We start from the raw sequence: 57,671 nt of genomic DNA, 5'->3' as shown, positions 1-57,671 counted from the left end.
ATCAAATAACATCTCAATATTTGTTTGTTCATCCTCCTTTGTAACCATTTTTGCATTTGGATAGAGTTGCTGGAGTTGTGTAATCACGTTCATCAGCTCATTTTGGTTTGAGAGATAAACAGCTATATCGGTAAACTCGTTTGCTTTATATCCAAAGATCTCTTTTGCATCCTCTTTACTCATTACGGCCAGATATTTTTTATCTATAGCGTCACTCTTAAAGCTTTGAGCGATACCCATCTTTTTCACTTTTAAAGAGGGTTGTAAAAAATTAAACTCATCTCTATAATAGTTCTTTGCAAAAAGCTCAGCTAACTCTTTTGAGAGGAACATCTCCCCTCCTCTTAGTTCAGACGATTTAAGTACACTCTCAAGGTAAGGTTCTTTTTGTGTTTCAAATATATCTACCCCTACAATCTTAAAACTGAGATCTGCTTGTTTGTATTCATACTCCCCGTACACACGAGCTACAACATCATTCACACCATAAATCTCATATATCTTGTTGAGATTTGTATCATCTATCGTTGTATATCTTTGCGCTTTTTGGTTTTGCACTACGATATCGGGATATTGAGCTGCTATTTTGTCAACCTGGTACTTAACACTTGTTTGTATAAAGAACAACGAAGAGAGCAGTCCTACAAGAAGTGTATATACGATCACAACAAAAAGATTTTTAGTAAAAAAACGAAAGAGCGTATGAAGTGCATACACAAAAAGTTGAGAGTTAAAACTAATCATCTAAACCGTACACCGTATCTTCACTAATTTCATCAAATCTGAGGAGCTTTTTCCCTTTATGATCAACCATAAACTTCTTTGCCGACTTGAGTGTTTCAAAAGCGATAAACTCGTTCCCCATAGGTCCATACACGTCACTGCCTATAACAAAAAAAGATTCTTTTGCATCTAAAGCTTTTTGCGTGTAATAATCTTGTACCAGTATCTCTTGTATATTTTTTTGATGTTCAAAGTAGTACTTGAAAAGATCTTTAATCCCGTCAAAGAAGTACGCTTTATTCTCATACTGAATCTTTGCTATCCAAGTGGGATATTTATACAGAAACATTCCACACACCGGACACTTATCCTGATGAGATACAATTAACTTGCCGTAATGTTTCTCTTTGGTATCTCTGCGTTGCAGGTCCCAGAGGTATAAAGAGAGTGCTTCAAGATGTTTAGGGTTTAGTTTTTTGCATAAAGATTTTTCATCTATAGCTTTGAGTAAAGATTCGTAAGAGGCGTAACTGTTTACATCTATCTGCTGACATCTTGAGGCATAGATCTTTTTCCCCATAGGGTAGATCTTTTTCTCTTTGATCGCAGTTGAATAGTTTGGAGCTGCATAAAGTGTAGTTGAGAGTAAAAATAGGATAAAAATTTTGAGAGATTGCATCTTTTTAGCCTCTGTATTTAAGGTAAAAAGATTCTATCGAAAAAGTGTTAAAAAACTGTTAAGAGATACGTAGCAACATCAAGCGACGAATAAATAATACCAGTAGTGAAACTGCTAAAATCTTAAAATCTATCTCACTTGCTATATGGATGTTTTGAAATGTATCGCTTTGCGTCGCTTCAGTACCTAGTGCCTGCATAGCTAAAATTTTCGGTGAATATACTGCCGAGAACATTAAAGATGTTGCAATAGTTAAAAAGCTACTAATGAGTGCAATATTATCACGTTGCCCCTGTTTATACATAAGTGCTTCATAGATAAATACGTATGCAGCTAAAAAGTAGATCCAGTACGAGAATCTACGAAAAATCTCACCCATAATTATTCCGGCATTGTAATTATCTAAAAGTGCTCCAACCAGCATTGTATCTGTATGAAAAACAACCGGTGCCACTAATGCACCTAAGGCTAAAACGCCACCGAGACTTGCAGCTATTACTAGTAAATAACTAAAGTCTAAAAATATATTTCTTTTTATCATTGTGTTGCCTTTAAGGTAAAACCCCGATCAAAATCACTGAGGTCTTTATAAAAATCTAAACTTGTGTAATATTTGTTTTTCAAATAATTCTGTATTTTATCTTTTTGATCATAACCCATCTCACAACTAAAAAACTTAATTTTTCGTTTTAAGACTTCATCAAGAAGTTCCTGAATGATCTCATCTCCGATCTCACCGCCAAAAAGTGCATTTTGCGGTTCATATGAGAGGTTTGATTCCAGTGCTGCATCATTCGCGATATATGGTGGATTTGAAACCAGATAATCGATCTCTTCCTCCACTTCATCAAGAAGCGAGCCAAGACGTAACTCAACCCTGTCTTGCAGATCAAATTTTGCAAGATTTTTCTTTGTTACCTCTAAAGCTTTAGGAGAGATATCAACCGCTATAAACTTTGCATTTTTAAAATGTAGAGCAAGCATAATAGAGATGATCCCGCTCCCTACTCCAACTTCAACAAAAGTCAGTTCAGAATCAGCCGGGACACGTTTTATCACCTCATCTATAAGAAGTTCCGTCTCAGGTCTTGGGATCAAAGCACCTTCGTCTATATAAAACTCCTCAGAGTAAAAACTGACTCTGTTTGTAATATATTCAAAAGGTTCATTTTTCGCTCTTCGTTCAACTAAAGCAAAAAAATCCTCACCAACTTCAACTTCAGAGTTTTGATTGGTGATAAGCCAAAGTTCATCTTTATCAAGATAAAACATTAAAAGCAGTTGTGCTTCTCTTTGTGAGCGTTCGATATGTGCTAATTTTGCACTGACATCTTTTAGAAGTTCTTTGACTATATATTTGCTTCGCATTTGCCCTCTAATGAACTTTTATCAACACCTTTTATATCCATTCCAAGCACTTTTAGTCTCTCAATCACCGGTGGGTGTGTATAGTGAAAAAAGATATAGATCGGATGAGACAACGGAAAACTCTTATTTTCTGCAACAAGTTTAACTAGGGCATTTGCAAGTTCTATCTCGCCGCCGTTGCCTCCAAGCTTACTTCCCATCTCATCAGCTGCATATTCATACTTGCGGCTTACAAATCCCATAATAGGCATCATTATAAATCCAAGTACAGGCATCACCAACATAAAAAGTATCATAACCACATACGGCTGCGGTGAAAGACCAAGCTCTAAATATAAATGTTCAGGGAGATTTCCAAAAAGAGCGAACATCGCAAAAAGAATTGCTCCCATCATTGCGATATTTTTATATACGTCACCGTGCGCAAAATGGCCAAGTTCATGCCCGAGTACCGCTAAGAGCTCTCTTGTTGAAAGCTTTTCTAAAAGAGTATCAAAAAGCACTACCCTTTTTGCTTTTCCAAATCCGCCGAAATAGGCATTAAGTCTTGCATCACGTTTTGAAGCATCACTTACAAAAACACCCGAGCTTACAAATCCTGTTTCATCCATCAATCTTTTGATCTCAGCATCTAAGTTCTCATCCTGTAAAGGTGTCAACTTATCAAAGAACATTGCACGGAATGTCGGATAGAGCATATTTACTAAAATAATAATAGAAAATATAAATACAAAACTCCATAACCACCAAAGCTCAAAACTGCTGAGAATAAAATATACACCCCATACAACTAAAGAGCCTAAAAGAAGCGTCATTACAAATGAGATTGCAGTATCTTTCAGCCATTGTGCTTTTGTAGATTTATTGAAACCAAACTCCTGATCGAGTACAAATTTTTCATAATATGTAAAAGGGAGAGCAACGAAAAAGTTAATAAGAATAAATCCCATGACAATAGCAATATTTTTCATTGCCTCATCTTGCAGGAAATAAAACTCACCCTCTAAAAATTGAATACCAAAAGCGATCCAACCTAAGAATAGAAGAAAGTCGGTAAATGTATTTAAAATAGCAAGCTTCTCTTTTCTCACAGAGTAATTACCCGCTTTTAAAAATTCACTAGGAGATAGAAGTACAGCCTCTTTTCGTTTTGCCAGGTTTACATAACCTATCTGCATTATACTTGTATATATTGAAATGAGGACATACAGACTATATACCCCAATGATAATTGTTAACATTAATTTACCTTTTATTTAACCGGTATTGATTTGATTGTTTGCTCAACTTGAATATTGTCTTCAGCATTTGTAAATATTTTTGAAGCGATAACATACGCTGAGCCGATGATTAGACCGGCAATAACTACCGCCCATACAATTTTTTTCTTTTCACCCTTAAGAGTGTCATAATCACTAATACTTTCTAGTGTCGGTTCATTTGATGGGTTGTTCATAATAGTTCCTTTTTGTAAGTCTTACGGTATAGTAACACACTAACTTAAAAAAAGGCTAAACAGTTTCAAATTAACATGACGTCTTAAGTCTTTTTTTTATTTTATTTTTACGTCAGAACTATTCTAGAACGTAATCAACAACTTTAGACTCTAAAGTTACCTCTTTTATGAACTCCACAACTTTAAGGTGTTCGGGGTGAACTGCATATGTTTGTAGATCTTCTACACTCTCAAAAGTTGAGTACAGAGAAAGATCCATTGCACGATCAGCTTCGGTAAAATTGATCCCAACTTCCATACTTTTTAACTCATCTATTAAAACTTCTAAATTTTCTAACTTCTTTTGTACTTTTGCAAGATTTAATGCTTTATTTTCCTCTTTAAATTTAAACATTACTATATGAACGATCATCTTTTTTCCTTCTAATTTTTTTTGGATTCTATCACGTTTTTAATTAAAAAAAACACCCTTCCAAAAATACTCGGCAATCATAACAATAAAAAAGATACCAAGCAGATTCAGTATTATTCCGTAACGGATCATATCTTTTACCCGAACAGCTCCACTACTCATGGCTATCGCATTTGGAGGGGTAGCAATAGGGAGCATAAATGCATACGATGCACATAAGGTTGCAACCATCATAAAGAGTACCGTGTTGATACCGGCTTGTTCCGAGACCGAATATATTACCGGCAGCATAATGGAGATCAGTGCAGTATTTGATGTAATCTCTGTAGAAAAGGTGATTATAAAAGCGATACTAAAGAGTAAAATAAGCGGCGGCAACATTGTCATATCTAAAAGATACGTAGCTATTTCATCTGCCAGACCGGTTTCTACAAACGCTTTTGCAATTGAAAATCCTGCACCAAACAACATAATAATCGCATAAGGGATTTTATTATGGTCCTCAAGCCACTCTAAGATATTAAACGGAGGAAGAAACATCAAAAGCCCAAAACCGAGTAAGATACCGCTTTCACTCAGTCCTAAACCATCCCAGTACGGCTTTATTGGTGCATTGAAAATAAGTAAAGTGATTAAAGCGAGTAAAACATATGTCACTTTTTTCTGATCAGCCGTTAATTTATCAACAACCGCCTCTCTGGAGATCTCTACACCCTTTACCCCAATACCGAGCAACCAGCTCATAGCCACTATCATAATTAGGCATAACGGAGCTACCATAACCATCCACTGAAAAAATGGAATCGCTTCCATATTGTGACTTTCCATAATTCCAAGCAGTATTAAGTTTGGAGGTGTGCCGATAGGTGTTAAAATTCCCCCTATGTTTGCCCCATATGCAATAGCAAGTGCAAAACGTAGTTTTAGTTGTGTATTGTCAGTAATAAACAATGCTATAGTTATCAGTAATAAAGTAGTAGTTGTATTGGAAAGGATCGAGCTAAGCAGTCCAGAAGTGATAGCGAGTGAGAGTATCATAGCACGCGGAGTTGATGGAAAAATATTTAAAATTTTGTCTGTAATACGAATATGCAACTTCGTTTTCTCAACAGCAATTGCAAGTAAAAATCCACCTAAAAAAAGATAAATGATCGGATGTGCATAGTTGACAGTAGTCTCTTTTGTTGAGATGATTCCAAGTGCAGGAAACAGTATGATAGGCATCAGAGAAACTACACCAAGAGGAAGCGCTTCATTTGTCCAAAGTGCCACTAAAAAAGCTACGCTTCCGATCAAAGAACTTTGTGTTAAAGTAAAAAATTGTGTACCGATAAAAAAAACAATACCGCCGATTAAAATTGCAATTAAAACATTTTTAAATACTTTCTTTCCTTCATCCAAATGCCATTCCTCTTCTTTTTTAAACTTTTATCTCAAATTTTTAACTTACAATTGTATACAAAACTTCTAAAATTCACATCTTCTTTTAGGCTTACAAAGAGATTCATCTATAGATGATTCAATTTGTATCGTTGCGTGTTCAATTTTAAAACGATCATGTAATTGTTGATGCAGTTGCTCTAAAAAACTGTTGTCTAAACGTTCATCATTGACAACAAGATGAACAGTTAATGCTGTCTCAGTTGTACTCAAAGCCCAAATATGCAGATCATGTATAGACTCTACTCTTTCATTTTCTAAAAAAAACTGCTCAATCCCGTGAGTATCAATATTTTTTGGAACAAAATCTAAAGCGTAAGCGACTGAATCCCGCAGCAGACCCCATGTTCCAATTAAAATCACGCCGACAATAAGTAAACTTACAAGCGGATCCAACCAGTTCCAATTTGTAAACATAAGTACTATACCGACAAAAACTACACCAAGAGAGACAGCCGCATCAGCCGTCATATGTAAAAATGCACCCCGAATATTAAGATCATCTTCCTGCCCTTTTAAAAATAAAAGTGCCGTAATTGCATTGATTACAAATCCGATCAATGCAACAACAATAACAGTTAAACTCTCTACAGATGCCGGTTCTTGAAACCTTTGCAAAGCTTCTATTGCGATAGAACCCAACGCAAAAAGGAGTAATACTGCACTGATCAGTGATGCAAAGATTGTGACTTTTCTAAATCCGTACGTTCTCTTAAACGTTGCAGATTTACTTGCTAATACACTCGCACCCCAAGCAAGCAGTAAACTAAGTACGTCACTAAAGTTATGTCCGGCATCTGAAATTAAAGCGAGAGAGTCTGCTGCTACACCATATACTATCTCTATAACGACAAAAACTATATTTAGAGATACACCTATCCCAAAAGCAAGATTATAGTTTTTAACTTCGTGATGGTGTTCATGACTCATAGTATCATAACCTTTTATTTAGAGAGTAGATCTTTTAACGATTCCTGAGGACTTTTCCCCTCTAACATCTCATATACCTCTTTGGCAATAGGGAGATATAAATCACTTTTTACAGCGATATCATGAAGTGCATAAGCAGTCCCTATCCCCTCTGCTACTTCACCTAATTCTCTAAGAATCTCCTCTTGAGATTTTCCAGCGGCAATGCCCAGACCTACGCGAAAGTTTCTACTCATAGTTGAAGATGCCGTTAAGAACAGGTCCCCTGCTCCGCTTAGTCCTACAAACGTCTCCTCTTTTGCACCAAAACTTTTTCCAAAACGCTCCATCTCTACAAGTCCGCGAGAGATGAGTGCCGCAGCTGCATTTTTACCGAGTGCCAACCCTTCACAAATACCTGCTGCAATTGCAATAACATTTTTATATGCACCGGCAACTTCAGCTCCAACAACGTCTGTTGAAGTGTAGGTTTTTATAAAATCAGGGAACATTGAAGCAAACTTTTCTGCTACTTCTGGGTTCGTAGAGTTTACAACTAAAGCTGTCGGTAAAGACTGAATCACTTCGGCTGCAAATGAGGGACCTGTTAAAAATGACATATTCTCCTCAGGAACATACACGCTGTAGATCTCGTTTAAAAACTTTCCTGTTTTTGCTTCGATTCCCTTTGCGGCTACCAGTATTTTTTGTCCGTTAAATTTAAAATTTTCTTTTAACCAAGATGATATCTGTTGAGCGGGTATAGCTATAACAAGATATTCACAAGCCAGTGCTTCATCTAGCGAGACAAAATTATCAAGCTCCCTTGGAGTTCTTGAAGTGATTACAACCTCATTTTTTTGTGAAAGTGCAAATGCTAATGCACTCCCCCATTTTCCAGCTCCTATAACTGCTATCTTTTGCATTTTTCTTCACCTATAAATTTTTTAAATTCTTGAATATCATGTTCATAACCGACAACGACAAAAATATCGCCGTTTGTGATCTCGTTATGTTTTGCTTTTGAAGAGTATATAAACTCATGTGTTCCATCTTGATGGATGATCGAAAGCACTAACACACCATGATCACGACTCCAATTGATATCGGCCGGATACTCTCCGCCAAAACACTCGGCATTATGTACCTCTACCTGAATAATACGCAAATCACTATCTTCGTAAAGTATCCCGTGCAACACCTGTGTTACGATCGGTTTTTTCAGCATATCTGTAATAATATTTGCCGTTGTTTCAACGATTGGTATAACTTTTGTAGCCCCTGCCATATGGAGTTTATTTGAATCTTCATCATTTTTTGCCAATGCAATTATTGTAGTGTCGGCAAACGCAGAGCGTAGAGATATGGTTAAAAATATATTTTGGGCTTCATCTTTTAGAGCACAAAATATTATAGAGTTTTCCATATCGTACTTTTGGTTCAACTCATCCCAATGATCACTTAGATCAAACTTTGCAAATTGGTAATCTTTCTCTTCACCATCATTGTCATCAAGACCAAAAACTGTAATGTTTGAATGCTTATGTTTGACATTTTTAGCGATCTCTATCCCGTATTCATTATTTCCAAAGACTAATACACTGCTATTTTCCATCAAATACCCTTTTTGATGATTTTGCCATGAGGTGTTTTGTAAACTCTCGTATAAATATATAATTTCCGATCACAAACAGTACATCCCCCACCTCTAATAATGTCTCATCTATAGGGTTGAAATAGAATCGTTTCGTATCTTTTTTGTGAATCCCGAGAAGTACTACCCTAAAATCTACATTTTCAAGTTCACTTACCTTTGATATGTTCTCAACTATCCTTTGGGTAATTGTTATCTCTTCGATTTTAATACTGGAATCTTCTGCACGAATCGCATGGATAACTTCAAAAGCAACAGGCTGTCCAACGTACTCCCTTGCAACAAGTCCGACAAGCTCTTTATCATCCAGGATCTCGTCTACTCCGGAAAAGACCAGCTTACTTCTGTTTGCACTATTCATTAAAAGAGACATGATTTTTACGTTTTTATCAATCGAGCGAACTGTTAAAGCTGTATAAACATTTTCAACATCATCCTCTTTTAAACACAAAATCGCTTTTACCTGAGTTGAAAGATTGATATTGAGTTTTTTGTAACTCTCTACTTGTCCCGGATCGTAGTTAAGTGCCTGGAGTCCATCCCTTTTTGCATCTTCAACTCTTTCAATCACCTCATCTAAAACCAATACATTAAATTTCGACTTTATCAGCTTCTTTGCAACCTCTTTGGCAATACTTTCATAACCGCATATGATGTATGTGTCTGTCTCTTTAGAGACATCTTGAATCACTTTTGCTTCTTTAATATCTTCAAGTTTTTCTGTAAATGCAGAAACAAAAAGGGATGTTGTAAATGCTAAAACAGAGATCCCTGAGAGGATAACTATAATTGCGACAAACTGTCCTTCAGGAGAGACTGCAACCACATCTCCGTAACCAACTGTAGATATAGTAACAATCGACCAGTAAAATGCTTCATAAAGTGTATCTATCGGTGAAGAAGGATTATTTGCTTCCATGACGTAGATAAGTACCGATGAGACAAATATAACGATAGCCGCAAACATTGCCAAAGTAAAAAATTCAAAACGTTTCGTTGCTAAAACTGATGCAAATGTACTAAAACTTTTTGCATATCTAAAGAGTTTGAACACTCTAAATAAGATAAAAATACGAAGAAGTCTAAGTTCATGGAAAAATGGGATTATCGCCAAAAGGTCAATAATAGCTTTTAAAGACAATACATATTCCATCTTATCTTTAAAAACTTTATTAAGAACATACAATAAACTAAAATTCCGCCCAAGCAGATCGCTGTATTCATCTTGATTAATAATAACTTTGGAGATACTGCTATGGATCCAGAGTCTTAATATATACTCTACAAAAAATATGAATGAAATTACATAAGCGTTAAAAATATTCAGATATTCGGGGATATCTCTTTTTACTTCATAAATGAGGATAGATACACTTGAAAAGATGAGTATCATCATAAAAAGATCAAAGTACTTTTTATATTTGTAATCATCATTTTCAAGCAGATTATAGAAAAATCGTCTCTTTCTCTGATAATTGTCAGAGGAGTTTAAAAAATATGCAAAATTTACTAAAAGACGATTCAAGTATTGCATTAGCTTAGCTTTTGTTTTAAGATCTCATTTACTGCTTGAGGATTTGCACTCCCTTTACTTGCTTTCATAACCTGACCTACAAAGAAACCAAACAGTTTATCTTTCCCTGATCTGTATTCTTCAGCCTTATCTTGATTAGCATTAATAATCTCATCACATATAGCTTCAATAGCTCCAGTATCTGTTACTTGTTTAAGTCCAAGCTTCTCAATCGCAGCATCAACATCTTCATCATTTTCCATAAGATAATCAAGTACCTCTTTTGCAGCTTTACCTGAAATAGTCTGATCGTCAATTCTTTTTGCAATCATCCCCAGCTTATTTGCATCAACAGGAGAGTTTGTAATGTTTAGTTCACCTTTGAGGCGAGCTAGTAATTCAACTGTTAAAAGTGAAGTCGCAGTTTTTCCGCTCACTCCATCAATTGCCATCATAGTTTCAAAGAAGTTAGCCATCTCAACCGCAGATGTAATTACAGAGGCATTGTAGTCACTCATTTTGTATTCATTTACAAAACGCTCTTTCTTCGCATCTGGTAGTTCAGGAATTATCGTAAACTCTTCCATCATTGCATCAGTTACTTCACACTTAAGAAGATCCGGCTCAGGGAAGTATCTATAATCAGCTGCTTCCTCTTTCCCACGCATAGAACGAGTTTCTGATTTTACTTGATCAAATAAACGAGTTTCTTGAACGATCTCATCTTCGTAAACACCATCTTCCCAAGCTTCGATCTGACGCACAACTTCAACTTCAATAGCTTTTTGGATAAACTTAAATGAGTTGATGTTTTTGATCTCTACACGAGTATAAAGCTTCTCATCCCCTTTTGGACGGATAGAAACGTTTACGTCACATCTAAAAGAACCCTCTTGCATATTTGCATCTGAAATATCTATATATCTTAAGATTGAATGTAGTTTTTTCAAGTAAAGTACAGCTTCTTCGGCACTTCTCATATCTGGTTCACTTACGATCTCTAAAAGAGGTGTCCCTGCACGGTTTAAGTCAACCTTAGAGATATCACCGTCATGGATATTTTTTCCTGCATCAGCTTCGATATGAGCACGGTTAATTCTTATTGTCTTTGTCTTACCATCTTCAAAGTCTATAACTAATTTACCGTTTTCAACAATTGGAGTATATAGTTGAGTAATTTGGTAAGCTGAAGGTGAATCAGGATAAAAGTATGATTTTCTATCAAAATATGAAGTTTTGTTGATCGTTGCATCGATCGCAGTCCCTAACATGATAGACTTATGTAAGACCTCTTTATTTAGTACCGGTAAAGCACCCGGAAGAGCTAAACATGTTGGACAAGTATTTGTGTTTTGTTTATGGTTAAAACTCGTAGGACATGAGCAAAAAAGTTTTGTTTTTGTGTTTAACTGTACATGGACTTCAAGTCCGATAACTACTTCAAACATAATGTTCCTTAGATCGTAAAAATTATAAGTTTTTTATAATACCTAAATTATCTTTTAAATCTGCTAAAAGAGCTTGTTTATTCCTTTTGCAGAGTGGTTTACCCTAGGTGTCAGCACGCTCTTATATGCACTCATATATAAAAAACTCTCCTTTTAAAAATTTTAATTGAGTATAATAATAATTATGGATTCGCAAAAAGATTTAGTAAATCATCTGATCAATACAAATGTCTTACATTCGCCTGAGGTCATAAGGGCATTTTTAGATATAGACAGGTGTGATTTTGTAAGAAATTACAACTCATATGCAACTTATGAAGACTTTCCTCTCTCTATAGGCAACTCCCAAACCATCTCTCAGCCAACAACCGTTGCCATGATGCTTGAGATGTTATCTCCAAAACAAGGTAATTCAATTTTAGATATAGGAAGCGGTTCAGGCTGGACGACTGCAATGCTTGCATACATAGCAGGTCAAGAGGGTTTTGTAATAGGGCTTGAGAGAGTTGATGAGCTTGTAGAGTTTGGCTCAAATAATCTGGATAAATACCATTTTAATAATGCAAAAATTTTAAAAGCAACAGATAAACTTGGAATCGAGGGTAAGAAGTTTGACAGGATCTTGGTCTCAGCCTCGGCCCAAGAGTTTCCAACGGAACTGACACATCAATTAAAACCAGGCGGAAAACTTGTCATACCTGTTAAAAACTCGATTTTTGAGATAACAAAAATAGAAGATGACGAGTTAAAGATAATTGAACATTACGGCTTTGTATTTGTACCTTTGGTATATAAATAATTAAATTTTTAAATCTGCTAAAGCATGGATTGTTATTGAAAAAAGTGGGTAAACCTCATGCTCAAAAGAGCACAAGGTTATATTAAAGGAGAGTTTTTTATACTTAAATTATACGAATTTTAAAAATTAGAAGCTTGTTCCAACTGTAAATGTTGCTTTATCTTCTTTTGAAACTTCAACTGAACCAACTGAACTATCAGTAAGACCTGTATATGCTAAAGTAAAGTCATAACTTTTAATCGATTTTGTTAAACCTACATAATAATAATCACCAACATTTTCATAAAAACCATATGTTCCGTCAATTGCCATATCGTAAGGTAATGGAACACTTGCAGAAAGCTCTAATAAGTTATATTGGTCATCCCATCCATTATCCATTGTATCAATAGCATAGCTATATTTTGCACCTACAGATACAACTTCAAGATCATAAGAAAGACCTAAGTAAGCCTCACCCCAACCTGATTCTTTAGTGTTTCCAGGGTATACAAATTGAAGAAAACCTATATCATAACCAATTCCAGCGAATTCAGAACTGTATCCTGCATAAAGGTCAAGTTCCATATTCGCTTCACCGTAGTTTGTTAATGAATTTTCTGGTGTTTCACCAGCAACATTTGATCCCCATGTTCCAACATAAAAACCTTTATAATCTAAATCAAAACCACCTTGAATTGCCGGACTATTACTTGTTTGTGACATACCACGCCACATATAGTTAGATGTCATAGAAACATTTGCACTTACACCAATCTCTGAAGTGATATCACTTGCCATACCCATTGTTGCCGCTAAAGCTGCTGCTAAACTTAATTTCATTAATTTCATTTATATATTCCTTTTTTGTTTGATATGCAGTATGATACAAAAAGTTATATATTTTATATTCAAAAAAATGATTAATTTTTAATCAATGGTACATTTTATGCATATGTAGTACTATTTGCTATTTTTATTTCAAAAGTGAAATAGAGGTGAAGGAAATCTTAGCCACCTTATGTATGTGTAGTAACATAAGGTGACTTAGTCTTAGGAGGGGAAAGGTTTAAAAAATATAGAAACCAGTAATAAGGGGAGTTAAGGATTAGGACTTACATCTCTTCTTAATTTAAGAATGCTAAACTTAACTTACTAGTTTTTCATTGTATCCTTGAATCTTAGGATGGAGAAATTATAATATAAAAATAAAAAGAGTGTAACATTTTTGTGATTAAATTTTAATCAGTGTAAATTTTAACTATTTTTCTAAGAGTTTTTCTAAAAGTTCCGTCTGTTTTTTTGCTTCTTTTAATCGTTGTTTATTTACAAGTAATGCATCTAAAACAAGGACCAAGAAAAGTGAAACTATTATATATAGAAGTGTGAATAAAAAAGCAATTGTAAAACCGAAGCTAAATAATATGCTAAAGAGAGCAAGAGCACCTAAGAGGATAATTCCCCAAGATGCTCCAAGCAAAAAGCTTATAACTCTTTCAAAAGTGTCTTTTTGCATTTTGGAGGTTTTTTAGTGTTCCTCAGTAGCTACTGCACCACCAAGGTAAACATATGTAAGCATCATAAAGATGAATGCTTGTAAGAATGCCATAAATGTTAATAATGCATATGGGATCATTGGAAGTAACCAAGGAGCAAGCATTAAGATTACCATTAAGAACATATCATCCCCTTTTACGTTACCGAAAAGACGGAATGAAAGTGAAACTAAACGAGAAAAGTGTGATACGATCTCAATTGGGAACATTAACCAGTATAACCACCATACAGGACCTAAAAAGTGTTTGAAGTATTTAATAACACCTTGACGACGAATTCCTTCGAAGTTATAGTATACGAATACAACAAGTGCTAATGTTAAAGGCATCTCTAAAAATGCTGTCGGAGCTTCAAATCCTGGAATAACACCAATAAGGTTAGCGATACCAACAAATAAACCGATAGTTGCTACTAAAGGAAGGTAACGAGAAGCATTTTCCTTACCCATAACATCAGTTCCCATTTTTAATACACCACCGATGTACGCTTCCATAACGTTTTGAGTACCTTTTGGTACCAATTGTAGATTTGACATTGCTACTTTTGCTAAAACAATCGCAATTACAGCAGAAAGCAACATATGAGCTGTATAAACTACTAATTTATAAGTCTCAGGGTCAGCATGATGAGAAACACCAAACATAGAACCTATGAATGTAAATAATTCAGGCATCGAAACACTCCATGATTAAAATAATTATGCGATTTTACTCAAACTAGGATTAAATTATTATAAGTTTGCTACAATTTGTACGACAATTTTTAAAATTATGGAGAAAACAATGAAATTAATTAGTTCACTTACATTAATAACTCTTAGTACTATCACACTATTTGCAAACGATACGACGACCCTGCAAGATGTTACTCAAAAAGGGGAAACTAGCACAAAACTACTCTTACAAACTCTTGGAAACAATATGAAAATGCATATGAAACACGGTGGAGCAATGGAAGCACTCGATTTTTGTACACAAGAGGCTCAAAATTTAACTGGGGATGTAAATAAAAAACTTCCTGAAGGTGTAAGTGTAAGACGTATTACCCTAAAAACAAGAAATCCTATGAATATGCCGACTGATGATGAAGCAAAAGTTTTAGAAGATCTTCAAAAAAAGCAAAACAGTGATAAAGCCCTTCCAAAACATATTATTAAACAAGTGGGAAAAGATACATATAAATTTTATAAACCTTTAGTAATTACAAATCCTGTGTGTTTAAAATGTCACGGCGATATACAAGATGATAAACTAAAAACAGAGATTTCAAACAGATATCCAGAGGACAAGGCTATCCATTATAAGATGGGAGATTTACGAGGAGCTATTGTTACTACTGTTAAAAAATAGTTTTACAGAGTATGCTATTTTGCATACTCTACAGCCCTGCTTTCACGAATAACATTCACTTTAATTTCACCCGGATACTGCACCCTGCTTTCAATTTCAGAAGCTATCTCTCTGGCAATTAATATTGACTCATCATCATTGACAAGTGTCGCATTTACTATAACTCTGATTTCACGACCGGCATTGATAGCGTATGCTTGTTTTACACCGGTATGCGCTGAAGCGATATCTTCGATCTCAGTTACACGTTTTAAGAAACTCTCTAATACTTCACGTCTAGCACCAGGGCGTGCTGCTGAGAGTGCATCGGCTGCACAAACGGCACCACACTCGATCGATTTAATCTCTTCTTGATCATGGTGTGCATAAATAGCATTGATAACCACTGCATCTTCATTATATCTTCTACACACTTCAGCACCGAGATCAACATGGTTTCCGTCATGCTCATGCGTTAGTGCTTTTCCTATGTCATGCAGTAATCCGGCACGTTTTGCCAATGTAGGATCACCACCCATCTCTGCAGCCATTACACCTGCTAAGTTTGCAACTTCAAGTGTATGGGCAAGTGCATTTTGTCCATACGAAGCTCTGTATCGCAAGCGTCCAATAAGTTTCATAAGGTCTGGATGCATTACACCCACATCCAGTTCAGCTACAACCTCTTCACCCTCATTTAAGATTCTCTCTTCAAACTCATTTGAAACTTTCTCAAAGATCTCTTCTATACGTGCCGGCTGAATTCTTCCGTCTTCGATCAACAGCTGTAATGTTTTTGTAGCTATTGCACGTCTATAAAGGTTAAAACTGCTTACTAAGATTGCATTTGGTGTATCGTCTATAATAATATCAACACCCAGTAAAGTTTCAAGTGCTTTAATATTTCGCCCCTCTTTACCGATAATGCGACCTTTTAACTCATCATTATCTAAATGAACCAAGTTTGTAAGTCTCTCTGAAGCGAACTCTCCTGCAAAACGGCTTGTAGCTTGAGCAAGTATATAGTTAGCCTTTCTTTGAGCTTCTTCTCTCGCTTTATTTTCATACTTTCGTACTATATGGGAGATTTCACCCCTTGCTTTTGCTTCTATATTATCTAGTAGTACTTTTTGTGCTTCCTCTTGCGTCATTCCGGCAGAATGTTCTATCGCATGCAGGGCATCATCTATTTTTTCTTCATATCTCTTTTTTAATGAAGCTAAAGATTTTTCATTTCTCTCTAAATTTACTTTTTGTGCTTTAATATGTCTTGTTTCATTTTGAAGTTTTTGTTCTTCAATTTTTTTATAGTGTTTAAAATCGCTCTCCATTTTACGCACTTGCTCTTCCCTTTGAGCAAAATCTGCACGAGCTCTGTCTTTTGCACTATCAAACTCTTTTTGCGCTTCAAGCTCAACTTCACGAGCTCGGAGTCTTGCGCGTTCTAATAAAGTTTGCGCTTCATTCTCAATAGCATTTGCTTTCGCTTGAGCCTGTTGAGTATATACTTCAAAGTTTGCACTAGTAAGTTTTTTAGAGATGAAAAAACCGATAACTCCACTTACGATGGCTGTTCCACCACCCAGCAGTATCTCGTTTAACATCTTAATTCCCTTTTTTTATTGCAATATGCCCTTTAAATATTTCCGCTGTTGGCGTGATTAAAACATCTGCTTCAACATCATAACTATCACAAATACTCTCTCTTGTATAACAAAGTACTGGCTGCACAAAAATAGTATATGGTTTTTTCTTTAGTTTCGCAAAGAAGCGATCATACATCCCTTTGCCAAATCCTATTCTTTTTAAATCTCCATCAACACCGATACTTGGAACTATTGCAATATCTATTTTTTTTATATTTCTTATTGTATCGCCAGCTTCAAAAATTCCGAACTTTTTTTTCTTAAGCGGCAATCTAAATGGTACCATCTTAAAACTTTCGCCTTCCATAAACGGCACATAAACATTTAACTTTCGTCTCATTTTTGTAATACTTTTTCTTATATCTGCTTCAAATGGTAACGGATGATAAACTAAGATATTTTTATGTTTATATTTTTTTAATAACCTCAGTAGCTTTTGTTCCAACAATGCATCTCTATACACTTTATTAAAGGTATGGAGGTTTTGAATTTTTTTAATCGAATTTTTTCTAAAAGTTTCTTTTGTAAGAGTCATATAAAATCTTTATGGATATAATTTCGCTTATTTTACAAAATAGAGGCAAAAATTTATGTTAAAAAAATCAATTTATTCATTATCTCTTCTGGTAGGACTGTTTTTTACTGCTTGTAGTTCACAAGATGAAAACGATGCCAACACACTTTTATCAACAAATGAATTTGTTTTAAAAGAGATCTCAGGTCAGGAATACATTATCAAAAAAGCTAACGAAGGTTTTGTGTTAAGCTCTCAAAAAGAGAAAATAGTCATCCTGGATATCTTTGCAACTTGGTGCCCCCCTTGTCAAGCAGAAGCTTCACATCTTTCAAAACTACAAGAAAAGTATAAAGATAATTTGAGCATTATCGGTATATCTGTTGAAGATGACATCAATGCTACAAAACTACAAGAGTTCAGAAAACAATACGATGCAACTTATGCGCTTTCAACTTCAAGTGACAACCGCCGTATCATTAATGCAGTTGCAACTAGTCTAAATGTTGGAAGAAACTTCGGTATCCCTCTTATGGCAATGTATAAAGACGGAAAACTGATTAACTACTATCAAGGAGCTACCGAAGAGGAGTTTATTGAGAGTGATATTAGAAAAGCATTAGGGAAATAGATGTTCGGTTTTATAAAAAAATCTCTTAATAAAACAGCAGAAGCAATAAAATCTGTTGCTCCAAAGAAAAAAATCACCTTTACAAAAGAAGAGATCGAAGATATCTTACTCGAAGCGGATGTAGAATACGATCTTGTTGAACTTATTATGGAGCAAACATACCAAGAGAAAATAACTCGTGAGATACTCCGTTCTAAACTTTTAGCTACCCTTGCTTATACAGAATATAAAGAGCCGGAATACACAGCTCCGTTTGTAGAGCTTATTGTCGGTGTAAACGGTGCAGGGAAAACAACAACGATCTCAAAACTTGCACAAAGATACAAAAATGAAGGGAAAAAAGTTATGTTGGGTGCAGGAGATACTTTCCGTGCAGCCGCAATTGAGCAACTTACTTTATGGGCAAAAAGATTAGATATTCCGATAATTTCATCAAAACAAGGACACGATCCTTCTGCTGTTGCTTACGATACAATCGATTCAGCAAAATCAAAAGGGTATGACCATGTAATCATCGATACGGCAGGAAGATTACATACCCAAACAAACCTTGCCAACGAGCTTAAAAAGATTAATAGAATTTGTGACAAAGCACATAACGGTGCACCACACAGAATTCTGCTGATCATCGACGGTACACAAGGAAATTCTGCTATTTCTCAAGCAAAAGCTTTTAATGAGATGGTCGGTATTGACGGTATTATCATAACAAAGCTTGACGGAACTGCAAAAGGTGGTAGTATCTTCTCTATCGCTTACGCACTTGAACTTCCTATCCTTTATGTAGGAACAGGAGAACAACCTGAGGATTTAACACCGTTTGACAAATATGAATTTGTTGACGGTTTACTCGATGCTATCTTCATCGATGAAGAGCAATAAATAAAGGAATATGACATTCTGTCATATTTCCACCCCTTCACACATTTTTCTTATACAATTACAGACAACTTTACAAAAGGCTAGTTGATCATGGCAAAAGCGAAAATATTATTTGAGTGTCAACATTGTGGTATGACCACACCAAAATGGATGGGAAAATGTACCAACTGTGGAGCTTGGGATAGTTTTATAGAACTCAATCAGCAACAACAAGAGGTGATTAAACAAACAAAATCATCTTCGGCTAAAAGCGCAAAAGCTATCAGTATCAATGATGTCGTTGAAGATGAGATCTCACGATTTTCTTCCCTGGACGTTGAACTTGACAATGTTTTAGGCGGAGGTATTGTACCAGGCAGTCTTACTCTTATAGGGGGTAGTCCGGGTGTCGGGAAATCTACACTTCTACTCAAAGTTGCTTCAAACATTGCCTCAACGGGAAAAAATGTTTTATATGTATCAGGGGAAGAGTCGGCTTCACAAATCAAAATAAGAGCCAATAGACTTAACTCTAACCACGATAGTTTATACCTTCTAAGCGAGATTCGACTTGAGCAGATCTTGGTTGAGCTTCAAGAGAGAAAATACGACTTTTTGATCATCGACTCAATCCAGACAATTTACTCGGAAAACATATCTTCAGCTCCTGGAAGTGTGACACAGGTCAGACAGATTACGTTTGAATTGATGCGTATAGCAAAAGAGCAGGATTTAGCGACTTTTATCATTGGACATATCACTAAAGAGGGGTCCATAGCAGGTCCGAGAGTACTCGAGCATATGGTTGATACAGTTCTCTATTTTGAAGGAGATTCTTCCCAAGAGCTGAGAATACTCAGAGGATTTAAAAACCGTTTTGGAGCTACTAGTGAAATTGGCGTATTTGAGATGAAAGGTGACGGACTTGTCAGTGCAACAGATATTGCATCGAGATTTTTTAATAGAAACTCCCAACAGGCGGGTTCAGCGCTCACTGTAATTATGGAAGGGAGCCGCCCTATTATACTTGAAGTTCAAGCACTTGTTTCAGAATCTCATACCCCTAACTCTAAACGTCAAGCAACCGGTTTTGATAACAATAGACTCAATATGCTTTTAGCACTACTGGAGAGAAAACTTGAGATCCCTCTTTCTGGATATGATGTATTTATAAATATCACCGGCGGAATAAAAATTGCAGAAACTGCTGCAGACTTGGCAATACTTGCAGCTATTATCAGTAGTTTTCGTGATCGGGCGATCTCTAAAGAGACGGTATTTATAGGTGAAGTATCGCTTGTAGGTGATGTTAGAGAGGTATACGGCTTAGACAACAGACTCAAAGAAGCGAAGATGCAAAACATTACAAAAGCGCTGGTTCCTAAAAAACCGTTAGAAAAAACTTCAGTAAAATCGTATATAGTAGATGAAGTAACAAAATTGTTACAATGGTACTAATTTAAACAATAAAAAAGTATATATTATGCATAATATTTGCATAATGAATGTATAATTTTCAAACTTATAATTTAAGGTAGAACAATATGATCGATGCAGAAGTTAGAAGTGAAGAGAGATTTTCAAGATTATCATTAGCTTACGAATCTGAAAATGAAAAACAAAAAGTTACTGAATGTTTAAACGGTGTTATTGAGAAACACAATATGAAACCGGAAATGTATACAACAAAAGTTTCAAACGGTAAAGAAGTGATAGTAGTGGAGTATCACGACGATGTATGTCGTGAAGCAGGTGCTATTTTTGAAGATATTCTTTGCTCATTAGACATTCAAAAATGTAACTAATTCAAGAAAGCTGTTTGATTATGAATCTTGAACAATATGCAGAAGGTAACAAGTTATTTAGAACTTATTTTAAAAAAAATAAAGAATCTCTACTAGAACTTGTTAAAGGGCAAAAACCCAAAGCACTTTTTATAGGCTGTTCCGATTCTAGAGTTATTCCGGATCTTATGCTGCAAACAAATCCGGGGGATCTGTTTGTACTTAGAAATGTAGGGAACTTTGTCCCTCCGTTTAAAGAGGATGAAGATTTTCATGCTACAGCTTCAGGTATAGAGTATGCTGTAAGTGCCTTAAAAGTACAAGAGATTATTATTTGCGGCCATACACATTGTGGTGCTTGTAAACATCTTTATGAACCGGTTCCCGATGACACTTCACTTATCCATACTAAAAAATGGCTAGAACTAGGTGAAAGCGCAAAAAAAGCGGCAGTTTTAAGCTTAGGTGTTAATGCACCGCGTGAAGAGTTGCTACGACTAACAGAAAAGCTCTCGGTGATCAAACAGATAGAAAATATACTTACATATCCTGCTGTCAAACAAAGATTTGAAGATGGGGATTTACATATTCATGGATGGTGTTACGATATTGAAACAGGTAAAATTGAGTATTACAATGCAGATACTTACGAATTTTTACCGCTTAATGAACTTTCCCAAGAATAAAATTTTATTTTTTTTCGTAAAATTCGATATACTAACAGAAAAGATTAATTCAAGGATGAAGCGTGGCTGAAGAAGTAAAAGAGGAAGAATCTCAAGGAAAAAAATCGAGTAACATGTTGATGATTATAATCATCATTGTTTTAGTACTTATTATCATACTCGGTGCAATAGCATTCTTATTTATAGGTGGTGACGATACAGAAGCAGTATCATCAACTCCTGTAAAACAGGAACAAGTCAAAAAAACAACTAAAAAAAGTAGTAGTTACAGCATGGAAGATGACTCTAGATCTTTAAATGAGATTGGTATCTTATATCCACTCGATACATTTACGGTTAATCTTAAAAGTGATTCAGGAAGAAGATTTTTAAAAACAACAATATCTTTAGAGCTTGAAGGTGAAGAGTTAAGTTTAGAGCTTGATGCAAAATCGGCAGTTCTTCGAGATAGAATCATAAGAATTCTCTCTTCAAAAACACTTGAAGAGGTTTCATCTAAAAAAGGTAAAAATAAACTTTCTATGCAAATTATGGATACACTTAATTCTATGATCTCTGACGGTAGAGTCAAAGGGATTTACTTTACAGAATTTGTAATTCAGTAAATCATTTTTATCTTACTTCAATCTTTTATTAGCCCTTATTCTTTGGGGCTTTTTAATTACTCCAAATTTTAAATTCCCTTTTTTTATCCCTTTATCAATACATTTAACACAAAATGGTTTACACACTATTTTTATCACATTTTCATGTTAATGTTATTTATGAACCAATATTTTGACGATTATTTATTCATTTTTTACAACAATAAGAGTTATTTAAAGAAATATTACATAAAGTAATAGTTATTCTATCTATACCCTGAGGAGAAAAGATATGGAAAATCAACGTAGTCTTCAAAACTCGAAAGAGATCAAACTAAGTGAGATAAAGCCTATACTCAGTCGTACAGATCTTAAAGGAACAATAAAATATTGTAATAAATATTTCCAAGAGATCAGTGGATATAGTGAACATGAATTAATCGGTGCCCCACATAATATAATTCGTCATCCGGATATGCCAAAGGTTATATTTAAACTTATGTGGGAACGATTAAAACAAAATCAAGATATCTTGGCTGTAGTTAAAAATCTATCAAAAAGTGGAGACTACTATTGGGTAACTACTCTCTTTGAAACAAAATACCATCCCTTTACTAAAGCTCCTGAAGGATATTTAGCACTTAGGAAAGCAGCACCTAAAAAAGCAGTTGAAACCGTAATACCTTTATATAAAACACTTATAGAGATTGAGAAAAATGAAGGAGTTGCTGCTTCAGAAGATTATCTCTATAATTTTTTGCGTGAACAAAATAAAGATTACGATACTTTTATGAGAGACCTTGTAAACTATAAAGGGTTAATTGCTAAGTTTTTTGAAGGCATGAGTAAAATGTTTGCTTAACAGTGCAAATGTTGAATAATTTTTAATCACTTTCAAGTTTTTTATTGATGTATAATTGTTGCAACAAAATATGGAGACTCATATGTATGAACAATATTACATAGATAAAGAAAAAGAGATCAAGTTGGATGATATGAAACCTATTCTTAGTCGAACTGATCTCAAAGGAAATATTAGATATTGTAACACATATTTTCAAGAGATTAGCGGATATAGTGAAAAAGAGCTTCTGGGTGCTGAACACAACATTATTCGTCATCCCGATATGCCTAAAATCATCTTTAAACTTATGTGGGAACGCCTTAAAAAACAGCAAAATATTTTAGCTGTGGTAAAGAACAAATCAAAAGACGGCAGATACTACTGGGTTACTACTCTTTTTGAAATTAAATACCATCCCATCCATAAAACGGCAGAGGGCTATCTTGCAATCAGAAAAGCAGCACCGCATAATGCCGTAGAGATGATCACTCCTCTTTATAAAAAACTTCTAGAAATTGAAGATGCCAGGGGAATAAAAGAATCTGAACTATATCTCCGTGAATTTTTAGAAAAAGAGAAGAAAACATACGATCAATATATGGAAGAGATTGTTAACCATGAAGGTGTAGTAATGAAATTTCTACACGGCATGAAAAAAATGTTTATTTATTAATTCCATAAGAACTTCGCTATAAATTTGGTAAAATACATATAAAAATTGTAAAGACAGACTGAATGATAGGGATAGACTTAATTAAAGCTTCGCGAATGCAACAGATGCTCGAGAAGTTTGGAGATAAAGCGCTTTCAAGATTTTTATCCGATGATGAAAAAACACTTATTAAAAACTACAAAACTGCAGCCGGTTTTTGGGCGACAAAAGAAGCTGTTTCAAAAGCTTTAGGAACGGGAATAGGAGCGGAGTGCTCCTTTTTTGATATAAAAGTCTATAAAGATGAAAAGGGTGCTCCAAAACTCTCTTTTTCAAAGAAACTCGTAGAGCAATTTAAAATAGTTGATGCCGCACTCTCAATTACACATGACGGAGAGTATGCTATCGCAGTTGTTTCGATTGAGGTATCAACCCCCGCCGACAAAATCAAGCAGTTCTAATTTATCACCGTCGTTTAGTCTGCATTTATCCCATGCGTCTTGCTTAACGATTTCCATATTTACTGCAGCTGCCATAACTTTACCTTCTAAAGAGAGTTCTTTTAGAACTTCTAGAAGTGTTTTATCGCCGTTAAACTCTTTTTCATTTCCATTTATAATTAATTTCATTCACTACTCACATAATTTTTTAGAAATTGTACCTTGCTAAATTGAAATTTTTATCAAATCTCAAAACTATTTTAGAGTTTTGAGATATGGCTTGCCAAGGCTTTTAATTCATCTTCGCTAAAGTTAGCTATCTGTGATTTCATAACACCTTTCATAGCACCACCGTATGTACCCGCTTTATATCCATGAAATGCTGTCATAACTTTTTCGCTACTCCACCCTTTAATGATTTGTGATTTTCCAAGTGCCGCTTTCTCACCGTTTTGACCGTGACATGCTATACATTTTCCAAACAAAGCTCCGCCGTCTATCTTTTTAACAACTGCTTGAGCTTTAGGTTTAACCTCTTCAACCACTTTTGCAACTTCCGTTTTCGTTGTAGTTACTGCTTTAGGTTCTTCAATTTTAACAGCTACCGGTGCTGGTTCTACGGGTTTTGGTTCCACTTTTTTAGGCTCTTCAACTTTAACCGTTGTCTCTTTTACCTCTACTGCTTTTGGCGCTTCTACAACTTTAGTTTCTTTTTCTACACTTGCTTGCGTACTCTCTTGTACTGGTTTGTCATCACTACAAGCTACTAAAAACATCGCTAATACTGCTGATAAAACTATTTTCATTTTCAATCCTTTTTTATTTCAATAATTTTTATTATACATATTTTTCAATGTATCATACTTTAACTCACTTCTAAAAACGAATTTGACACTGTTAATTACAAGCCAAATATATAATAACGGCAGAAGAATTGACTCTACGATAAATATAGTTATCAAAACTACGATGTTATTAAACGCTTTGTTTGAACTCTCCTCTATCGCTTCTAATTGTTTGGAGATATTCATACTTTCGAGTGAACTGGTATAGTGTTTTTTAATTCTCGTAAAAATGTTTTCATCACTCTCTTGTACTTGCGTAGTACTTTTATGTTGATATGATTCAAGCTCTGTTTTCGTATTTTCTACAATTTGCAGTGATTGTTTATACTCATTTTCTAAAATAGCGCCATAAGTAAACTGAGAAAAGTAAATGAAAACTATCGCCCCGAAACGGAGAAATACTAATAAAATAAAAATTTTCAAACTATATGTAAAAAATATATTTTGATGAAGTTTTTTATACCAAATCATCACAAGAGAAATGATGCCGCTTAGAACAAAGATGGTTTGTAAAAACAGTTTGCCGCTTATGATCAATAAAAACTTTTGAATTCCTAGAGATATAGAAGCGAGTAACATCACCCAAGAAAACCTCTCTACCATGTCATTTAGGGGATCTAAAATCTCACCAACGCTGAGTGTCAGTCCAAGTCCGGCCGGACTTAATGAGAGTTCCGTACCTTGAATAAAAGAGATAAGGGCATTTAAACTTTTTGCAATTCCAAAAGTGATCATCGCACGGTTAAATGCTTCATTTTGAAGTTCTAATGCTCCCTTATCGATCTCTACACCTACACTTAATAACAATAAAAAAACAATCATGAAAGAGATAAATATTTTCACTATAATCCTTATACACTATGTAAATAATTTTTAGATATAATTCCACTATGAATTTTGAACCGTATCCATTTGAAAAACTTAACGATTTACTACAAAACATTATACCAAATGCAGATTATGAACCATCAGTACTCACTATTGGTGAGCCACAATTTGACACTCCTGAATTTATCCAAGAGTCTCTAGCAGATAATGCATATCTTCTTAAAAAATACCCAAAAACAGGTGGAGAAGAAGTTTTAAGAGATGCACTACGCGGCTTTATTAAGTCTCGATTTGATGTGGAGGTAGATGACAGTGAACTTATTCCGACTTTCGGAACACGTGAGGTGTTATTTAACTTTCCTCAATTTTTACTCTCTGATAAAAGTGAAAGTGTTATGGCTTATACAAACCCTTTTTATCAGATCTATGAGGGTGCGGCGATCGCTACAAACTCAAAAGTTATCCACCTTAACTTAAATGCGGGCAATAACTTTAAACCTGAGATAGATGAGCAAAAGCTTGCAACTTGTGACTTGGTTATATTAAATTTCCCAAATAACCCGACAAGTTCTATGCTCTCTGTAGAAGAGATGGCGCAGTGGGTTAAACTAGCACTGAAACATGACTTTGTACTTATGAATGATGAGTGTTATTCGGAAATTTATACAGACAAAAAAGTCCCTTCAATGCTCGAAGCTTCAAAACTGGCAGGGAACGATGAGTTTAAAAACGTACTTGTGATCAACTCAATCTCAAAACGCTCTTCTGCACCGGGCCTTAGAAGCGGATTTATTGCAGGGGACAAAGAGATACTTAAAGAGTATATGAAATACCGTACATATATCGGATGTGCATCCCCTCTTCCACTCCAATACGCTGCAGCTGCAGCATGGAGCGATGAAGCACATGTAAGTGCGTCAAGAGAGATCTATAAAAACAATTTTGCAATCGCTAAAGAGATTTTGGGGACTGAAATTCCCGAAGCAACTTTTTATATCTGGCTAAAAGTGGATAATGCTTTAGAGTTTACAAAAAAACTGTTTGAAAAATATAATGTTAAAGTTCTTCCGGGCGAATTTTTAGCGCGTGACAACTTTGATGGAGAAAATCCAGGTGTTGGATATGTCAGAATAGCATTAGTTGAAAATGAAGAAAAAACAAGAGATGCACTAAAGAGAATCAAGGAGTGTTTAAGTGAGTAAAGATTTAAAAGAGAAAGTTTTAAAAGCACAACAAGAGGGTGATATCGCTTCACTATATGTACTTGAATCACAAGCTCATGAAGTTTTAAAAGATCAAGAGCTTGAAGGCTTTTATGCAAATATCTTAGATCTTGCACTTGAAAAACTGACTTCTACACTTGAAGCTCATAGACAGATGGATATGAGTGAGGTACAAGACTTTGCAACACTTCGTGCTTTGTATGAATATGCGATAGAGCATTATCATGCAGGGAAAAATAAAGATGCTTCAGCACTATTTGAAGTATTAAGCGGTCTAAGCAATGATGAAAAATTTTCAAAAGCGATGACTATGCATAAAATTGCAGCAGATGAAAATCTTGATATCGATAACTTTTTAGATAAAATTGCCGATATTGAATCAACACAACGTATGGGAACTTTCTATATTAGCGAGTTTCAAAAAGAGGCACAAAAGTTGCTCGATAATGCGTAAAGAGTAGGAGATAGCTAAATGAAGATACATTTTATAGGTATTGGCGGTATAGGGATCTCTGGACTAGCTCAGTACATGCATTACAAAGGGCATGAAGTTAGCGGTTCAGATATAAAAGATACTATTATCACAAAAAAACTTCGTGATATGGGTATCAAAGTTAGTGTTCCTCATAACGCTGATGCCATAGATGATCAAGATTTAGTTATCCACTCAGCTATTATCCGTCCTGACAATCCAGAAGTGATTGCGGCAAAAGATAAAGGGATCGAAGTTTTAGCACGTCGCGAAGCACTTCTTAAAATCCTCGATGATAAAAAAGTATATTCTGTAGCGGGTGCACACGGTAAAAGTACAACTACGGCAATACTGACAGCTATCATGGAAGGTTCTGCTATTATCGGTGCCGAATCAAAAGCGTTTGGCTCAAACGTACGTTACGATGCAACAAATGATCTGATGATCTTTGAAGCGGATGAGAGTGACGGGAGTTTTATAAACTCAAATCCTTACTGCTCAATCGTGATCAACGCAGAACCAGAGCATATGGAGTATTATGACTATAACTACGATAGATTTTACGACTCTTATAAAACATTTATTAGAAAAGCTCCACACAAAGTACTCAATGCTGAAGATCCTTTTCTAGCAACTCTTAAAGATGAGTTTAGTGATGCAACATGGCTCTATCCAAGTGAAGATATTACAAAAATTGAATTTGTTTTAATCAATGATGAACCACACACAAGATTTACCCTAAAAGACCTCGGAAGCTTTGATGTATGGGGATTTGGAAAACATATAGCTATCGACGCTTCACTGGCAATCTTAGCAGCATATGAGTCTATGGATATTGAGACTATCAGAAACAACCTTTTAAACTTTAAAGGGATTAAAAAACGTTTTGATATTGTCGGTAAAGAAAACAACAGTGTGATCATAGATGATTACGGACACCATCCAACAGAGATCAAAGCAACTTTCCAATCAGTAAAAGAGTATGCAGAACTCAAAGGTTTCGATAAGATCACCGCTATTTGGCAACCGCATAAATACTCACGTACAATCGATAATCTCGATGAGTTTATAAAATGTTTTGACGGGGCACAGGAGCTTATCATCCTTCCTGTATGGGCAGCAGGTGAAACACCTCGCGATATTGACTTTGCAGAAAAGTTTAAAGGGTATAACTTAACGCTTGCAGATGAGATTCAACGTGCAAACAATCATATTACCGTGGTCAAAAACAAAGAGACACTTAAAACACTTGAAGATGGTCTAATCATCGGTTTTGGTGCCGGAGATATTACATATCAAATAAGAGGAATTGCATAAGTGGCTTATATATTTGGTCTTATAATTGTAGGCTTACTCTTTTTAGCCCTACACTACTTTACAGAACTTACACGTTCACAAAAGCTCATTGTTGCGGCAATATTCGCACTTTTTATCTCAGGTGCTATTATGTACAATACATACGCAGCCAATGAACAAGAAAAAGTTTTAGCAATAGCAAAAAAATATGAGCAGGGAAAAACCATTATATGCAACGGGATTGAAGTAAATTCTACAAACTTCGATCTTAGTGTAGGCACTTATACATTCATAGGTAAAGAGAATACACCACACTATGCAGAGATGATTAGAGCCACGAATTGCAAATAGACAAACTACTGACACAACTAGACCTCGACTCACACATTTCACAGTTTAAGAGTTTTTTCTCAAGAGAAGACTCTTTATATATAGAGGGTGATCAAGAACTCCACTACCGCTACATTAAGGCACTTGACAAAATAGAGTTTAATGCCCCTCCAAAAGTGATAGATTTTTTCTCGATCAAAAACCATCTTAAAAAACACGGTGTACTGAATTTTGAACAGATTTTCGAACTTGTTAAAGTTGTCCGTTACTTCCGTTACTTTCGCAATAAAAACCTAGATTGTATCATCGGAGAATGGCTCGAGAAGATCGAAATACCGGAAAAGTTTTTAGAGGTTGAAAAATACTTTGACATCCAAGGACGCTTTGAAGAAAATCTTGACGAAACACTTTTTGGACTAAGCCAGAGGATCAAAGAGCATAAAAATGAGATCAGCTCATCACTCAAACGTTTAATGGGCAGTTCTAAAATTGCAGGCTATCTTGTAGATACACAGGTACACTTCATCAACAATGAGGAGTGTTTACTTGTTCGCGGTGGCTTTAACCATGTACTAAAAGGTGCAGTTATCGGACGCAGTACCGGTGGATTTTTTTATGTAGCACCTGATGTCATCTTAAAAACGAAAGAGAAGATCAGATATATAGAACAAGAGCGTGAAGCTCTTTTTTATGCTTATGCAAAAGAGTTTTCACAAAAACTTGCAGAACTTTTGCCGTTTATAAACTATATAGACAAAGAGTTCTCAAAGTTCGACAACTATCAAGCGCGTGTTTTATTTGCAAGAAGTAAAGATCTTCAGATCATTAAAAGCAAAAACCATAAAAATATTGTTTTAAAAGATTTTATCCATCCGGCTCTGCAACACGCAAAACCTATCAATGTGGATTTCTCTAAAAACATTCTTATGATTACCGGGGTAAATGCCGGCGGTAAAACTATGCTTTTAAAATCGATACTCGCATCGGCGTTTATGGCAAAATATATCATCCCTATGAAACTCAATGAAACAAAGAGTGAGATAGGAAACTTTAAAGATCTCGAAGCGATCATAGATGATCCGCAAAACGTAAAAAATGACATCTCTACATTTGCCGGTCGTATGCAGCAGTTCTCACAAATCTTTACAAAAAAACAAGCCCTTATCGGTGTCGATGAGATCGAGCTTGGAACAGATAGTGATGAAGCAGCAGCTCTGTTTAAAGTGATACTTGACGATCTGATCAAAAAAGGGCAAAAGGTTGTAGTTACGACTCACCATAAACGTCTTGCCGCACTAATGGCCGATCGTGACGATGTGGAACTACTTGCTGCTATTTACGATGAAGATCAGCGCAGACCGACATATGAGTTCATGCAAGGTATCATCGGGAAAAGTTACGCTTTTGAAACTGCAAGCCGTTACGGGATAGCGACCAGTTTAGTTGGTGAGGCAAAAAAAGTTTACGGAGACAACTCTGAGAAACTTTCACTTTTAATCGAACGCGGTTCGGAGTTAGAACGCGAGCTTAAACAAAAACACAAAGAGGTGGATGAAAAGCTTGAAGAGCTCAAAAAGAAAGAGCAGGCTTTAAAAGATCAAAGAGAAGCTCTCAACCTTGAGCTTCAAAAACAAGAATCACTCTTAAAGCAGAGCTATGAAGAGGCGATCAACGAAGCTAAAAAAGCGGCTCGTGGCGGAGATATAAAAGAGATTCACCGTGCGATGAACAAAGCAAATAAAAAACTGCCACGTGAACAAAAAGCGGAGATCCCTCGAGATATAGAGTTTAAAGTTGGTGATGAAGTAAAATACCACTCTCAAAGCGGTGTGATAGTCTCTATGAAAGGGAAATCTGATGCTACGATCGACATTAACGGTATGAAAGTACGTGTTAAAACAAAACACTTAAAACCTACCAAGATCGTAAAACAAAAACCAAAGACGGATGTACGTGTCAATGTTGAGAAAAAAGCGGGTCTAAAGTGTGACCTTCACGGTATGCGCGGAGATGAAGCGTGTGAAGTATTGGACAAGTTTTTAAACGATGCACTGGTTAATGGCTGGGATGAAGTGATAGTATATCACGGAATCGGAACGGGAAAACTTTCACATGCCGTCAAAGAGTTTTTAAAACACCATCCAAGAGTGAAAAAGTTTGAGGATGCTCCAGCACATATGGGTGGCTTTGGAGCAAAAATAGTAACTCTTTAGATGAAAAAGATAGCGATCATCGGAGCCGGGGCATCGGGACTTTTTTGTGCGATTGAGTGTGCAAAAAACGGTGTAACTGTAGATCTCTTTGAACAAAATACAAAACCTGCCAAAAAGATACTTGTATCGGGAAACGGTCGCTGTAACATCTCAAACAATTCTCTAAAAACGACAGACTTTTTTTCTCAAAACCCTACATTTGTTGAGTATGCACTTAAAAACTTCGGCTTTGAGAGTTTTGAGAAAACTGTAAACTCTCTTGGACTGCTTCTTAATGTTTTAGAAGACGGACGTGCGTATCCGCTGAGTAATGAAGCAAAATCAGTTGCCAATACATTTATTCAAACTGCTCAAAATCTTGGAGTAAAAATAATTACAGAGACTAAGATATACTCTCTTAGAAAACTCACAGAGAAATACGATGCAGTGGTTGTAGCAACTGGAAGTGAAGCGGCGTCACATCTAGGCGGATGTGATGACGGGTATACTTTTGCTAAAGAGTTGGGACATAACATCATCCCAACCTACCCCTCTTTGGTACAACTTGAACTGGACTCCAAGCTGGCAAAAAAGATGGCCGGGGCTAAAGTTGACGGTGAAGTTTCACTCTACATCAACGGTGTCAAAGAGAATACGATTACCGGAGATATACTTTTTACAAACTATGGAGTTTCCGGATTCGCAATACTCGATATCTCGCAACTTGCAAGTGAATCACTTTTAAACTATCAGGCTGTAGATATAGCGGTCAACCTACTCCCTACTTTTAATGCACAAAAACTCTCAAACCATATCCAAAAAGTTGCAAAAATAAATCCGGAGTTTTGTATCTTCGACATTCTCTTGGGATTATTACCGACAAAGATTGTAAGCGGTGTACTCGAATCCCTTCATATTGAACCGCAAACTACTGACATAGATACAAAACTCTCAAAAAAAATAGCCAACCAGATTCTTAACTGGAAATTTGAAGTGAGCGATACACACGGTTTCCGTCATGCCGAAGTAAGCGGCGGCGGAATTGACACTTCAGAGATCGATGAAAAAACATTCCAATCTAAAAAGGAGAATAACATCTACTTTATCGGAGAGGTTCTAGACGTTGTAGGGCGCCGCGGCGGATACAACTTCGCCTTTGCATGGAGTAGTGCTTACACGGCTGCGCAACATATTATAAAAAATTAGATATAATGATTTAAAACTTCTAAAGGACTTGATATGTCAACTCCACTTATTATTGCGATAGTTATAGGGATCATTTTAGTACTTATGTACAACTCTCTTGTTTCAAAGAAGAATCAAGTTGAAAATATCTTTGCAAGTATAGATACACAACTCAAAAAACGTTATGACCTCATCCCAAACCTTGTTGCCTCTGTTGGTAAATATATGGAACATGAAAAGTCAATCCTCCAAGAAGTCACAAAACTGCGTGCCGAAGCGAATAAACCAAATATCTCGGATGAAGAGAAGATCCACCTTGATGCAAAAGTTACATCTGCACTCGGCTCTATTATGGTAGCAGTTGAAAACTATCCAGAATTAAAAGCAAATGAAAATGTAATGCACCTCCAAAGAAGTTTAAATGAGGTGGAAGAGCAGATCTCGGCAGCTCGTCGTGCTTATAACCAGGCAGTGACTGACTATAACAATGCCATAGAGATGATCCCTACTAACTTTATGGCGAGTGCAATGAGTTATACAAGAAAAGAGGTGTTTGAGATTCCCGATACTCAAAGACAAAACGTAAATGTAAAAGAGCTGTTTAATTCATAAATATGAAAAGTATCAGTGAGTTAACAGATTTTTATTATAAAAAACTCCATCCTGTTTTAGAAGAACTTGATAAAAATAGAGAAAGAGTAAAAAAACGTGTCATTACTATAGGAATTATCTATACCCTTATTGCAGCACTACTCTTTTTCTCTCTTTTAGACTACATGAATATCGAATTTATTGTATTTAGCCTTGTTGGGTATGTAGCACTCGGCGGGATACTCTATAGATTTCTTATATCTGATTATAGAGATGAATTTAAAGAGAAAGTGATCAGACCGCTTATTGAAGAGATAGACAGCTCTTTTCATTACATCCCTGACCTTCATGTAGATGTTGAATATTTTAATCGCTCTTATTTGTTCCCCTCTCCCGATCGTTATTCAGGAAACGATCTTGTTAAAGGTAAGATAGACGGTGTTGATCTGACATTTTCCGATCTTCATGCCGAAAAAGAGCATCGTGATTCCAAAGGAAGACGCTCTTACTCGACAATCTTTAAAGGTTTGTTTATCATCAGTGATTTTCACAAGAACTTTAAAGGGAAAACAGTCGTACTTCCCGATACTGCACAAAGTACATTTGGTGATCTTATCGGCTCATTTTTACAGGCAAATAACTTCTCGAGAAGCGGAGACCTAGTCAAGATGGATTCTCCTGAATTTGAAAAAGAGTTTGTCGTGTATGGAAGCGATCAGATTGAAGCGAGATATATACTTACCCATACGTTAATGGAGAAGATCTTACACTACAGAAAACATTCGGGACATCCCGTTTATGTCTCTTTTCGAGGAAGAAATATCTATATGGCAATCGAGTACAATAAGGATCTTTTTGAACCCTCTATATTTAACTCACTTTTAGAGTATAAAATAGCGATGGAGTATATTAAGACCCTACACCTCTCGATCGGGATCGTTGAAGAGTTAAAATTAAATCAAAAAATTTGGAGTAAACATGGATAATGAAACAGGTATATTAACGCTGAGTATAAAGGATCTTTTTACATCAAAGATGATTAAATATTCTATACTCCCTTTTGTAGTGAGTATGTTAGTTTTATATATTTTATTTTTTGTACTGGCAGGGATCGGACTTGATCAGCTTGATTCAACTATGCATGTAGAATCAACCCAGACAACTATTCAAAACGGAGTACCCCATACGGATAGTTTCACCGCGACACTGGAAAACACCGCTATCATTAAATTTTTAATGAGCAGTGCCATCACATCATGGATAGCTACGTTTCTAGTTTATACGATAGGCTCTATCTTAATGCTTTATTTTTCTATCTTTGTAGCACTTATCGTTATCGGTTTTATGACCCATATGATCTTAAAAGAGCTACACAAAAGACACTACCAAGATGTTGCAATGATTGGCCATTCTAATCTTTTAGAGGGGATCTTTTTAACGATAAAATGGGTTCTTATTATGCTCATACTTTTTGTCGTATGTATCCCTTTGTATTTTATCCCGGTACTTAACATCATCGCGTTTAATTTTCCGCTGTATTACTTTTTCCATAAGATGATCACATATGATGTATCTTCAAACATCTGTACAAAAGAGGAAGCGATTAAGATGAAACTTTTTTATGGAGGGACGATAAGGTTAAAAACACTTATACTCTACCTTATCTCACTCATACCGTTTGTGATCTTTTTTGCTACGGTATTTTATGTAATCTACCTGGGGCACAGCTACTTTTTAGAGGTAAGAAAGATGAGATTAGCACAGCGCTAATCCTCCTCTTTATCCATCTCTTTTTGCACCATCTCACGATACCCTTCATCTTTAGGTACAAGTCCCGCTTCATATACAAACTGCGACGGTAAGAAATTTTGTTTTTTGATCTTGTCGTATTTTGCGAAACTAAGATAAAGGACATCTTTTGCACGTGTTACCGCCACATAAAACAAACGTCTCTCCTCATCCAGACTCCCGCCTCGTACCATCAGTTTTCTATTTGGGAAACGTCCATCCATAAGGTCAACTACGTACACCTCTTTATACTCCAAACCTTTTGAAGCGTGTACACTTAAAAGGTTAACACCCTCACCTTGAGAAAGGTCAGATGAGCCGAGTATCATAGCATTTAAAAAACGTTCATGTTCATTGTACGGGTGAGAGAGCTCTTGCAGCAGTTTCATTTTTCTCTCTATTCTAATGAGCGATTCCTGTTTTTGTTTCTCGTCAATATTGCCGTCTTTAAGAGTTGCACGCTTAGTAGATAACAGATCGGCAATATACTTGAAAAACTCCGAAGCTGCTATTTTACGAACTATCGTTTTAGGCTGTTTTATACCTTTTAGATCACGAAACAACAGATAGAAGTTATGTAAAAACGTTGCCGACTCTTTTGTGAGTTTAGGGTGTTTAAGTACGGGATTTTTCATAAACTTCGCTTCAAATCCGAGCTTCGCATATTTCCCTACAGCTCCAAGTTCCAAAAAGTCGTCAAAGAGTCCGAGTTGATGATTGAGTTTTCTTTTTTCAAACGGATTTGTCATAGACTCATCGGGAGCGTAGAGACCGTAAAACATACTCCCCTGCCCTAAGTTCTTTAGCGCTATATAGATCTCTTTTGCCATCGCACTTCCGATCCCGCGGGCAAATTCAAATATATGGATAAAAGCCATCATATCCGATTCGTTTACAAGAAGTGTATAAAGATCAAGTACAGCTTTTACCTCACGGGAGTCAAAAAAGCTGGTTCCACCTTTACGTTTACAAGGGATATCAAGTTCACGGAGTGCCACTTCTATCCCGTCGGCTGAAGAGTTGTTTCTAAAAATAACTGCTATATCTTCACGGGGTGTCTGTGTTTTGGAGATCATATCTGCTACACCGTGATACTGGTCAAACAACTCATCGTATGCTAAAAGTTTCGGAGGTGTATCTACGTCCCTACGGGTAACTTCGAGTTTTTTCGGATATATCCTCTCATTATGCTCGATCACCTTATTCGCCAAAGATAAAATCGGCACGGTTGATCGGTAGTTTTTTGTCAGTGTATGTACAACTGCATCGGGATATTTTTTTGTAAATGAACCGATAATCGTAATATCGGCTCCGTTAAAGGCATAGATACTTTGATCATAATCCCCCACACAAAAAAGTGAAGGTGGATTCATTGCATCTATCAAAGTCCCTTGAAGTGCATTTGTATCTTGATATTCATCAACAAGAACCTCTTTATATCCTAGATGATGCTCTTTACACATTGCACGAAAATCTAAAAGCAGATCGTTAAAGTTTAAAAAACCGTATTCACGTTTGAGTTTTTCAAACTCATCAACTACATCGGCATAGATCATGGCAAATAGTTCATGTTCAGGATAGTTGTTTTTTATCCAGTTCTCAAAATTGTTAGAGAGTTCCGTATTTTGATAAAAAGAGTAAAGATCATACAGATAGTTCCCGCCGTACGCCTGTACGTCAGCATCAATATGCCCAAATGAACGTTTTTCAAATACGGAGCGAAACAGTGTCTTTAACTCACGTTGCTGTTTTAAAACAACACGTTTATCTTTTTTCTTTAACCATCTGTAACTAACAGCATGAAACGTCCCTGCATCTATTTTTGAGGCAACCCCAGTTCCAAAAAATTCGGCAACACGGCTTACCATCTCAGCTGCTGCTTTATTGGTAAAAGTTAGGAGTAAAATCTCATTAGGCTCTACACCGCTGTTTAAAAGGTGGGCAATTCTACCTACAATTGTAGAAGTTTTTCCCGTTCCTGCTGAAGCGATAATAAGATTTTTGGAATGTTGAGATGTTGCAGCTTCATATTGCTGTTCGTTTAGTCTAGATAAAGGCATTTCGGCATTATACCCGTTAACTTTTAAAGTGTGCTAATTTTATCTGCTCCCACTATGCAGTTTCGCCCTTTATTTTTTGCATCATATAAGGTATCGTCTGCAATTTTATACATCTTATCAAAATCTTTCTCTTCAAAATTATGGATAACACACACCCCAAATGAAGCTGTTAAAACTTTGTGAGGATTTTTCGGATGCTCTAATCCAAGCGACTCTATTGTAGTTCTTGCTTTTTCTAAGATAAATTCTACCTTTTGAAGTTCATCTGCTATAATCAAGCCACAAAACTCTTCTCCACCGAGTCTAAAAAGGTGATCGACATCTCTTTTAAATACCTCTTTTGTTAACGTTTGCGTCACTTTTTGTAAAGCGTTATCACCCGCTATATGACCGAATGTATCGTTATATTGTTTAAAAAAATCTACATCAAATATATAAAGAGCAAAATAACTGTTGTGTTTTTTCGCTTTTTCAAAGAGCTTATCGAATTGCACTGTAAGGTGTCTTCTGTTGTATACCCTCGTTAAAGGATCGGTAATCGAGCACTGCTCAAGAGTTTGAATATACTGTTTCTCTTTTTTTCGTATATCCTCCAACGTCTCATACGCTTTATCGAAACTCAATTCAAAAAAATAAACTATAATACTTATCCCTATGCTCGCTACTATAAAACGGGCATAACTTGCCTCATTCCACATACCGCCCTGCCATTTATCAATTCCCTGATAGCTCAGAGAAAAGACTAAAGCATAAAACAGTAATGTAACCAACAACCCTTTTTTTGTACCATTGATAAAAATTGCAAACATCGGGAAAAACACTGTCCATACCAAAGTAAAATCGTGCCCTTTTCCAAAATATACAATTGCTAACATCATTATAAAAATCGAGCCGGTTGTGATTATGGAGGCTCTTTTGACATTTTGAGATTTTCTAAGATCGTAAAAAATAAATATAGTGACTAAAAATGCCGTGAAGTCTATGATAAACAGGGCATTATCACTATGAATAAAAAAGTTGTATATTGCAAATAGTAAAAGGATGGTTCCACTGATAATAAGTAAAATATTGATGAGGACTATTTTTCTCAAATCGGATGAATATTCACTAAATTTCATATTTGAACATAAGATCTGATTGTATAAATTTTTGTTTTGTAATATCATAATTTTTTATATCCTTAGTGAGTTCAATTATAGCCAAATTTTCCTCTACGTAGCAAATTCAAGCCCTTTTATTTTCGATGTTAAAAAAACTCTTTTGATTTGACGGTGTTCAATTTAAAAGCTATAAGCAAACCCTCACCACATTTTAGATATAATCGCGCAATTTATTAAACAATTTTAAGGTTAGAAGATGTCAGACAATAAGTATAATCCTCAAGAGATTGAAAACAAATACTACAAAACGTGGGAAGATCGCGGATACTTTGAGATAGATGGAAACAAAGAGATCCAAGAAGACGGCAAAACATTTGCTATCATGATGCCACCTCCAAACGTCACGGGGCGTCTTCATATCGGTCACGCTTTAACTTTTACACTTCAAGATATCATCACTCGTTATAAACGTATGGATGGACATAAAACTCTTTGGCAGCCGGGAACTGACCATGCCGGAATCGCTACACAAAACGTTGTAGAGAAACAACTATTAGCTGAAGGTACTACAAAAGAAGAGATAGGTCGTGAAGCATTCTTAGAGCGTGCTTGGAAATGGAAAGAGGAATCTGCCGGAATCATGACGACTCAGCTTCGTAAGATGGGTGTATCTCCTGCATGGAAACGTGAGCGTTTTACAATGGATGACGGTCTGCAAAAATCTGTAAAAGAGGCATTTGTTCACCTTTACAACCAAGGGCTTATCGTTCGTGGAAACTATATGGTTAACTGGTGTACACACGACGGTGCACTTTCTGATATCGAGGTTGAATACGAAGATCACGACGGTAAGTTTTACCACATCAAATACCCGTTTGCAGATGGAAGTGGATTTGTTGAAGTGGCAACAACTCGTCCTGAAACATACTTCGGGGATACTGCAGTTATGGTACACCCTGAAGATGAGCGTTACAAAGACCTAATCGGTAAAAAAGTAAAACTTCCATTACTTGATCGTGAAGTTGCTATCATCGCTGATGAGCATGTTGATATGGAATTTGGAACGGGTGTGGTAAAAGTTACACCTGCACATGACCAAAACGACTACGAAGTTGGAAAACGTCACGACTTAGAATTCATTACGGTGTTTGACGAAAAAGGTATTTTAAACGAGTATGCGGGAGAGTTCCAAGGTTTAGAGCGTCTTGAATCTCGTGACGTGATCGTAAAACGTCTTGAAGAGGAAGGTTTTATCATCAAGATAGAGGATCATAAACACCAGGTTGGACACTGTTACAGATGTAAAAACGTGGTTGAACCGTATATCTCAAAACAATGGTTTGTTCGTAAAGAGGTAGCTGCCGAGTCTATTAAAAAGACAAATGAGGGTGAAGCAAAATTCTTCCCGCCGCACTGGATCAACTCGTACAACTCTTGGATGGGTGATCTTCGTGACTGGTGTATCTCTCGTCAGCTTTGGTGGGGACATCAGATTCCTGTATTTTACTGTGATGAGTGTGATCATGAATTTGCAAGCCAAGAGGAACATCCATCAGCTTGTCCAAAATGTGCATCTAAAAAGATCACTCAAGATCCTGATGTTCTAGATACATGGTTCTCTTCTGCATTATGGCCTTTTTCAACTTTAGGTTGGGGGAACGGTGACGCTGAGATGGACAAACTTTTCAAATCGGACGATTTAAAAGAGTTCTATCCAAATGCACTCCTTATTACAGGCTTTGACATCCTTTTCTTCTGGGTAGCGAGAATGATGATGATGGGTGAAAACTTTATGGGTGAACTACCGTTTAAAGATATCTATCTTCATGCACTTGTTCGTGATGAAAATGGACAAAAAATGTCAAAATCAAAAGGAAACGTAATCGATCCTCTTGATATGGTAAACAAATACTCGGCAGACGTTTTACGCTTTACACTTGCTATCTCAGCTGCTCAAGGGCGTGATATCCGTATGAGTGAAGAGAAACTTGAACTTAACCGTAACTTCACGAACAAACTGTACAACGCTACGAAGTTCTTACAGATGAATGTAGACACTTTCCCTGATATGGGTGGGTTTTGTATAGAAACTCCACTTGGAAAATATATGACTTCACGCCTAAACCAAGCGACAAAAGAGGTTCGTGCACAGTTAGATGAGTACAAGTTCAACGATGCGGCAACAACACTTTACAGATTTATCTGGAATGAGTTCTGTGACTGGGGTATTGAGCTAAGTAAAGCGGACAAATCTTCGATCGTAGAGCTTGGTGCTATCTTTAAAGAGGCTATGAAGTTGTTACATCCGTTTATGCCTTTCATCACTGAGCATCTTTACCATCAACTCAGCGGTACTACTTTAGAAGATTCTGATTCTATTATGATCAAAAAGTACCCGTTTAAAACGAAACAACGTAAAGAGGAAGAAACATTTGCAATCATTATGGATGCTATTGTATCTATCCGCCGTGCGAAAGTTTTAGTAGATATGGCAAACCAAAAAATTGAAAAAGCTTACGTTAAAGTTGACGCTATCAGTGATGAAGACAAAGCTCTGATGTTACCGTTTATCGCTAAGTTAGCAAAAGTTGAAACTGTTGAGTTTACTGATGTAAAAATTGAAAACGGTGTAAGTGATATCTCTGACAAATGTGAGACATTTATTCCAACTGACAGCATCGATCTAACGCCTATTATCAACAAACTTACTAAACAAGCTGAAAAACTTGATAAAGAGATTGGTAAACTTAGCGGTATGTTAAACAATGAGCGTTTTGTTGCAAATGCACCTGAAGACGTACTGGCGAAAAACCGTGAAGCACTTGCGGAAGCAGAAGATAAAAAAGCAAAAGTAACAGAGCAATTACAATCATTACAATAACTCCAAAATACATTTTGGGAGATATTGTTTTTTTATGATATAATATCTAGCATGATGCTAGATATTAAAACTTTTAAGTTTAAAATTTTCATTATTTTCCTAATTCCTGCTATCTCCATAGTATATTTTACGTACTTTTATTTAAACCTCTCAAATACAAACATTGAAGCTATAAAATACCAAAAACAAAACATTTTGCTAGTACATAAACTTATAGATGTTGTACACAATCTTCAAATAGAAAGAGGCCTTTCCGTTGGCTTTATTCAATCTAAAAATCCTCAAAAACTTAAACAAACGCTATTAGATGCTCATCAAGAAAGTGATAAAGCAATAACAGCTTTAGAAAAATTCAACTATCATCTTCATCTAGATTTTCATCAAATCAACAGCGTTAGAAAAGAGGTACTTGAACAAAAAATCTCATTTGACAAAACACTCAATTTTTATACCCATATCAATAACGATATGATAAATATGGCAAAATATCTCATACCAAAACTCGATAAAAACAGATATGATGCTCAGTTTCTCATAAACTTGGAACTGCTCAAAGAGAGTGCCGGTTTAGAGCGTGCCTGTATATACAATGACCTTACCTCCGGAAAATTGGAACCTATTTGTAAAAACCAACTCTCTTACTTGCAACAAGACCAAACTAACAAAATAGAAAACCTTCGTTTATATTCAAACAGTACCTCTTTGGGGCGCTATAAAAAATCTATCGACAAACAAAACCTGGAAGAGCTGCAAAGGTATCGAGACCTTTATCAAAAAGATAAACTCACTAAAGAGGATGCACAACAGTGGTTTACAATCACTACAAACAGCATCAATGGATACAATCAAGTGTCAAAAGAGATTTTAAACCATTTTAGTACCAACTTACGTGAACATTATGATGACACACTACGTAATCTTAATATAGCTATGCTCCTTTGGTTTATCTCAATTTTCTCTGCATTCTACTTTATTTATGTTATTCATAAACTGTTCCAAAAACATGAGGAAGACACAGTAGATTTAGAACTCTCATCCCGTGCACTCGATTCTTATGAAGGGATAGTTATAACAGACAAAGAGACAAAAATTATTAAAGTAAATAAAGGGTTCGAGAGAATTACGGGCTACTCTGCCGAAGAGGCTATTGGCCAAAAAACAAGTATTTTAAAATCTGGTAAAAATCCAATATCTTTATATAAAGCGATGTGGGGCAGTTTGGAAAAAACCGGTTCTTGGAGTGGAGAGGTTCTCAATAAGAAAAAAGACGGTTCAATCTATACACAACGTTTATCTATCTCCTCAATTAGAGACAAAACGGGTGAAGTAAAAAACTATATTGGGCATCTTTTTGATATAACAGAGTTACGAAAAGCACAACAAGAAGCACTTTATCAAGCCAGTCATGATTCTTTAACAGAGTTGATAAACAGAAAACATCTACTCAAAAGGATGCGAGAAGAGATCAACAGGTCAAAACGACATGGCTTTAAAAATGCATTTTTATTTCTAGACCTTGATAACTTTAAATATGTGAATGACACATATGGACACCACATAGGAGATAAACTCCTCCAACACGTAGCGACATCTATCCAGAGCTACATAAGAGAGTGCGATATCGTTGCAAGAATCAGCGGAGATGAGTTTGCAATCGTATTACTAGACATAGATAGCAGTCATCAAGATATTATTGCAGTTGTAGAGAAAGTCACGAACAAGATATTAACCCAACTCAATCATGAGATTGTGATAGAGTCTAATACTATGAGAATAGGTTTAAGTGTAGGTGTGAGATTTTTCCCACTTGACGATCTCGATAATGAGGATCAAATTATAAAAGATGCCGATACTGCTATGTATGAAGCTAAAAACAGCGGCAAAAACCGTTTTGTAATTTTTCAAGGGTAAATTTGCTATAATTTCATACTTCAAATTTTGTAGGGAAGCCCTTGTTCGACATAAGAAAATACACATCACACAACATCAAAAATGACATCCTCTCCGGTTTAGTAGTAGCTGTAGCACTCGTTCCAGAAGCTATCGCTTTTAGTTTTATTGCAGAAGTAAGCCCTATCGTTGGTTTATATACGGCATTTATCTTAGGACTTATTACTGCCGTAATAGGTGGAAAACCGGGTATGATTAGCGGTGCGACGGGAAGTGTTGCCGTTGTAATTATAGGTTTGGTTCTAGAAGCAAACTCTATGCTTAAAGGTCTAGGAGTCAGTGGAGACGAACTCTATATGCAGATGCTCAACTATGTCCTCTTAGCAACCATTCTTGCAGGTCTGATCCAAGTTTTAGTAGGTGTATTTAAATTAGGAAAGTTTATCCGTCTTGTTCCACAACCGGCACTATACGGTTTTGTTAACGGTTTAGCTATTGTAATTGCAATGGCTCAGTTTAAGTTTTTTGACGGTCAGGGGACGGCGATGTACGCTATAGTCTTTACTACAATGCTCATAATGTATATCTTGCCAAAATACACAAAAGCGATCCCTTCGGGACTTATTGCAATTGTAGCACTAACGCTTGTTGTATACTTTGCTCAAATAGACACTTTAACAGTGGGTAATCTCGCAAATCTTTCAGAGTTTCAAGGACAACTGCCTCATCTTATCATTCCAGATACTCTTTTTAGTTTAGATGCTATTATTATGGTTCTTCCATATGCAATTATTATGGCACTTGTAGGTTTAATCGAGTCTCTTTTAACTTTAGCGGTTCTTGATGAGATGAGTGGTGAACGCGGTAGTGGAAACCAAGAGTGTATAGCACTTGGAACGGGAAACATGGCATGTGGATTTTTCGGCGGTATGGCAGGTTGTGCTATGATCGGACAATCTATCATTAACTACACTTCCGGAGGACTTGGACGTCTTTCTTCATTTACGGCAGCAGTTGGTCTTTTAGTACTCGTAATATCTTTGACTGATGTGCTTAATGTTATTCCAGTTGGTGTACTTGTAGGTATTATGTTTATGGTGAGTATCGGAACGTTTGAGTGGTCGAGTTTCTCACACTTTAAACATATGCCAAAAGAGGATCTCTTAGTGATGGTAGCCGTAACGGTTATCACTGTTGTTGAAGATTTAGCAGTAGCGGTAATTGCAGGTGTTATCATCTCTGCACTTGTATTTGCATGGAAACATGCTCGCATCTGGGCTAAAACAACTTTTGAAGAGGATGGTACAAAAGTATACTCTTTAGAGGGACCTCTGTTTTTTGGTAGTGCTACAACATTCTCAGATAACTTTACAATCGATCAGGATCCTCCAAAAGTTGTAATTGATTTTAAAAATGCTCGTGTACTTGACTTTTCAGGTGTTGAAGCAATTGACAGTATTGTAAAAAAATATGAAGATGCAGGAAAAAATTTACTCCTTCGACATCTGAGTGCAGACTGTAAAAAGATCCTTAAAAAAGCGGGACCGCACTGTACTTACGAAGAGGATGATCCAACATATAAAGTTGCGATCAACTACTAAAACAAGAGCCTTAAAGCTCTTGTTTTGGCTCCCCTATGAAATAACCTTGTGAGAACTCTATTTCGTACTCTTTAACCTTTTCCATCACTGCTTCACTGTGTACATATTCAGCTATTACTTCTATATTGCATAACTTACAAAAATCAACAATAGTTTGTACAACTATCTGACTTTTTTTGTTTTCAACCAAATCTTTAATAAAGATACCGTCTATCTTAATATAATCAGGATGAAAATCAACAAGCCTTGCAAAGTTTGAGTTTTCAACTCCAAAGTCATCCAGTGCTATTTTAAACCCTTTTGCTCTTAAAGAGTTGATCTGTTGAAGCATATGCGGCTCTGTTAATGTAGTAATATCTTCTAAAATCTCTAAAATAACTCTCGAAGGCTCAATATTATACTGTTCACAACGTTTTAGCAACAGCTTTTCTAAATACCCTAAATTAATGTCGTCTGATGTAATATTGATCGAGAATGAATACTCTGTTTGAGAAAACTTTTTAAAAGATGTTGTAATCACAAAACGTGTAACAAGTTCTAATATACCCGTAAGTTTACAAGCATCTAAAAAATTGTCAGGAGTGATAAATGAATCCCCGTATGCGATCCTGATAAGAGACTCATATTTAGTAACTTTGTTGAGTTTATGATCATAAATCGGTTGATAGAAAAGCACAAACCTTTCATCCTCTATGTATTTACGTATATGACTTACCCAATCGATATTTTGTAATTGATTTTTTATATAGGTGGAGTTGATGTCAAATAGTTTGTAGGAGTTTTTTTTGTATCTTCGAGCATCATTAAGTGCAAGGTTTGCATAGTTTAAGAGATTAAAGCCGTGTCCGGTATAGATACCTATGCTAAAAAATACTTTTATAGCAACATCTTCATCTATATATACCTCTATCTCATTAAAAAATGAGATAACTGACTGTGCGAGATCTTCCATCTCAATTTTGAGTAGTGTCTTATTTGTTAAAAAAACAAATTTATCACCGTCAAATCGAAAAATCTCACCATGTGGCGGTTTCAACTTTTTCAAATAGCTCGTTATATTTACAAGAACTTCATCACCAATCAAATACCCATATGTACTATTAATATTTGAAAAGTTATCGATATCTAAAATAAAGAGTGTGTATGTTTTATTTGTTTTGATATATTCCAACAAAGCCAATCTATTATGCAGACCTGTAAGTTTATCTATATAGCAATCACACTGTTTATTTTCAAGTTCTAATTTCATCCTTGTATCATAGCAAAAAATATTTTTATATTTTATGAATCGGTAACTCTATACAAAAACAACTCCCACTATCTATAGGGGAAAATTTAATATGCCCGTGCATCCTTGCTTCTATAATGTTTTTTGCAATATAGAGCCCTATTCCCGTTCCCGAAGATTTATGTTTTGTAGTGAAGTACGGCTCAAAGATCTTCTCTTGTATATCTTTATCGATTCCACCACCGTTATCTTTTACTTTTACTTTTCCGAAGTTCTCTTCATCCTCTAAAGAGATAGATATCAGTCCTTCCTTTATTCTCTTATCTGCCATAGATTTTTTTATAGCATCGATAGAATTGTTTAAAAGAATAAAAAGGATCTGTTTGAATTCATTTTCAACACCTTTAAAGTAAAACTCTTGGTCTGTGAAATTTGTCTCTACTTTAATATTACTGTTTTTTAATTGTGCCTCTAAAATTCTTAAGATCTCTACAATACTTTTGTTAGGGATAAAATATATCTCATAATCATCGGCCGCAGGATTTAAAAAGTTTCTAAAATCATCGATTGTATCGGAGAGGTAGCTAATGTTGTATGCGATCGCTTCTAGCTTTTGTGAAAGTTCATCTTTATCTATGTCACTTACGGCAAGTTGTGTTTCGATATTTGCGATTGCAAGTCCCATTATGTTAAGAGGTTGTCTCCATTGGTGTGCGATAGATTCAAGCATCTCACCCATTGCTGCCTGACGTGATTGATGCAACATCATCTTCTCTTGATTCTGCTGTTTTTTCACCTCATACTGTACTCTCTCTTCAAGCTTTTCATTAAAAAGCTCAAGCTCTTTTCTCTGTTGCTCTAAGAGTTGCAAGTTCTCTTCAAGACTTTTTTGCGTTTTTTTCAATTCAGTAATATCACGCCCCGCACCGACAGTCCCTATAATATTCCCGTACCTGTCATAAAAAGGAGCCTTAAATACTTCAAGGTAGAGCATCTCCCCTTTTACGTTTCCATACTCTTCAAAACGCATAGGTTTATTGTTTTCAATTACAATTAGATCACTGTTAAAGCAGAGTTCTCCGAAAGTGTGCCACTCTGGATTCTCTTTATGTTTTTCACGCTCTCTAAGTGCAAAAAACACATCATCTTTTCCAACTACCTCATCAGTACTTTCAGCCATAAGCAATCCGTCACAAATCGCTTTATTCGCATAAATATATTTACCGTCATTATCTTTAATCCATAACATATCGGGTAAGTGCAATGTTAATAGTTCTAAGAGTTCTGTTGAATGTTTCCTGATTTGATTATGCACATGACCCCTTTTGCTGATATTTTTTTTCATACTATTTGAGCCTTATAAAAGATTCCGGTTGAATATTTTTATATTTTGGCATACTGTTTCCCATATTTGCATTAATGTAAGTAGGATCTGCTACAACATATCTTTTTGAGCCTACTTTTACACTGTCACCGTTTATAGGAACCGCTAAAGCAGTACTCATATGATCTTTATATTTCACGCCTACTACACTGTAGTTAAACAACTTTTTCACCAGTTTAGCATAGAGTATAGCTCTGTCCTCACAGTCTGAACGGTCATAAAAAAGCGTCTCCTCTGCAAACATCACTTTATCTTTTCCAAACTGTTCATCATCCCGTTGATATTGAAACGATTTTTGAACAAAATGGAGTACAAAATTCAATCCGTAAGAGGCTTTTTTCCCATTGATTTTTTTTCTAAGTTCTTGAGCCAATTCATTATAAAGTGTATTATCAAGTGCAGCGTTAAAATAAACATCATAATCTACTTGAGGATATGTAGCCATAAAATCGATCAGGTTTTTATTTATCTTCAGATCTACGCTTATCGTTTCACCCTGATTTTGAAAAGACAATGTTTTATCTTTAATGTTTTCTGCCAGTTTAGGTGTTTTATTCATACTAAAATCAAGTTGTTTGTCTGCATCCGGATAGTTTTTCTCATACGTATATAAACGCCCGAGTCTCTCTTTATTACTGTAGCGATCCACTGCATAGTAATATACACCTTCAATTTTATATCGCGGTGTCGAATAAACAATCTGCTTAGTGTTTTCCAGTAGTACTACATGGTTTCGAACCAAACCTACTTTTACATCATATGAGAGCTTGTTTAGTAGAAACCATCTAAAGAGTTTCTCCTCATCAGGCTTTGTATAGATCTGTTTTGAAAGTTGTGTAATAAGTTGATAAACACCCCAATCATTAAGCTGCAGCTCTTGAGATACTTTTTCAATATTGTGTACCAGATTATTGTAATCACTAGAAGCAAGAGCACCAAAAAAACTAATTATACCGTTTTGATTTTTAGGGTAAAAACGCGCCTCTTTTATATTGTGATCAATGTTAAATCCAAGTGAAGTACCGAAAAAGTTTAGTTGCAAATCTTTTTTTGCACTCTTAAGGGAAGTAGCAATAGTTTTATTGAGGTCGGGAGTTTCATCAAGCACAATATCTATTCTCGGGCCGATCTCTTTTGTTTTAACCTCTTGTACCTCTTCTATATTCTTAGGTTTAGGTTTCTCGTAAGGTTTCAGAGATGCAAACGCTTCATACTCTTGCCACTGCTCTTTTAGGTAGTTGTTAAATTCCCTGTCTTTTTCATCTTTAAACGATTTAAACGAACTCACTTGAGTACGTTTAAAGTCTGCAAAACTTTGAGCATTTAGACTAAACGGTAAAAATATTACCAGTAAACTAAAAAGGCCAAACCGATTGAATAATTTTAGAACCCCATCCTCTGTTACCTGCACGATCAACATCCCCCTCTGTTTTATAAAGAATCTTAGCATCACTCATTTGAGTTGAATTAATAGTATTTGTCTGATCTATATCATATGGACGAATAACACCGCTGATTTGAATAATCTGTTTTTGTTCATCCACTAAGATCTCACGCTTACCACTGATAAAATAGTTCCCGTTACTTAATACTTTTACTATTCTAGCAGAAACTGTAGTCGTAAAGCTAGCATCTTTTGTTGCAGAACCTTGTCCTTGGAAAGAGCTTGTAGAACCTCCACTAAAACCGATGTCTGTCAAACCGTTCACTCGGTTCGCTAAGCCCGTTACTGTTCCGTTAGCATTTGCACCGGGTGCAAATGTCCCTCCACCTAAAGCCATCGAGTCTGTTTCACTAAGTTGTTTTGAACCTGTAGATGAACTTTGTGCGGTTTCTGTGATCACAACTGTAACTATGTCGTTTACATGCATCGCTTTATGATCGGAGAAAAGCGGGTTATCACCCTGCCCAAAGATACTCCCTGTTGATACGAAATCTTGCTTATCCTCTTTTGGCGGCATCTGTTCAACATATTTCGGGGGTTCAAAATCGATCTCAGGCTCTGTCAGATTTGCAGTACAACCGCTAAAAAAGAGTGAAGAAAAAAATATAGAGAGTGCTAACGTTGTTCTTTTCATAAAAATGTTCCAAACTTATTGTGATTTAGCTATAATTCTAGCAAATTTAGTTCCAGAAAAAAGGTAGTAATTATGTCACTTAGAGAAACAATAAACCAAGATTTAAAAGAAGCTATGAAAGCAAAAGATGTTAAAAAAAGAGATGCTCTTCGTCTTTTGACATCAGCGTTTAAACAGATTGAAGTTGATGAAAGAAAAGAATTAAGTGATGATGATATTATAAAAATTATTCAAAAACAGATCAAAAGCCGTAACGATTCAGCTACACAATACAAAGAAGCAGATCGTGAAGACTTAATGGAAAAAGAGCTTGAAGAGATCGCTGTTTATGAACCGTACTTACCAAAACAATTAACTGACGATGAGTTAAGCGAAGCACTTAAAATAATCATTGCAAATGTAGGTGCAGAGTCTATGAAAGATATCGGTAAAGTTATGGGTGCTGCAAGCAAAGAATTGGCAGGAAAAGCTGACGGAAAAAGAATTAACGAGTGTGTTAAAACTATTTTAGCTTAATTCTACCAATCATCAAGAAGTATCTTTGAAGATACTTCTTCCCCCTCTTTACTCTCTTCTATAACATTTATCTCAGGCTCTACAACCACTTCAATTTTAGGTTTTGAGAGTTGCTCTTCATATTGTAGTTCTAAACCGTTTGATGTCATTACAAAACCGTCTACTTTTATTTTTCCATCATGGATCTGATTGTGATGCTCTTTACATAAAGGGATAAGATTATGTTTATGATCTTTATGAAAATGGCCGATAAATCCTGCTGAATCTGCAAGTGATTTATGTGTAATGTGATGCACGTCATCTGCAACAGCTCCACAGATTACACATTTTGTCACATAAAGATCTTTGTTGTACTTAGACTTTTTCTTTTTCACCAGAAGTTCAAGCTCATCAAAGTCGTTTGCAAGTCTTTTTCTGATGTTGTTTGCCATATCTAAGAACTCTTTGTCCATATGCAATGATTTTGCAAACTCTAAACCGTAGATACTGCTTCCGCTGCCAGCTTGCAGTACACGGTTAAAGAGTAACTTATCGCTCTCTTCATCATATTCGACACTTAAGTGCAGATCAACTACATTGTTGATATTTGTAATCTCCGGCATTGTTGAGAGTTGATGTAGGTGTGTTGCAAAAACAAAAAGACATCGCGTATCGGAGAGTTTTTTAATAGCACTCGCTACGATTGCAACACCTGAGAGTGTCTCTGTTCCATGACTGATCTCATCTCCAAGGACAATAGAGCGGACACTTGCACGGTTAAAGATGTTTTTTAATTCCAGCATCTCAACTGCAAATGTTGAAAGTCCTTTGGCAAGATTGTCTTTTGAGACAATACGGGTAAAGATTGAATCAAAAATGCTGAATTTCATCACTGAAGCACTGATAAAAAAGCCCGCTTGAGCCATTAATATTGCAATCCCTACACTCTTCATCAAAGAACTTTTACCACTAGAGTTAATTCCGTAGAGAAGGACACCGTTTATTTCATGCCCGTCATGTACAGCTACATCTAACATAACCGTTTTTGGATGCGGCAGGTCCATATAGTCACGATTTCCCATCACTATATCGTTTGGGACATACAATCCACTGCGTTCCTGTATCTCGATCAAAGGGTGGCGAAGCTGCATTATCTGCATAAAGTTCTCATCATCTTTTACATCTACGATCATAGGACGGGAGTGGTTATAGTCACTTGCTATCTTAGATGAACTCACCCCCACATCTAGATCAGCCACATAAGCAATCACTCTCTCAAATAAAAGTGCATAACGTCTCTCAAATACCGCTTGTACCTGTACATATTTCTCTTTGACAAGTGCAACGATTTTACGGCGGTTTTTCATAATGCGATCAGAAAGATCATCGGTAAAACTTGAAGTTATCTTGACATTGTTTGTCAGTTTCTTTATATCGAACTTACTAAACTCAGGGTCTTTTTTAAACTCACTCTCGATCAGAGAAAAACGGTTTTTACTGATCGAGATATAGTACCCCTCTTTCTCAAGCAAGCCCAAAGTTACCAGTTTGCTTGAAGAGTTAGCATTGGCACTTTCAAGTAAAGTTTCAATCTTTTTCATGATATCGTCAAATGCGATCATCATTACGGAATTTTCTTTGGTTAAAGTATCGATGCTCTCATCAACACCCTCCATTAAAAAGTTCTCATCCACCGTTGCATTTGTAAAACGGCGTGAAACATCAAGGTCTATAGTCTTTGTAATATCGCGTAAAAACTCTTCCACTTCACTCTCATGAAACGGAGTTTTTTGGATCTTATGTCTTTTTACATACTGCATCAACTCTTTGACACTGATCATAGAATCGTAGATATGATTCATCTCAAATGGATGTAAACGTCCGAGATTCAAGCGGCGTGCAAGACGTTCTAGGTCATATACACCGCGCATTATCTCATCTAAAAAACGTGTATGGGAACTTACTCGCTCGATCAGGTTGTACCGGCGTTCCAATTCCTCTTTTTCCATAATAGGGTTTAGAAGTCTCTCTTTTAATAAACGGCGTCCGATCGCAGTTGAACTTCGATCAAGCATCTTTAAAAGTGTGAACTCCTTTTTATCTTTTGAGATTATCCCCATCTGCTCTAAAGCATTATTTCCAAGATACATAAAACGGCGATTATCAATTATGCGAGGCATAGACATCTTTTGAACTATGTAGTAGTCATGCTCAATAACAAAGTCGATAAGTATCGCTAAAGACTCCGTAATTATAGGGTTACGTTCAAGATCAAGATGCTCGATCGGAGAGAGAAGTGACTGGATCTGGTACACCTCTTTAAACAGATCGTTTTGATACTCAACCTTGAGGCGTTTATTGTTTACGGAGTAATGGTAATGATCAGGAATTTCGAGATACTGCATAACATGCTTTTGACTCTCAACACCCTCTAAAAGTGTCACAACCACTTCACTAGTTCTATAAACATTTAAAAGGTTAAAGATCTCATCTAAGGCATAAAACGGGTCTTCACTTGTTGAGTGTGTTTCATACAGAAATGTCTTGCCTGTCGTAACATCGATGGCAGCGTACCCTACACTGTACATCTCTTTATATTTATCTACTAAAATTGAGACGATGTAGTTATCGTCATTATCAACGATATGATCGAAGTTGGTCCCCGGTGAGATTATTTGTGAGATATAACGGCTGATTTTAGGTGGGTTACCCTTTTGTTTTACGACGATAATCGTATATTTTTGCTCATGAATTAAACGGTTTAAATAGCGCTCAAAACTGACAGCCGGAACTCCTGCTAAAAGTGGATTTTTCTCAGAGTTCTCAACGATATTTTTATTTTTTTTGGTGAGTTGAATATTTAGGAGCTCTGCGATCTCTTTTGCTTTTCCGATCTGCATCTCATCGTTATTTACTTCGTACACTTCAAAGAAAGTACCAATCTCCATAAAAACGACTGTATCACGTCCATATTTTTCTTCAAAAAGTTGTTGGAGTTCAAAATATGTTTGGGTTAAAAGTTTATTTTTGTCACCCAGTATTTGATCGAAGTGTGCAGCGTCCATTTATCTCTTTTTCTCAACAATTTTGGGAAATTATACCATATTTAAAATTTACGTTGATTTTGAGAGAAAACACTATGCAACTTACAGTTTTTATCTATTCTAACTACCTAAACAGCCGTAATTATTACGAAAAGGTTACAGAGAAGCGGCGATAAATAAACCTTAAGACTTATTCTATTATACTCCGAAAAAATTTCACAAAAGGCTTCAAACATATGAAAAATTTGTCAGTAAAAATGCAAATTATTTTATTAGTGCTCTCGTCACTTATTACGTTAGCTCTGATTACAACATTTATTTCTGTAAATGATTCAACATCAACACTTATGAAAAAGAGTTATGATCAACTCACTATGGTAAGAGATATTAAAAAAAGTCGAATTGAAACTTTTTTTGATAGAAAAATCAAAGATATTTCACTATTAGCAAGCTCTGAAGAGATTCACAATATGGTAAATGACTTAGTATTTGTTACTGAGATGCTAGAAGTACCAGATAACGAAAACTTTCCGGTTCAAGATCCTGCCGTACAAAGAGTTATCAAAGAGTCTGAAAAATACTTCCTAGATTATATTAAAACGTATAATTATTATGACATGTTTATTATCTGTCCTGATCACGGGCACGTTATGTACACGGTTGCTAAAGAAGCAGACTTTGGTGAAAACCTTCTTCACGGCAAACTAAAAGACAGCGGTCTTGCTAGAGCTTATAATGCAGCACTCAAAAACAAACGTCCTACATTTGTAGATATGGAACCATATGCACCGAGTAACAATGCACCTGCAATGTTCTTAGCTACTCCGGTTACAGATGTTAACAACAATGTAGAAGCTGTTTTAGTATTTCAAATCAGTGATAAATCAATTAACAGAATTATGAAATATCGCCAAGGGTACGGGGAGAGTCAAGAAGACTATCTAGTTGGAGCGGATAAACTTATGCGTAGTGACAGCTATTTAGATCAGAAAAATCATACACTTCTTGCATCTTTTGCAAATCCATCTACCGGTTCTGTAGATACGGAAGCATCAAACTCAGCATTATCAGGTCATACTGATACTAAAGTTGTTATAGACTACAACGGTAATCCAGTATTATCTTCTTTTACATCTATTAATGTAGGTGAAGATTTTTCATGGGCTATTTTATCTGAAATAGATGAAGCCGAAGTATTAGAAGCACCAAACCGACTGAGGAATAATATTATCATATCTTCTCTTACTGTACTTGTGATTATTGTAATCATAGCGTTTATTATGATAAATATCAGTATTATCAGACCTATAGAGCGTTTTAAAGATGTACTTTTACAGATAGCTAAAAATCATGACTTAACGATTCAAGTTGATACAAATACACCTCAAGAACTTTCATTGATGGGAAAAAGTTTTAACCACCTTTTAAAAGAGCTGCGTGACCTGATCGAAACATCAAAACAGGGTTCTTCTGAAAATGCATCTATATCTCATGAACTCTCTACAACAGCACTCGGTGTTGGAGAAAATGTTGAAAAGTCTGTTACTGTAATCAATGAAGCTACAACACAAGCGACAGATATTCAAAATGAGATTACAAACTCAATTTCTGATGCGCAAGAGAGTAAGCAAGATATCATTAAAGCAAACGACAACCTAAAAGAAGCACGTGATGAGATTATAACTCTTACAACAAATGTTCAAAGAAGTGCACAAACGGAAGTTGAATTAGCTGAGAAAATGAGTACACTTTCAAGTGAAGCTAATGAGGTTAAGGTTGTGTTAGAGGTTATCTCAGATATAGCTGATCAAACAAATTTACTTGCATTAAATGCAGCCATTGAAGCTGCTCGTGCAGGTGAACACGGTCGTGGATTTGCAGTGGTCGCTGATGAAGTTCGTAAACTAGCAGAGCGTACACAGAAATCTCTTACGGATATAAATGCTACTATCAACATCATCGTACAGTCTATCAACGATGTAAGTGGACAAATGAGTATCAATTCTGATGAGATTCAAGCATTATCAAATGTTGCATCAGACGTTGAAGAGAAAATCAATATGAGTGTATCGATCGTAGATAAGGCTGTTGAAGCAAGTGATAAAACGGTAAACGACTTTGAACATACTGGGAAAAGTGTAGAAGCGATTGTAAACAGTGTGACACAAATAAATGAGATATCTGCTCAAAATGCACGTAATGTAGAAGAGATAGCAGCTGCTGCAGAACATCTCAATGCAATGACGGATGAACTACACAATAAATTAGAAAGATTTCATACTTAATAAAATTTTTTAGATGGGTTTTTAACCCATCTCTTAACGCATAACTTGTTTATGTATCATCTTACTATATTCAGGGCTAATAAGCTCTGTCATAATTTTATCTAACGATAAAATAGACAATACATCTTTCCCTGGATTATCACCGCTTGGAAATACTAAACTATCTATCAACGTTCCCGCACCTATAATTTCATTATGGAGTTGGTTAACATTATCGTCTGCAACCTCTGCAATAATTCCTAATGAGTTTACCAATATCCCCATATATGTATCATGCTCTCCGTACTTGATAATAACTATCTCTTGATACTCTTCTACATCTTTTTCTTGTAAAAACTTCTGAATATCAATAACCATTACCGCTTTGTCATTATAGATAACCGTCCCTTTAAAGTGATGATCTTTATCTATTTTTATAGTTGTTTTTAACTCTGTTGCACTAACCGTTTCAACAACATGTTTAGTGTCTATTCCAAGCCATTGATTCGCGATCATAAATGTCGCTATGTCTATTGAGTTTTGTCCCTTCTCAAACACAACATCAGTTTTAGGAGAGAAGTTGTCATCTTTTTTATAAACAGCTTCACTTTTATCGCAGATATAAGAGAAAAAGAATGAATAAACATCATTTACATAATCATCATGAACACTTTTATATTCTCTATACCCTTTTGAACATTTAACACCTAAGGCATAATATTTGTCATCATAGATGATAATTTCACTTGTTGACTCTCCCGGTTGTAGATGAAAATAAGAACTATCAAGTTCTAAAAACTGACCGATTTGATGCTTTTCATTCGTAGATGAAATAATTTGCATATTTTTTGTCGCTAATGTTGCAAATACACCATTTNTTCTAAAAACTGACCGATTTGATGCTTTTCATTCGTAGATGAAATAATTTGCATATTTTTTGTCGCTAATGTTGCAAATACACCATTTTTTGTAGTGCCATCTATATTTTTCGGAAGTGATTCTTGAATCATATTTTTAAATTGAATTTCTGAATCGAATACAAGCCCGATTCCGCCAACAACATTCTCATCGTTCTTAATTGCAGCATTGTAAATATATGTATGTTTATTGTCATAATATTCACTTGCTTCAAAGTCACTTACTGCATATTTTGAAGAATCACTCAACCCTAAAGTCTGTGTAACAAAATTTTTACTTACACGTTTTCCTAGAAGATGACGCTCATCAGGATTTGAAGTTGCTTTAATATATCCATGTTTATCATAAATAAATATATTTGTATATACAGTATATAAATCATTAATATACTCCAAGATCTCATTCATTCTAAGTACATCATCCATACCTATTGAGTCTTTAGCTAAAATCTTTTGAAAATCAGATGTTAATGCCCACCATCTACAGTCATTTGCTCTTTCATATAAGTTTCTATCCATAATATCTACAATAAGGTCAGCATAAAAAACACTGTCACCTAGAATAATTGTTTTAGTCAGGTTTGCGATAGATGAACCTATAATAGATTTCGTATCTTGTCCTGTTTGACGAATTTCCAACATTAAAGCTTTAGAGAACTGCTTATTTGATGTCGTACTTCCCTGATTGATAGTTCCGTTCCAAATAGCACGGTTAAGACTTTTTTGAATACTGTTAGCTTGTTTTGGGATATTTTTCAAAGCATCACTAAACTGTTTACCGTTTTGTAAAATTGAAAGTAATAACTCTTCACTAATTTCAAAAGAGTCTTCTTCCTCTTGAGCAAAAGCGTGTGCAATCGGGATCATAACATGGCCGTACCATTCTAAACCAAAGAAACCTTGATAACCGGTAGTTTTATTGCTTTTACAGATATAGTCTACACCACCGAATGAGATTAGTTTGTAAGTATCGTTTAATACTACCTCTAATTCTGCACCTACAGGGATCTGGTATTTATCACTTGTTGCGATTACAGTTCCTTCATGGTCAAGTAATAAAATTGCTTCTTTTTTATCTTTATTTATTAAGTTACTAAAGATCTGTTTCATCTCATCTTCAAACTTAAAACATAAAGACAAAATACCGATAATTTCAGAACCCTCTTCATTAGTTTTAGTCACCTTGTAAGAATAAACAAGAGACTTTTTGTACTTAGGTAAGAAGTCATGATACTTGAATGTCTCTACATACTCACCGCTTGTGTTTAAAACTTCTGAAATAATTGAGTCTTTTGATTTTGAAAGTGTTAGCTCATCATCTAAGTTAGCTAATATCTCCCCTTTTGGACTCATTAAAACTATATCAAAGTAAACACTATATTTTTTCACATACTCTTTGAAACGCTCTTTGATGATCTCTAAGTCATCATTGTAATGAGTAGAGTATTTTGTGTCATTTTTTAATAAGAAAGCTCTTATATCATCATCAGTAGCTAAAAAGCCAATATCTGCTGTTCTTTCAAAAAGATTTCTTATCATAATATCAACAGCAACTTGAGCTTTAAAATCCATCTCATCAATATTTTTATTCAATAGCTCAATAGCTAAATGATTAATCAACTCAAATGATAGTTCCGTAAAGTTGTTTTTAATTCTACTCATATTAACGCCGGCATCACCTAGCTGGCTAAGTAGTGAGAGTGTATTCCAGTGATTACTTAATTCATGTAATCGTTCACGATTATCTTCAACCTGTTCCATATACTTGATATATGGTAAAACATCTTTAGATATATTATTGTATTTATAGCTTACTTGTTTCATCGTATATTTCCTCAAAAAAGTAACCAAATTCTATACAATAAATAGACCTTAAGAGGCATTATTTTGATTAAATTTTATACAAAATTGTATATATAAGACAAAAATGTAAGTAGATGTAATAAAAAAGAAGAAGTAAAATAAGATTGATAATAAATTGTATAATGATAGTGATAGTAAATTAAATGATTGATTGATAAAAAGGGAGATTATATAATTTGATCGAACTAGGCAGCGACCTACATTCCCAC

Annotated in this window: 55 protein-coding genes (1 of these 55 running past the window's edge); 25 read left to right on the top strand and 30 right to left on the bottom strand. The window is 35.6% G+C overall.

Features of this window, described 5'->3' with window-relative positions; genetic code table 11:
- The 13 genes from QWY88_RS10110 to gatB all read right to left on the bottom strand — a co-directional run.
- On the bottom strand, positions 1–744 hold the 5' portion of the coding sequence (locus QWY88_RS10110; RefSeq protein WP_304546268.1) for an ABC transporter permease. The gene continues 426 nt to the left of window position 1, outside the view; 744 of the gene's 1,170 nt are visible here — the first part of the coding sequence; it begins with the start codon at positions 742–744; the stop codon falls past the left edge of the window.
- On the bottom strand, positions 737–1,402 hold the full coding sequence (locus QWY88_RS10105; protein ID WP_304546267.1) for a nitrous oxide reductase accessory protein NosL: 666 nt from the start codon (positions 1,400–1,402) through the stop codon (positions 737–739). Before QWY88_RS10105 ends, QWY88_RS10110 begins: the two co-directional genes overlap by 8 nt.
- Positions 1,403–1,460: 58 nt before the next feature.
- Positions 1,461–1,943 carry a DUF4149 domain-containing protein gene (locus tag QWY88_RS10100; RefSeq protein ID WP_304546266.1) on the bottom strand — a complete coding sequence of 161 codons (483 nt, stop codon included), beginning with the start codon at positions 1,941–1,943 and terminating at the stop codon, positions 1,461–1,463.
- Positions 1,940–2,770, bottom strand: coding sequence for a peptide chain release factor N(5)-glutamine methyltransferase (gene prmC / locus QWY88_RS10095; protein ID WP_304546265.1), 831 nt, complete (start codon positions 2,768–2,770; stop codon positions 1,940–1,942). Before prmC ends, QWY88_RS10100 begins: the two co-directional genes overlap by 4 nt.
- Positions 2,752–4,011 (bottom strand): M48 family metallopeptidase, encoded by a 1,260-nt coding sequence (locus QWY88_RS10090; RefSeq protein WP_304546264.1) that lies wholly within the window; start codon positions 4,009–4,011, stop codon positions 2,752–2,754. Before QWY88_RS10090 ends, prmC begins: the two co-directional genes overlap by 19 nt.
- A gap of 11 nt (positions 4,012–4,022) precedes the next feature.
- A complete protein-coding gene (locus QWY88_RS10085) occupies positions 4,023–4,226 on the bottom strand; it encodes a hypothetical protein (RefSeq protein WP_304546263.1) in 204 nt (67 codons plus the stop codon).
- A gap of 118 nt (positions 4,227–4,344) precedes the next feature.
- Positions 4,345–4,638, bottom strand: coding sequence for a Dabb family protein (locus QWY88_RS10080; RefSeq protein WP_304546262.1), 294 nt, complete (start codon positions 4,636–4,638; stop codon positions 4,345–4,347).
- A gap of 39 nt (positions 4,639–4,677) precedes the next feature.
- Positions 4,678–6,039 (bottom strand): SLC13 family permease, encoded by a 1,362-nt coding sequence (locus QWY88_RS10075; protein ID WP_304546261.1) that lies wholly within the window; start codon positions 6,037–6,039, stop codon positions 4,678–4,680.
- A gap of 66 nt (positions 6,040–6,105) precedes the next feature.
- Positions 6,106–7,008: a cation diffusion facilitator family transporter gene (locus QWY88_RS10070; RefSeq protein WP_304546260.1), complete on the bottom strand. Its 903-nt coding sequence runs from the start codon at positions 7,006–7,008 to the stop codon at positions 6,106–6,108.
- Positions 7,009–7,022: 14 nt separating this feature from the next.
- On the bottom strand, positions 7,023–7,913 hold the full coding sequence (locus QWY88_RS10065) for an NAD(P)H-dependent glycerol-3-phosphate dehydrogenase (RefSeq protein ID WP_304546259.1): 891 nt from the start codon (positions 7,911–7,913) through the stop codon (positions 7,023–7,025).
- Positions 7,901–8,602 (bottom strand): NAD-binding protein, encoded by a 702-nt coding sequence (locus QWY88_RS10060; RefSeq protein ID WP_304546258.1) that lies wholly within the window; start codon positions 8,600–8,602, stop codon positions 7,901–7,903. The genes QWY88_RS10065 and QWY88_RS10060 overlap by 13 nt, the downstream gene beginning before the upstream one ends.
- A complete protein-coding gene (locus tag QWY88_RS10055; protein WP_304546257.1) occupies positions 8,592–10,175 on the bottom strand; it encodes an ion transporter in 1,584 nt (527 codons plus the stop codon). The genes QWY88_RS10060 and QWY88_RS10055 overlap by 11 nt, the downstream gene beginning before the upstream one ends.
- On the bottom strand, positions 10,175–11,602 hold the full coding sequence (gene gatB, locus QWY88_RS10050) for an Asp-tRNA(Asn)/Glu-tRNA(Gln) amidotransferase subunit GatB (RefSeq protein ID WP_304546256.1): 1,428 nt from the start codon (positions 11,600–11,602) through the stop codon (positions 10,175–10,177). Before gatB ends, QWY88_RS10055 begins: the two co-directional genes overlap by 1 nt.
- A gap of 184 nt (positions 11,603–11,786) precedes the next feature.
- Here gatB and pcm point away from each other — a divergent pair, with 184 nt between their 5' ends.
- Entirely contained in the window at positions 11,787–12,401 is a 615-nt protein-coding gene (gene pcm / locus QWY88_RS10045; protein ID WP_304546255.1) for a protein-L-isoaspartate O-methyltransferase, read from the top strand.
- 126 nt (positions 12,402–12,527) lie between these two features.
- Here the strand turns inward: pcm and QWY88_RS10040 are convergent, their stop codons facing one another.
- The 3 genes from QWY88_RS10040 to QWY88_RS10030 form a co-directional block, all read right to left on the bottom strand.
- Complete coding sequence (locus tag QWY88_RS10040; RefSeq protein WP_304546254.1) at positions 12,528–13,232, bottom strand: TorF family putative porin; 705 nt, start codon at positions 13,230–13,232, stop codon at positions 12,528–12,530.
- A gap of 409 nt (positions 13,233–13,641) precedes the next feature.
- Positions 13,642–13,896, bottom strand: a complete 255-nt coding sequence (locus QWY88_RS10035; protein WP_304546253.1) for a hypothetical protein — start codon at positions 13,894–13,896, stop codon at positions 13,642–13,644.
- A gap of 12 nt (positions 13,897–13,908) precedes the next feature.
- Positions 13,909–14,610 carry a F0F1 ATP synthase subunit A gene (locus tag QWY88_RS10030; RefSeq protein WP_369811229.1) on the bottom strand — a complete coding sequence of 234 codons (702 nt, stop codon included), beginning with the start codon at positions 14,608–14,610 and terminating at the stop codon, positions 13,909–13,911.
- Between the two features lie 109 nt (positions 14,611–14,719).
- Here QWY88_RS10030 and QWY88_RS10025 point away from each other — a divergent pair, with 109 nt between their 5' ends.
- A complete protein-coding gene (locus tag QWY88_RS10025) occupies positions 14,720–15,286 on the top strand; it encodes a Tll0287-like domain-containing protein (protein WP_304546252.1) in 567 nt (188 codons plus the stop codon).
- Positions 15,287–15,300: 14 nt separating this feature from the next.
- Here the strand turns inward: QWY88_RS10025 and rny are convergent, their stop codons facing one another.
- Complete coding sequence (gene rny / locus QWY88_RS10020) at positions 15,301–16,869, bottom strand: ribonuclease Y (protein WP_304546251.1); 1,569 nt, start codon at positions 16,867–16,869, stop codon at positions 15,301–15,303.
- A 1-nt stretch (position 16,870) separates the two neighbouring features.
- Positions 16,871–17,446 (bottom strand): 5-formyltetrahydrofolate cyclo-ligase, encoded by a 576-nt coding sequence (locus QWY88_RS10015; protein ID WP_304546250.1) that lies wholly within the window; start codon positions 17,444–17,446, stop codon positions 16,871–16,873.
- Positions 17,447–17,501: 55 nt separating this feature from the next.
- Between QWY88_RS10015 and QWY88_RS10010 the strand changes: the two genes are divergently transcribed.
- The 9 genes from QWY88_RS10010 to acpS all read left to right on the top strand — a co-directional run bounded on the left by QWY88_RS10010 (position 17,502) and on the right by acpS (position 23,928).
- Positions 17,502–18,056, top strand: a complete 555-nt coding sequence (locus QWY88_RS10010; RefSeq protein ID WP_304546249.1) for a TlpA family protein disulfide reductase — start codon at positions 17,502–17,504, stop codon at positions 18,054–18,056.
- Positions 18,057–18,938, top strand: a complete 882-nt coding sequence (gene ftsY, locus QWY88_RS10005) for a signal recognition particle-docking protein FtsY (RefSeq protein ID WP_304546248.1) — start codon at positions 18,057–18,059, stop codon at positions 18,936–18,938.
- Between the two features lie 90 nt (positions 18,939–19,028).
- A complete protein-coding gene (gene radA / locus QWY88_RS10000; protein WP_304546247.1) occupies positions 19,029–20,375 on the top strand; it encodes a DNA repair protein RadA in 1,347 nt (448 codons plus the stop codon).
- An 86-nt stretch (positions 20,376–20,461) separates the two neighbouring features.
- Positions 20,462–20,722 (top strand): hypothetical protein, encoded by a 261-nt coding sequence (locus QWY88_RS09995; RefSeq protein WP_304546246.1) that lies wholly within the window; start codon positions 20,462–20,464, stop codon positions 20,720–20,722.
- Between the two features lie 20 nt (positions 20,723–20,742).
- A complete protein-coding gene (locus QWY88_RS09990; RefSeq protein WP_304546245.1) occupies positions 20,743–21,387 on the top strand; it encodes a carbonic anhydrase in 645 nt (214 codons plus the stop codon).
- Positions 21,388–21,449: 62 nt separating this feature from the next.
- Positions 21,450–21,992, top strand: coding sequence for a flagellar basal body-associated protein FliL (fliL, locus tag QWY88_RS09985; protein ID WP_304546244.1), 543 nt, complete (start codon positions 21,450–21,452; stop codon positions 21,990–21,992).
- A gap of 271 nt (positions 21,993–22,263) precedes the next feature.
- Complete coding sequence (locus tag QWY88_RS09980) at positions 22,264–22,833, top strand: PAS domain-containing protein (RefSeq protein WP_304546243.1); 570 nt, start codon at positions 22,264–22,266, stop codon at positions 22,831–22,833.
- Between the two features lie 82 nt (positions 22,834–22,915).
- The gene (locus tag QWY88_RS09975; RefSeq protein WP_304546242.1) at positions 22,916–23,488 is read left to right on the top strand and encodes a PAS domain S-box protein; all 573 of its coding nucleotides are present in this window, start codon (positions 22,916–22,918) and stop codon (positions 23,486–23,488) included.
- A 62-nt stretch (positions 23,489–23,550) separates the two neighbouring features.
- The gene (acpS, locus tag QWY88_RS09970) at positions 23,551–23,928 is read left to right on the top strand and encodes a holo-ACP synthase (RefSeq protein ID WP_304546241.1); all 378 of its coding nucleotides are present in this window, start codon (positions 23,551–23,553) and stop codon (positions 23,926–23,928) included.
- Here acpS and thiS read toward each other — a convergent pair.
- The 3 genes from thiS to QWY88_RS09955 form a co-directional block, all read right to left on the bottom strand.
- Entirely contained in the window at positions 23,896–24,096 is a 201-nt protein-coding gene (gene thiS / locus QWY88_RS09965) for a sulfur carrier protein ThiS (RefSeq protein WP_304546240.1), read from the bottom strand. The genes acpS and thiS overlap by 33 nt on opposite strands.
- Before the next feature lie 71 nt (positions 24,097–24,167).
- Positions 24,168–24,713, bottom strand: coding sequence for a c-type cytochrome (locus QWY88_RS11690; protein WP_369811228.1), 546 nt, complete (start codon positions 24,711–24,713; stop codon positions 24,168–24,170).
- Between the two features lie 18 nt (positions 24,714–24,731).
- Positions 24,732–25,595, bottom strand: coding sequence for a hypothetical protein (locus QWY88_RS09955; protein WP_304546239.1), 864 nt, complete (start codon positions 25,593–25,595; stop codon positions 24,732–24,734).
- 47 nt (positions 25,596–25,642) lie between these two features.
- On the opposite strand from QWY88_RS09955, the gene QWY88_RS09950 reads away from it, so the two are divergent.
- Genes QWY88_RS09950 through QWY88_RS09910 form a run of 9 tightly spaced genes read left to right on the top strand, consistent with a single transcriptional unit; the run spans position 25,643 to position 34,639 of the window.
- The gene (locus tag QWY88_RS09950) at positions 25,643–26,782 is read left to right on the top strand and encodes a succinyldiaminopimelate transaminase (RefSeq protein WP_304546238.1); all 1,140 of its coding nucleotides are present in this window, start codon (positions 25,643–25,645) and stop codon (positions 26,780–26,782) included.
- Complete coding sequence (locus QWY88_RS09945) at positions 26,775–27,257, top strand: hypothetical protein (protein WP_304546237.1); 483 nt, start codon at positions 26,775–26,777, stop codon at positions 27,255–27,257. Before QWY88_RS09950 ends, QWY88_RS09945 begins: the two co-directional genes overlap by 8 nt.
- 18 nt (positions 27,258–27,275) lie before the next feature.
- Complete coding sequence (murC, locus tag QWY88_RS09940; protein ID WP_304546236.1) at positions 27,276–28,592, top strand: UDP-N-acetylmuramate--L-alanine ligase; 1,317 nt, start codon at positions 27,276–27,278, stop codon at positions 28,590–28,592.
- Positions 28,593–28,922, top strand: a complete 330-nt coding sequence (locus QWY88_RS09935) for a hypothetical protein (RefSeq protein ID WP_304546235.1) — start codon at positions 28,593–28,595, stop codon at positions 28,920–28,922.
- Positions 28,913–31,114, top strand: a complete 2,202-nt coding sequence (locus QWY88_RS09930) for an endonuclease MutS2 (protein WP_369811227.1) — start codon at positions 28,913–28,915, stop codon at positions 31,112–31,114. Before QWY88_RS09935 ends, QWY88_RS09930 begins: the two co-directional genes overlap by 10 nt.
- Complete coding sequence (locus QWY88_RS09925; protein ID WP_304546234.1) at positions 31,115–32,299, top strand: BaiN/RdsA family NAD(P)/FAD-dependent oxidoreductase; 1,185 nt, start codon at positions 31,115–31,117, stop codon at positions 32,297–32,299.
- 33 nt (positions 32,300–32,332) lie between these two features.
- On the top strand, positions 32,333–32,890 hold the full coding sequence (locus QWY88_RS09920) for a LemA family protein (RefSeq protein WP_304546233.1): 558 nt from the start codon (positions 32,333–32,335) through the stop codon (positions 32,888–32,890).
- Between the two features lie 2 nt (positions 32,891–32,892).
- A complete protein-coding gene (locus QWY88_RS09915; protein ID WP_304546232.1) occupies positions 32,893–33,855 on the top strand; it encodes a DUF3137 domain-containing protein in 963 nt (320 codons plus the stop codon).
- Complete coding sequence (locus QWY88_RS09910) at positions 33,848–34,639, top strand: EI24 domain-containing protein (RefSeq protein ID WP_304546231.1); 792 nt, start codon at positions 33,848–33,850, stop codon at positions 34,637–34,639. The genes QWY88_RS09915 and QWY88_RS09910 overlap by 8 nt, the downstream gene beginning before the upstream one ends.
- On the opposite strand, the gene QWY88_RS09905 is transcribed toward QWY88_RS09910, so the two are convergent.
- Together QWY88_RS09905 and QWY88_RS09900 are read right to left on the bottom strand one after the other, a co-directional pair.
- A complete protein-coding gene (locus tag QWY88_RS09905) occupies positions 34,636–36,717 on the bottom strand; it encodes an ATP-dependent helicase (protein WP_304546230.1) in 2,082 nt (693 codons plus the stop codon). The two genes, QWY88_RS09910 and QWY88_RS09905, sit on opposite strands and share 4 nt — an antisense overlap.
- A 23-nt stretch (positions 36,718–36,740) precedes the next feature.
- Complete coding sequence (locus tag QWY88_RS09900; protein WP_304546229.1) at positions 36,741–37,883, bottom strand: GGDEF domain-containing protein; 1,143 nt, start codon at positions 37,881–37,883, stop codon at positions 36,741–36,743.
- A gap of 190 nt (positions 37,884–38,073) precedes the next feature.
- Between QWY88_RS09900 and QWY88_RS09895 the strand changes: the two genes are divergently transcribed.
- The 3 genes from QWY88_RS09895 to QWY88_RS09885 are packed head-to-tail and all read left to right on the top strand — an operon-like array spanning position 38,074 to position 44,189.
- Positions 38,074–40,698 carry a valine--tRNA ligase gene (locus tag QWY88_RS09895; RefSeq protein ID WP_304546228.1) on the top strand — a complete coding sequence of 875 codons (2,625 nt, stop codon included), beginning with the start codon at positions 38,074–38,076 and terminating at the stop codon, positions 40,696–40,698.
- A 51-nt stretch (positions 40,699–40,749) separates the two neighbouring features.
- Positions 40,750–42,609 carry a diguanylate cyclase gene (locus QWY88_RS09890; RefSeq protein WP_304546227.1) on the top strand — a complete coding sequence of 620 codons (1,860 nt, stop codon included), beginning with the start codon at positions 40,750–40,752 and terminating at the stop codon, positions 42,607–42,609.
- 41 nt (positions 42,610–42,650) lie between these two features.
- Complete coding sequence (locus tag QWY88_RS09885; RefSeq protein WP_304546226.1) at positions 42,651–44,189, top strand: SulP family inorganic anion transporter; 1,539 nt, start codon at positions 42,651–42,653, stop codon at positions 44,187–44,189.
- Positions 44,190–44,199: 10 nt separating this feature from the next.
- Here QWY88_RS09885 and QWY88_RS09880 read toward each other — a convergent pair whose 3' ends face one another.
- From QWY88_RS09880 to flgH, 4 genes are read right to left on the bottom strand one after another with little or no spacing between them, the layout of a single operon-like run.
- A complete protein-coding gene (locus QWY88_RS09880; protein WP_304546225.1) occupies positions 44,200–45,438 on the bottom strand; it encodes an EAL domain-containing protein in 1,239 nt (412 codons plus the stop codon).
- Between the two features lie 25 nt (positions 45,439–45,463).
- Positions 45,464–46,762, bottom strand: coding sequence for a PAS domain-containing sensor histidine kinase (locus QWY88_RS09875; RefSeq protein WP_304546224.1), 1,299 nt, complete (start codon positions 46,760–46,762; stop codon positions 45,464–45,466).
- Position 46,763: 1 nt separating this feature from the next.
- Complete coding sequence (locus QWY88_RS09870; protein WP_304546374.1) at positions 46,764–48,212, bottom strand: hypothetical protein; 1,449 nt, start codon at positions 48,210–48,212, stop codon at positions 46,764–46,766.
- Positions 48,157–48,879: a flagellar basal body L-ring protein FlgH gene (gene flgH / locus QWY88_RS09865; RefSeq protein WP_304546223.1), complete on the bottom strand. Its 723-nt coding sequence runs from the start codon at positions 48,877–48,879 to the stop codon at positions 48,157–48,159. Before flgH ends, QWY88_RS09870 begins: the two co-directional genes overlap by 56 nt.
- A 72-nt stretch (positions 48,880–48,951) precedes the next feature.
- On the opposite strand from flgH, the gene QWY88_RS09860 reads away from it, so the two are divergent.
- The gene (locus QWY88_RS09860; RefSeq protein ID WP_304546222.1) at positions 48,952–49,395 is read left to right on the top strand and encodes a GatB/YqeY domain-containing protein; all 444 of its coding nucleotides are present in this window, start codon (positions 48,952–48,954) and stop codon (positions 49,393–49,395) included.
- Positions 49,396–49,397: 2 nt separating this feature from the next.
- On the opposite strand, the gene QWY88_RS09855 is transcribed toward QWY88_RS09860, so the two are convergent.
- Complete coding sequence (locus QWY88_RS09855; protein WP_304546221.1) at positions 49,398–52,439, bottom strand: MutS-related protein; 3,042 nt, start codon at positions 52,437–52,439, stop codon at positions 49,398–49,400.
- A gap of 215 nt (positions 52,440–52,654) precedes the next feature.
- On the opposite strand from QWY88_RS09855, the gene QWY88_RS09850 reads away from it, so the two are divergent.
- Positions 52,655–54,703, top strand: a complete 2,049-nt coding sequence (locus QWY88_RS09850) for a methyl-accepting chemotaxis protein (protein WP_304546220.1) — start codon at positions 52,655–52,657, stop codon at positions 54,701–54,703.
- Between the two features lie 33 nt (positions 54,704–54,736).
- Here QWY88_RS09850 and QWY88_RS09845 read toward each other — a convergent pair whose 3' ends face one another.
- Together QWY88_RS09845 and QWY88_RS11720 are read right to left on the bottom strand one after the other, a co-directional pair.
- Positions 54,737–55,525, bottom strand: coding sequence for a chemotaxis protein CheW (locus QWY88_RS09845; protein ID WP_304546219.1), 789 nt, complete (start codon positions 55,523–55,525; stop codon positions 54,737–54,739).
- A gap of 11 nt (positions 55,526–55,536) precedes the next feature.
- Positions 55,537–56,007 (bottom strand): hypothetical protein, encoded by a 471-nt coding sequence (locus QWY88_RS11720; protein ID WP_425474714.1) that lies wholly within the window; start codon positions 56,005–56,007, stop codon positions 55,537–55,539.
- Between the last annotated feature and the right edge of the window lie 1,664 nt (positions 56,008–57,671).

Origin of the sequence: Sulfurimonas sp. hsl 1-7, from assembly GCF_030577135.1 — a bacterium.
Classification (GTDB): Bacteria; Campylobacterota; Campylobacteria; order Campylobacterales; family Sulfurimonadaceae; genus Sulfurimonas; species Sulfurimonas microaerophilus.
The sequence above is the reverse complement of the archived record's forward strand: the minus strand, read 5'-3'. Positions and strand labels throughout refer to the sequence as shown.

Coding starts and splice junctions, on each gene's coding strand:
- QWY88_RS09890 (WP_304546227.1), top strand. CDS start 40,750: ATGATGCTAGATATTAAAACTTTTAAGTTTAAAATTTTCATTATTTTC.
- QWY88_RS09925 (WP_304546234.1), top strand. CDS start 31,115: ATGAAAAAGATAGCGATCATCGGAGCCGGGGCATCGGGACTTTTTTGT.
- QWY88_RS10010 (WP_304546249.1), top strand. CDS start 17,502: ATGTTAAAAAAATCAATTTATTCATTATCTCTTCTGGTAGGACTGTTT.
- QWY88_RS09920 (WP_304546233.1), top strand. CDS start 32,333: ATGTCAACTCCACTTATTATTGCGATAGTTATAGGGATCATTTTAGTA.
- QWY88_RS10100 (WP_304546266.1), bottom strand. CDS start 1,943: ATGATAAAAAGAAATATATTTTTAGACTTTAGTTATTTACTAGTAATA.
- QWY88_RS09905 (WP_304546230.1), bottom strand. CDS start 36,717: ATGCCTTTATCTAGACTAAACGAACAGCAATATGAAGCTGCAACATCT.
- gatB (WP_304546256.1), bottom strand. CDS start 11,602: ATGTTTGAAGTAGTTATCGGACTTGAAGTCCATGTACAGTTAAACACA.
- acpS (WP_304546241.1), top strand. CDS start 23,551: ATGATAGGGATAGACTTAATTAAAGCTTCGCGAATGCAACAGATGCTC.
- ftsY (WP_304546248.1), top strand. CDS start 18,057: ATGTTCGGTTTTATAAAAAAATCTCTTAATAAAACAGCAGAAGCAATA.
- QWY88_RS10035 (WP_304546253.1), bottom strand. CDS start 13,896: ATGCAAAAAGACACTTTTGAAAGAGTTATAAGCTTTTTGCTTGGAGCA.
- QWY88_RS09975 (WP_304546242.1), top strand. CDS start 22,916: ATGTATGAACAATATTACATAGATAAAGAAAAAGAGATCAAGTTGGAT.
- QWY88_RS09880 (WP_304546225.1), bottom strand. CDS start 45,438: ATGAAATTAGAACTTGAAAATAAACAGTGTGATTGCTATATAGATAAA.
- prmC (WP_304546265.1), bottom strand. CDS start 2,770: ATGCGAAGCAAATATATAGTCAAAGAACTTCTAAAAGATGTCAGTGCA.
- QWY88_RS09845 (WP_304546219.1), bottom strand. CDS start 55,525: ATGCAAATTATTTCATCTACGAATGAAAAGCATCAAATCGGTCAGTTT.
- murC (WP_304546236.1), top strand. CDS start 27,276: ATGAAGATACATTTTATAGGTATTGGCGGTATAGGGATCTCTGGACTA.
- QWY88_RS10025 (WP_304546252.1), top strand. CDS start 14,720: ATGAAATTAATTAGTTCACTTACATTAATAACTCTTAGTACTATCACA.
- QWY88_RS10040 (WP_304546254.1), bottom strand. CDS start 13,232: ATGAAATTAATGAAATTAAGTTTAGCAGCAGCTTTAGCGGCAACAATG.
- QWY88_RS10030 (WP_369811229.1), bottom strand. CDS start 14,610: ATGCCTGAATTATTTACATTCATAGGTTCTATGTTTGGTGTTTCTCAT.
- rny (WP_304546251.1), bottom strand. CDS start 16,869: ATGTTAAACGAGATACTGCTGGGTGGTGGAACAGCCATCGTAAGTGGA.
- pcm (WP_304546255.1), top strand. CDS start 11,787: ATGGATTCGCAAAAAGATTTAGTAAATCATCTGATCAATACAAATGTC.
- QWY88_RS09995 (WP_304546246.1), top strand. CDS start 20,462: ATGATCGATGCAGAAGTTAGAAGTGAAGAGAGATTTTCAAGATTATCA.
- QWY88_RS09875 (WP_304546224.1), bottom strand. CDS start 46,762: ATGAAAAAAAATATCAGCAAAAGGGGTCATGTGCATAATCAAATCAGG.
- QWY88_RS11690 (WP_369811228.1), bottom strand. CDS start 24,713: ATGAAAATAGTTTTATCAGCAGTATTAGCGATGTTTTTAGTAGCTTGT.
- QWY88_RS10105 (WP_304546267.1), bottom strand. CDS start 1,402: ATGCAATCTCTCAAAATTTTTATCCTATTTTTACTCTCAACTACACTT.
- QWY88_RS10015 (WP_304546250.1), bottom strand. CDS start 17,446: ATGACTCTTACAAAAGAAACTTTTAGAAAAAATTCGATTAAAAAAATT.
- flgH (WP_304546223.1), bottom strand. CDS start 48,879: ATGAAAAGAACAACGTTAGCACTCTCTATATTTTTTTCTTCACTCTTT.
- QWY88_RS10070 (WP_304546260.1), bottom strand. CDS start 7,008: ATGAGTCATGAACACCATCACGAAGTTAAAAACTATAATCTTGCTTTT.
- QWY88_RS09910 (WP_304546231.1), top strand. CDS start 33,848: ATGGATAATGAAACAGGTATATTAACGCTGAGTATAAAGGATCTTTTT.
- radA (WP_304546247.1), top strand. CDS start 19,029: ATGGCAAAAGCGAAAATATTATTTGAGTGTCAACATTGTGGTATGACC.
- QWY88_RS09895 (WP_304546228.1), top strand. CDS start 38,074: ATGTCAGACAATAAGTATAATCCTCAAGAGATTGAAAACAAATACTAC.
- QWY88_RS10080 (WP_304546262.1), bottom strand. CDS start 4,638: ATGATCGTTCATATAGTAATGTTTAAATTTAAAGAGGAAAATAAAGCA.
- QWY88_RS10055 (WP_304546257.1), bottom strand. CDS start 10,175: ATGCAATACTTGAATCGTCTTTTAGTAAATTTTGCATATTTTTTAAAC.
- QWY88_RS09850 (WP_304546220.1), top strand. CDS start 52,655: ATGAAAAATTTGTCAGTAAAAATGCAAATTATTTTATTAGTGCTCTCG.
- QWY88_RS09990 (WP_304546245.1), top strand. CDS start 20,743: ATGAATCTTGAACAATATGCAGAAGGTAACAAGTTATTTAGAACTTAT.
- QWY88_RS10085 (WP_304546263.1), bottom strand. CDS start 4,226: ATGAACAACCCATCAAATGAACCGACACTAGAAAGTATTAGTGATTAT.
- QWY88_RS10065 (WP_304546259.1), bottom strand. CDS start 7,913: ATGCAAAAGATAGCAGTTATAGGAGCTGGAAAATGGGGGAGTGCATTA.
- QWY88_RS09915 (WP_304546232.1), top strand. CDS start 32,893: ATGAAAAGTATCAGTGAGTTAACAGATTTTTATTATAAAAAACTCCAT.
- QWY88_RS09980 (WP_304546243.1), top strand. CDS start 22,264: ATGGAAAATCAACGTAGTCTTCAAAACTCGAAAGAGATCAAACTAAGT.
- QWY88_RS10090 (WP_304546264.1), bottom strand. CDS start 4,011: ATGTTAACAATTATCATTGGGGTATATAGTCTGTATGTCCTCATTTCA.
- thiS (WP_304546240.1), bottom strand. CDS start 24,096: ATGAAATTAATTATAAATGGAAATGAAAAAGAGTTTAACGGCGATAAA.
- QWY88_RS09855 (WP_304546221.1), bottom strand. CDS start 52,439: ATGGACGCTGCACACTTCGATCAAATACTGGGTGACAAAAATAAACTT.
- QWY88_RS09860 (WP_304546222.1), top strand. CDS start 48,952: ATGTCACTTAGAGAAACAATAAACCAAGATTTAAAAGAAGCTATGAAA.
- QWY88_RS09950 (WP_304546238.1), top strand. CDS start 25,643: ATGAATTTTGAACCGTATCCATTTGAAAAACTTAACGATTTACTACAA.
- QWY88_RS09900 (WP_304546229.1), bottom strand. CDS start 37,883: ATGATATTACAAAACAAAAATTTATACAATCAGATCTTATGTTCAAAT.
- QWY88_RS10060 (WP_304546258.1), bottom strand. CDS start 8,602: ATGGAAAATAGCAGTGTATTAGTCTTTGGAAATAATGAATACGGGATA.